The organism is Alistipes sp. ZOR0009, from assembly GCF_000798815.1.
Lineage (GTDB): Bacteria > Bacteroidota > Bacteroidia > Bacteroidales > ZOR0009 > Acetobacteroides.
Map to the genome: position 1 here is coordinate 1 of NZ_JTLD01000002.1, position 57,671 is coordinate 57,671.

General features: G+C 40.5%; 51 protein-coding genes, 1 tRNA gene and 1 riboswitch (1 of these 53 running past the window's edge). Of the genes, 31 read left to right on the forward strand and 21 right to left on the reverse strand.

The window, feature by feature from the left end; genetic code table 11:
- Positions 1 to 104 precede the first annotated feature (104 nt).
- On the reverse strand, positions 105 to 575 hold the full coding sequence (locus L990_RS18920) for a hypothetical protein (protein ID WP_156121251.1): 471 nt from the start codon (positions 573 to 575) through the stop codon (positions 105 to 107).
- A 327-nt stretch (positions 576 to 902) separates the two neighbouring features.
- On the opposite strand from L990_RS18920, the gene L990_RS00165 reads away from it, so the two are divergent.
- Positions 903 to 1,217: a rhodanese-like domain-containing protein gene (locus L990_RS00165; RefSeq protein WP_047444309.1), complete on the forward strand. Its 315-nt coding sequence runs from the start codon at positions 903 to 905 to the stop codon at positions 1,215 to 1,217.
- Between the two features lie 145 nt (positions 1,218 to 1,362).
- Here L990_RS00165 and L990_RS00170 read toward each other — a convergent pair whose 3' ends face one another.
- The 4 genes from L990_RS00170 to L990_RS00185 all read right to left on the reverse strand — a co-directional run bounded on the left by L990_RS00170 (position 1,363) and on the right by L990_RS00185 (position 6,076).
- A complete protein-coding gene (locus L990_RS00170; RefSeq protein ID WP_047444311.1) occupies positions 1,363 to 2,151 on the reverse strand; it encodes a formate/nitrite transporter family protein in 789 nt (262 codons plus the stop codon).
- A 103-nt stretch (positions 2,152 to 2,254) separates the two neighbouring features.
- A complete protein-coding gene (pflA, locus tag L990_RS00175) occupies positions 2,255 to 2,980 on the reverse strand; it encodes a pyruvate formate-lyase-activating protein (protein ID WP_047444313.1) in 726 nt (241 codons plus the stop codon).
- A gap of 163 nt (positions 2,981 to 3,143) precedes the next feature.
- On the reverse strand, positions 3,144 to 5,375 hold the full coding sequence (gene pflB / locus L990_RS00180) for a formate C-acetyltransferase (RefSeq protein ID WP_047444315.1): 2,232 nt from the start codon (positions 5,373 to 5,375) through the stop codon (positions 3,144 to 3,146).
- A gap of 365 nt (positions 5,376 to 5,740) precedes the next feature.
- A complete protein-coding gene (locus L990_RS00185; RefSeq protein ID WP_052180603.1) occupies positions 5,741 to 6,076 on the reverse strand; it encodes a hypothetical protein in 336 nt (111 codons plus the stop codon).
- A 216-nt stretch (positions 6,077 to 6,292) separates the two neighbouring features.
- Between L990_RS00185 and L990_RS00190 the strand changes: the two genes are divergently transcribed.
- The gene (locus L990_RS00190; protein WP_047444316.1) at positions 6,293 to 7,879 is read left to right on the forward strand and encodes an aspartate:alanine exchanger family transporter; all 1,587 of its coding nucleotides are present in this window, start codon (positions 6,293 to 6,295) and stop codon (positions 7,877 to 7,879) included.
- A 40-nt stretch (positions 7,880 to 7,919) separates the two neighbouring features.
- On the opposite strand, the gene L990_RS00195 is transcribed toward L990_RS00190, so the two are convergent.
- Together L990_RS00195 and polA are read right to left on the reverse strand one after the other, a co-directional pair.
- Entirely contained in the window at positions 7,920 to 9,794 is a 1,875-nt protein-coding gene (locus L990_RS00195) for a M1 family metallopeptidase (RefSeq protein WP_047444318.1), read from the reverse strand.
- Positions 9,795 to 9,918: 124 nt separating this feature from the next.
- The gene (polA, locus tag L990_RS00200; RefSeq protein WP_047444320.1) at positions 9,919 to 12,702 is read right to left on the reverse strand and encodes a DNA polymerase I; all 2,784 of its coding nucleotides are present in this window, start codon (positions 12,700 to 12,702) and stop codon (positions 9,919 to 9,921) included.
- A gap of 782 nt (positions 12,703 to 13,484) precedes the next feature.
- Here polA and asnB point away from each other — a divergent pair.
- From asnB to L990_RS00215, 3 genes are all read left to right on the forward strand, one after another.
- Positions 13,485 to 15,152 (forward strand): asparagine synthase B, encoded by a 1,668-nt coding sequence (gene asnB / locus L990_RS00205; RefSeq protein WP_047444322.1) that lies wholly within the window; start codon positions 13,485 to 13,487, stop codon positions 15,150 to 15,152.
- A gap of 338 nt (positions 15,153 to 15,490) precedes the next feature.
- Positions 15,491 to 16,468 (forward strand): polyprenyl synthetase family protein, encoded by a 978-nt coding sequence (locus tag L990_RS00210; RefSeq protein WP_047444324.1) that lies wholly within the window; start codon positions 15,491 to 15,493, stop codon positions 16,466 to 16,468.
- A gap of 71 nt (positions 16,469 to 16,539) precedes the next feature.
- Positions 16,540 to 17,706, forward strand: coding sequence for a DNA cytosine methyltransferase (locus L990_RS00215; protein ID WP_047444326.1), 1,167 nt, complete (start codon positions 16,540 to 16,542; stop codon positions 17,704 to 17,706).
- Between the two features lie 12 nt (positions 17,707 to 17,718).
- Here the strand turns inward: L990_RS00215 and L990_RS00220 are convergent, their stop codons facing one another.
- The 8 genes from L990_RS00220 to L990_RS00250 all read right to left on the reverse strand — a co-directional run bounded on the left by L990_RS00220 (position 17,719) and on the right by L990_RS00250 (position 26,289).
- Entirely contained in the window at positions 17,719 to 18,225 is a 507-nt protein-coding gene (locus L990_RS00220; protein ID WP_047444328.1) for an Lrp/AsnC family transcriptional regulator, read from the reverse strand.
- Positions 18,226 to 18,423: 198 nt separating this feature from the next.
- Positions 18,424 to 18,495, reverse strand: a tRNA-Arg gene (locus L990_RS00225).
- Positions 18,496 to 18,538: 43 nt separating this feature from the next.
- A complete protein-coding gene (locus tag L990_RS00230) occupies positions 18,539 to 19,549 on the reverse strand; it encodes a beta-ketoacyl-ACP synthase III (protein WP_047444329.1) in 1,011 nt (336 codons plus the stop codon).
- A 79-nt stretch (positions 19,550 to 19,628) separates the two neighbouring features.
- Positions 19,629 to 20,564: a phosphate acyltransferase PlsX gene (plsX, locus tag L990_RS00235; RefSeq protein ID WP_047444331.1), complete on the reverse strand. Its 936-nt coding sequence runs from the start codon at positions 20,562 to 20,564 to the stop codon at positions 19,629 to 19,631.
- A 36-nt stretch (positions 20,565 to 20,600) separates the two neighbouring features.
- A complete protein-coding gene (rpmF, locus tag L990_RS19570) occupies positions 20,601 to 20,786 on the reverse strand; it encodes a 50S ribosomal protein L32 (protein WP_081981553.1) in 186 nt (61 codons plus the stop codon).
- A gap of 24 nt (positions 20,787 to 20,810) precedes the next feature.
- A complete protein-coding gene (locus L990_RS00240) occupies positions 20,811 to 21,374 on the reverse strand; it encodes a YceD family protein (protein ID WP_047444333.1) in 564 nt (187 codons plus the stop codon).
- 108 nt (positions 21,375 to 21,482) lie between these two features.
- Positions 21,483 to 23,279, reverse strand: a complete 1,797-nt coding sequence (typA, locus tag L990_RS00245) for a translational GTPase TypA (protein WP_047444418.1) — start codon at positions 23,277 to 23,279, stop codon at positions 21,483 to 21,485.
- Positions 23,280 to 23,404: 125 nt separating this feature from the next.
- Positions 23,405 to 23,599, forward strand: a riboswitch (cobalamin riboswitch).
- A gap of 104 nt (positions 23,600 to 23,703) precedes the next feature.
- Positions 23,704 to 26,289, reverse strand: a complete 2,586-nt coding sequence (locus L990_RS00250; protein ID WP_047444335.1) for an AsmA-like C-terminal region-containing protein — start codon at positions 26,287 to 26,289, stop codon at positions 23,704 to 23,706.
- 53 nt (positions 26,290 to 26,342) lie between these two features.
- On the opposite strand from L990_RS00250, the gene L990_RS00255 reads away from it, so the two are divergent.
- The 8 genes from L990_RS00255 to L990_RS20580 all read left to right on the forward strand — a co-directional run bounded on the left by L990_RS00255 (position 26,343) and on the right by L990_RS20580 (position 33,026).
- On the forward strand, positions 26,343 to 26,981 hold the full coding sequence (locus L990_RS00255) for a rhomboid family intramembrane serine protease (RefSeq protein WP_052180604.1): 639 nt from the start codon (positions 26,343 to 26,345) through the stop codon (positions 26,979 to 26,981).
- 102 nt (positions 26,982 to 27,083) lie between these two features.
- On the forward strand, positions 27,084 to 27,446 hold the full coding sequence (locus tag L990_RS00260; protein WP_081981555.1) for a polymer-forming cytoskeletal protein: 363 nt from the start codon (positions 27,084 to 27,086) through the stop codon (positions 27,444 to 27,446).
- A gap of 155 nt (positions 27,447 to 27,601) precedes the next feature.
- On the forward strand, positions 27,602 to 28,576 hold the full coding sequence (locus L990_RS00265; RefSeq protein WP_047444338.1) for a polyprenyl synthetase family protein: 975 nt from the start codon (positions 27,602 to 27,604) through the stop codon (positions 28,574 to 28,576).
- A gap of 253 nt (positions 28,577 to 28,829) precedes the next feature.
- Entirely contained in the window at positions 28,830 to 29,402 is a 573-nt protein-coding gene (locus L990_RS00270) for a YceI family protein (protein ID WP_047444340.1), read from the forward strand.
- Between the two features lie 53 nt (positions 29,403 to 29,455).
- The gene (locus tag L990_RS00275; RefSeq protein ID WP_047444342.1) at positions 29,456 to 30,784 is read left to right on the forward strand and encodes a hypothetical protein; all 1,329 of its coding nucleotides are present in this window, start codon (positions 29,456 to 29,458) and stop codon (positions 30,782 to 30,784) included.
- Between the two features lie 72 nt (positions 30,785 to 30,856).
- A complete protein-coding gene (locus tag L990_RS00280) occupies positions 30,857 to 31,462 on the forward strand; it encodes a YceI family protein (protein WP_047444344.1) in 606 nt (201 codons plus the stop codon).
- A 100-nt stretch (positions 31,463 to 31,562) separates the two neighbouring features.
- A complete protein-coding gene (locus L990_RS00285; RefSeq protein WP_047444345.1) occupies positions 31,563 to 32,810 on the forward strand; it encodes a peptidase U32 family protein in 1,248 nt (415 codons plus the stop codon).
- On the forward strand, positions 32,811 to 33,026 hold the full coding sequence (locus L990_RS20580; protein ID WP_052180605.1) for a ferredoxin: 216 nt from the start codon (positions 32,811 to 32,813) through the stop codon (positions 33,024 to 33,026).
- Between the two features lie 35 nt (positions 33,027 to 33,061).
- Here L990_RS20580 and L990_RS00295 read toward each other — a convergent pair whose 3' ends face one another.
- From L990_RS00295 to L990_RS00305, 3 genes are all read right to left on the reverse strand, one after another.
- Complete coding sequence (locus L990_RS00295) at positions 33,062 to 33,571, reverse strand: hypothetical protein (protein WP_047444347.1); 510 nt, start codon at positions 33,569 to 33,571, stop codon at positions 33,062 to 33,064.
- Positions 33,572 to 33,657: 86 nt separating this feature from the next.
- Positions 33,658 to 34,197 (reverse strand): GNAT family N-acetyltransferase, encoded by a 540-nt coding sequence (locus tag L990_RS00300; protein ID WP_052180606.1) that lies wholly within the window; start codon positions 34,195 to 34,197, stop codon positions 33,658 to 33,660.
- Between the two features lie 15 nt (positions 34,198 to 34,212).
- Positions 34,213 to 34,707: a hypothetical protein gene (locus tag L990_RS00305; protein ID WP_047444349.1), complete on the reverse strand. Its 495-nt coding sequence runs from the start codon at positions 34,705 to 34,707 to the stop codon at positions 34,213 to 34,215.
- A gap of 172 nt (positions 34,708 to 34,879) precedes the next feature.
- On the opposite strand from L990_RS00305, the gene L990_RS00310 reads away from it, so the two are divergent.
- The 7 genes from L990_RS00310 (at position 34,880) to L990_RS00340 (ending at position 42,142) form a co-directional block, all read left to right on the forward strand.
- Positions 34,880 to 35,341 (forward strand): complex I 24 kDa subunit family protein, encoded by a 462-nt coding sequence (locus L990_RS00310; RefSeq protein WP_047444350.1) that lies wholly within the window; start codon positions 34,880 to 34,882, stop codon positions 35,339 to 35,341.
- Positions 35,342 to 35,356: 15 nt separating this feature from the next.
- Positions 35,357 to 36,526 carry an NADH-quinone oxidoreductase subunit F gene (locus tag L990_RS00315; protein ID WP_047444352.1) on the forward strand — a complete coding sequence of 390 codons (1,170 nt, stop codon included), beginning with the start codon at positions 35,357 to 35,359 and terminating at the stop codon, positions 36,524 to 36,526.
- An 18-nt stretch (positions 36,527 to 36,544) separates the two neighbouring features.
- On the forward strand, positions 36,545 to 38,335 hold the full coding sequence (locus L990_RS00320; RefSeq protein WP_047444354.1) for an NADH-dependent [FeFe] hydrogenase, group A6: 1,791 nt from the start codon (positions 36,545 to 36,547) through the stop codon (positions 38,333 to 38,335).
- Between the two features lie 118 nt (positions 38,336 to 38,453).
- Positions 38,454 to 39,407, forward strand: a complete 954-nt coding sequence (gene rsgA / locus L990_RS00325) for a ribosome small subunit-dependent GTPase A (protein WP_047444427.1) — start codon at positions 38,454 to 38,456, stop codon at positions 39,405 to 39,407.
- Positions 39,408 to 39,502: 95 nt separating this feature from the next.
- A complete protein-coding gene (locus L990_RS00330) occupies positions 39,503 to 40,270 on the forward strand; it encodes an AIM24 family protein (RefSeq protein ID WP_052180607.1) in 768 nt (255 codons plus the stop codon).
- 53 nt (positions 40,271 to 40,323) lie between these two features.
- Positions 40,324 to 41,343, forward strand: a complete 1,020-nt coding sequence (gene mnmH, locus L990_RS00335) for a tRNA 2-selenouridine(34) synthase MnmH (protein ID WP_047444355.1) — start codon at positions 40,324 to 40,326, stop codon at positions 41,341 to 41,343.
- 76 nt (positions 41,344 to 41,419) lie between these two features.
- Complete coding sequence (locus tag L990_RS00340) at positions 41,420 to 42,142, forward strand: hypothetical protein (protein ID WP_047444357.1); 723 nt, start codon at positions 41,420 to 41,422, stop codon at positions 42,140 to 42,142.
- A 31-nt stretch (positions 42,143 to 42,173) separates the two neighbouring features.
- Here the strand turns inward: L990_RS00340 and L990_RS00345 are convergent, their stop codons facing one another.
- The gene (locus tag L990_RS00345; protein ID WP_052180608.1) at positions 42,174 to 45,284 is read right to left on the reverse strand and encodes a DUF2723 domain-containing protein; all 3,111 of its coding nucleotides are present in this window, start codon (positions 45,282 to 45,284) and stop codon (positions 42,174 to 42,176) included.
- Positions 45,285 to 45,414: 130 nt separating this feature from the next.
- Here L990_RS00345 and L990_RS00350 point away from each other — a divergent pair, with 130 nt between their 5' ends.
- From L990_RS00350 to L990_RS00360, 3 genes are read left to right on the forward strand one after another with little or no spacing between them, the layout of a single operon-like run.
- Complete coding sequence (locus L990_RS00350; RefSeq protein WP_047444359.1) at positions 45,415 to 45,777, forward strand: translation initiation factor; 363 nt, start codon at positions 45,415 to 45,417, stop codon at positions 45,775 to 45,777.
- Positions 45,778 to 45,796: 19 nt separating this feature from the next.
- Complete coding sequence (locus L990_RS00355; RefSeq protein ID WP_047444361.1) at positions 45,797 to 48,622, forward strand: hypothetical protein; 2,826 nt, start codon at positions 45,797 to 45,799, stop codon at positions 48,620 to 48,622.
- Between the two features lie 5 nt (positions 48,623 to 48,627).
- Positions 48,628 to 49,176: a 5-formyltetrahydrofolate cyclo-ligase gene (locus tag L990_RS00360; RefSeq protein WP_052180609.1), complete on the forward strand. Its 549-nt coding sequence runs from the start codon at positions 48,628 to 48,630 to the stop codon at positions 49,174 to 49,176.
- Here L990_RS00360 and L990_RS00365 read toward each other — a convergent pair.
- Positions 49,173 to 49,955 carry a 5'-nucleotidase, lipoprotein e(P4) family gene (locus tag L990_RS00365; RefSeq protein WP_052180610.1) on the reverse strand — a complete coding sequence of 261 codons (783 nt, stop codon included), beginning with the start codon at positions 49,953 to 49,955 and terminating at the stop codon, positions 49,173 to 49,175. The genes L990_RS00360 and L990_RS00365 overlap by 4 nt on opposite strands.
- A 112-nt stretch (positions 49,956 to 50,067) precedes the next feature.
- Here L990_RS00365 and L990_RS00370 point away from each other — a divergent pair, with 112 nt between their 5' ends.
- The 5 genes from L990_RS00370 to pepE all read left to right on the forward strand — a co-directional run bounded on the left by L990_RS00370 (position 50,068) and on the right by pepE (position 54,183).
- The gene (locus L990_RS00370; RefSeq protein ID WP_047444363.1) at positions 50,068 to 50,553 is read left to right on the forward strand and encodes an RNA polymerase sigma factor; all 486 of its coding nucleotides are present in this window, start codon (positions 50,068 to 50,070) and stop codon (positions 50,551 to 50,553) included.
- Between the two features lie 2 nt (positions 50,554 to 50,555).
- Positions 50,556 to 51,686 (forward strand): hypothetical protein, encoded by a 1,131-nt coding sequence (locus L990_RS00375; protein ID WP_047444365.1) that lies wholly within the window; start codon positions 50,556 to 50,558, stop codon positions 51,684 to 51,686.
- A gap of 54 nt (positions 51,687 to 51,740) precedes the next feature.
- A complete protein-coding gene (locus tag L990_RS00380; RefSeq protein ID WP_052180611.1) occupies positions 51,741 to 52,628 on the forward strand; it encodes an outer membrane beta-barrel protein in 888 nt (295 codons plus the stop codon).
- A gap of 141 nt (positions 52,629 to 52,769) precedes the next feature.
- Positions 52,770 to 53,474: a ThiF family adenylyltransferase gene (locus L990_RS00385; RefSeq protein WP_047444367.1), complete on the forward strand. Its 705-nt coding sequence runs from the start codon at positions 52,770 to 52,772 to the stop codon at positions 53,472 to 53,474.
- A gap of 13 nt (positions 53,475 to 53,487) precedes the next feature.
- On the forward strand, positions 53,488 to 54,183 hold the full coding sequence (gene pepE, locus L990_RS00390; protein ID WP_047444369.1) for a dipeptidase PepE: 696 nt from the start codon (positions 53,488 to 53,490) through the stop codon (positions 54,181 to 54,183).
- Positions 54,184 to 54,226: 43 nt separating this feature from the next.
- On the opposite strand, the gene L990_RS00395 is transcribed toward pepE, so the two are convergent.
- On the reverse strand, positions 54,227 to 55,024 hold the full coding sequence (locus tag L990_RS00395; protein WP_047444444.1) for a DUF2797 domain-containing protein: 798 nt from the start codon (positions 55,022 to 55,024) through the stop codon (positions 54,227 to 54,229).
- A gap of 265 nt (positions 55,025 to 55,289) precedes the next feature.
- On the opposite strand from L990_RS00395, the gene L990_RS00400 reads away from it, so the two are divergent.
- The 3 genes in view from L990_RS00400 to L990_RS00410 are tightly spaced (at most 11 nt apart) and all read left to right on the forward strand, a layout consistent with a single transcriptional unit that may run on beyond the window.
- Positions 55,290 to 55,871 carry a PspC domain-containing protein gene (locus L990_RS00400; RefSeq protein ID WP_081981554.1) on the forward strand — a complete coding sequence of 194 codons (582 nt, stop codon included), beginning with the start codon at positions 55,290 to 55,292 and terminating at the stop codon, positions 55,869 to 55,871.
- Positions 55,872 to 55,873: 2 nt separating this feature from the next.
- Positions 55,874 to 56,200 (forward strand): PadR family transcriptional regulator, encoded by a 327-nt coding sequence (locus tag L990_RS00405; RefSeq protein WP_047444373.1) that lies wholly within the window; start codon positions 55,874 to 55,876, stop codon positions 56,198 to 56,200.
- An 11-nt stretch (positions 56,201 to 56,211) separates the two neighbouring features.
- Positions 56,212 to 57,671: the 5' portion of a PspC domain-containing protein gene (locus L990_RS00410; RefSeq protein ID WP_047444375.1), read on the forward strand. The gene runs 196 nt beyond the window's last position; 1,460 of the gene's 1,656 nt are visible here — the first part of the coding sequence; its start codon is at positions 56,212 to 56,214; the stop codon falls past the right edge of the window.

The window sequence follows — 57,671 nt, forward strand, 5'->3', positions numbered from 1 at the left end:
CAACCTTGCACGAATAGAAGGGGCTACTTAGCTATAGTATTTATTAAAATAGAAAGGGTGATTGGTTACCAATCACCCTTTTCCGTACTAGATAGATGTTGATGTTAGTTGTCATTCTTGTTAGACTTGTTCTTCTTAAAGTGCTCTTTTAGCTGGCGATGAGCCTCTGCTGCACCTTGTACGTTATTACGGCTTAGGTACTCTAAATGAGCGTACTGATCTATAGCAGCATTGTAGTTGTTGTAGTCATGCATCATCTTAGCGCTTTCTAGCTTGTAAGCAATAGAGTAAAGTCTCATTAGCCAACCTTCAATTATGCTACTTGATAGGTAGTCTTTATCAAATTCTTCCCAGTTAATAAGTTCCGACTTTAGGTGAGGCTGGTTGGTTTTTTGAGTTTTTACATCAGCAACCAGTAGCTTGTTACTATTACCATTGCCTTTACCGTAGGTTTGTCGCTCCTGTGGTGTTAGTACAGGGGTGTTTGGATTAACTAAACCTTCCATCTTAGAGATATAATCTTCTATCTCCGCTTGATTCGTTTTTGTTAGATCCTCATTTAATAATGCTTTCATATTAAACATTTTTATGTTAAAACTAACCTTTTAAGCTGCTAATACTAAACAGCCCCTAACCAAATAGCTACTGTTTATTCCTTAAAAGGCAGGAGGTTGTTATCTTGTTGTTATTTTTTTAACACCCTCGTTAGGTAAAAAACAGGGCTACTAAAATATTTGTTTAAAATCAGCCTCTTTTTTTTTAGGTGTCTTACGCTATTTTTTTTTGGATGATGGATAGGCCTGGAGTTGGTTGTATAAATACTTTCTTTGCTTTAGGTAAAATGGTGCCGAACATTGAGCTGGCTGCTGCGTTACTTACAACAAAAATGAAAATAGACGACTATGGGAATATTTAGCGCACTCTTCGGAGCAGGACCGAAGGTAGACTTGAAGGAGGTGGTTGCCCGAGGCGCCATCATTATTGACGTACGTACTCCACAGGAATTTGCAACAGGCAACATAAAGGGTTCAATTAATATCCCTATAACCGTTTTGCCGCACAAGGTAGCAGGGTTGGATAAGGACAAACCGATTATCGTTTACTGTGCATCGGGTGCCCGTAGCGCCTCCGCTAAGACATTTTTAAAGCATCAAGGCTTTACCGAGGTGCATAATGGTGGTGGTTTTCGTGGGTTTTATAGGCATTTAAACGAATAGATGCTTTAAAATCGGGTTAGGGTTGCCATAACGCAAAAGAGAGGCTGTTTAGCCCCTCTTTTTATTTTTTGCTCTCCGCAGGTTCTGATGTTCCACGTTCGGTGGGTTATTCGCTTGGTGCGGCACAAGTGCGTTTGATGCTGGTTTAGCTTCTTTTTTCGCCGTAGGCGTACCAGTAAAGACCTCCAACCAGAATGCTTCCGCCGGCAATGTTGCCAAGGGTTGCTGGTATTAGGTTGTTTACGATGAAGTCGCCCCAGGTGATGGGTGCGCCCAGCAACATGGCCGATGGGATAAAGAACATGTTGGCAACGCAGTGCTCGAAGCCCATAGCCACAAAAGCCATAATCGGAAACCAGATACCGAGTATCTTACCCGAGATGTGGTTGGAGGCGTAGGCTAGCCACATGGCAATGGCCACAAACCAGTTACAGGCCATTCCTTTAAAGAAAACTTTATAGAATGGGGCAGTTGTTTTAACCTCCGCAATGTGTAGGGTAAACTGTTTCCAGGGTTCGGCGGTTAGGGTGCCTGTAAGGTAACCTACAAAGTAGGCCACAAAAATGGCTCCGAAAAAGTTGCCAATGTACACCAATCCCCAGTTCTTGAGCATGCTCGATACGGGTAGCTTACCCGATGCTACAGGAGGAATGAAGTAGGCGGTGTTGCCGGTAAAGAGCTCGCCACCAGCAATGGCAACCAGCATAAGTCCTACAGGGAACGCTGCGCCCATTAGAAATTTACTTATCCCAGGGTTAGCAGCAGCAATGCCAGGTACGCCACCTCCAATAACGATGGCCAGCAGTCCGCCCAGTGCAATGTAGGCTCCTCCCAAAAAGGCAAGTACAAGAGTTGTAGAAATGGAGTTCTTGGTTCTTGCTTGGGCAGATAGTCCAACAACCTCTACTATCTGCTTTGGTGAATTGAAATTCATCAGTAATCTATGTTATAGGGTCTTCTAATTTTATTTGTGGGGTAGGTAGGGATCTCTGCTCAATCGAATTTAAGCGGCATGCCACCTAGCGCTACTTATTCTTTTAGTTTACTACCACGTGCTTAATGTACTTTTCGAATAGCGCTTTAGCCTGTTCGAGCTGTTTGGGTGTGTTATCCTTTACACCTTCGAGGTGGTAGGGCATATCGAGGTGCTCGTACTTATGCTTTCCGAGGGTGTGGTAGGGCAAAATCTCCATGCGTTCTAGGTGTTTAAACTCCTTAAAGTACTCACCAAGCGCATTCATGTGCTCCACTTGGTCGGTATATTCCGGAACTAGAACGTAGCGAAGCCAGAACTTGATACCGCGCTCTTCGAGCCTTTTGGCCATTAGCAGGGTCTTGTCGTTTGTCTGGTTGGTGATTTTCTTATGCCATTCGGGATTGAAATGCTTAACGTCGAGTAGGACGATATCCACGTAGTTCAGCAGCTCGTCAACATCGTCGTTGTAAACGCTACCGTTGCTGTCTATGCAAGTGTGGATTCCCTCTTCCTTTAGCCTCTTAAATAGCTTGATAAGCCCCTTTGCTTGAAGCGTTGGCTCGCCGCCCGAAACGGTTACGCCGCCCCTCTTACCGAAGAAGGCTTTCTGGCTGATAGCCATTTTAACGATTTCTTCTACATCGGTCGGTGTGCCACCCTTAAGGGTTATTGTGTCGGGGTTGGCGCAGTAGAGGCACTTAAAGTTGCAGCCTTGCAGGAAGACTACCAACCTCAATCCTGGTCCATCGAACGTTCCCATCGACTCGTAGGAGTGTACGTTTAGCATTATATTGCTTTATTATAGTAGGATTATAACCTACAATTAAGGTTTTAATTCAAAAACCAGCCGGGAATATAACCCGGCTGGTTAGTATTCTGTACCTCGCTTTCGCCTTGGCGTAGCCTTCCATCTGTGTGGGAGACGTAACGACTTGGGCGATACGAGTAAATTACATCTTATCGAAGAAGCTGCGTGAAATAACCTCCAGCTGCTGGTCGCGGGTTAGGCGAACAAAGTTCACCGCATATCCCGAAACGCGGATGGTTAGCTGTGGGTAGTTTTCTGGATGTTCCATGGCGTCCTCTAGCATCTCGCGGTTAAGTACGTTCACGTTAAGGTGGTGCGCACCTTTCGAGAAGTAGCCGTCCATCATCGAGATGAGGTTGTCCAATCTGTCTTCCTGCGAGCTACCTAGCGACTTAGGAATGATCGAGAAGGTATTGGAGATACCGTCCATCGAGCTTTCGTAGTCGAGTTTAGATACCGAGCTAAGCGAAGCGATAGCTCCCTTGGTGTCGCGTCCGTGCATTGGGTTGGCACCAGGAGCAAAGGCTACACCCTTGGCACGACCATCAGGAGTGGCACCGGTCTTCTTTCCGTACATCACGTTAGAGGTGATGGTAAGGATAGATAGGGTAGGTTGCGCATTCTTGTAGGTTGGCAGCTCGGTAAGCAGCGAGTTGAAGTAGGTTTGAACGTCAACGGCTAGCGTATCTACGCGGTCGTCGTCGTTTCCGTAGAATGGGAATTCTCCTTCAGTTTCGAACTTAATGGCGATATTCTTATCGTCGCGGATAGGCTTAACCTTTGCAAACTTGATGGCAGATAGGGAGTCTGCTACGATAGAAAGACCTGCTGCACCGTACGCCAAGTTGATCTTAGGGTCGGTATCAACGAATGCCATTTGTGCTTTTTCGTAGTAGTACTTATCGTGCATGAAGTGGATGATGTTCATCGAGTCGTTATAAACGCGAGCCATCTCCTTCATTACAAGCTTAAAGTTGGCCATTACCTCATCGTAGTCTAGTACGTCGGTGTTCTTTAGAGCAGGAACATTCTTAACAACCTGCTTTCCGGTAATCTCGCATCGGCCTTCGTTGATGGCAAGTAGCAGCCCTTTGGCAAGGTTGGTACGTGCTCCGAAGAACTGAATTTGCTTTCCGATTTCTTGGTACGATACGCAGCAGGCGATACCGTAATCTTCAGAATCACGGGTAGCGCACATTAGGTCGTCGTTTTCGTACTGGATAGATGAGGTGTCGATTGATACCTGCGCACAGAAGTGCTTGAATCCATCGGGTAGGCTAGGAGTCCAAAGCACAGTCATGTTTGGCTCTGGTGATGGTCCTAGGTTGTATAGCGTTTGAAGGAAACGGAACGAGGTTTTGGTAACCTTGGTACGTCCGTCAGATGTCTTACCGCCAATTGCCTCGGTAACCCAGGTTGGGTCGCCAGCAAAAATTTCATTGTAGGCATCCATACGAAGGTGGCGTACCATGCGAAGCTTGATAACAAACTGGTCGATTAGCTCCTGAGCGAACTCCTCGGTAATGTTTCCCTTTTGTAAATCGTACTCGATGTAAATGTCTAGGAATGATGACACGTTACCCAACGACATGGCTGCACCATCCTGCTCTTTTACTGCAGCAAGGTAGGCCATGTACACCCACTGTACCGCCTCTTGGGCATTGTGTGCTGGGCGCGCTAGGTCTAGTCCGTAGTACGAACCTAGAATTTTAATCTTCTCAAGCGCCTTAATTTGCTCGGCAACCTCTTCGCGAAGGCGAATACGGTGTTCGGTCATAGGGCCTCCTAGGTTTTCTAGATCGTGCTTCTTGGCTGCAACCAAGCGGTCGATTCCGTAAAGTGCTAGGCGTCGGTAGTCTCCGATGATACGTCCACGGGCGTAGTTGTCGGGTAGTCCAGTAAGGAATCCTAACGAGCGGTATAGTCTGATTTCGTCGTTGTAGGCGTCGAATACACCGTCATTATGCGACTTGGCATAGTGGGTGAAGATGTCAAGGACATGCTCGTCTACCTCTAGTCCATGCTCGCTGCATGCTTTTTCAACTACCTTAATACCGCCATAGGGCTTCATGGCGCGTTTTAGAAGCTCGTCGGTTTGAAGACCAACGATGAGCTCGTTCTCCTGATCGATATATCCGGCCTTGTGCGAGGTGATTCCCGAAACGACCTTATTATCAATCTTACGAACCCCGTTGTTGTCTCTTTCTTCCTTTAGTCCCTGCTTGCAGATGTTCCAGATCTTCTTGGTTCTTTCGCTTGGACCGCAAAGGAAAGATGCATCTCCCTCATAAGGGGTGATGTTCTTGTTAACGAAATCTCTAACGTTGATTTCGGTTTCCCAAACTCCTCCCTTGAAATTGATGTTTTGTTCCATTCTCTATAATGAAGATTAAAATGTTACGAACCAACAAGGCATAACTTTCCCCTTCCAACTGGTCGTTGGTCAATAGTTTTGATGCAAATAATGGTGGTTAAATAAAACCAACTTCGTAGCATGTACTACTAATGCAAATCAATTATTGCAGAAGGACTTTGTTAGTAGCCTTAATCAGTATTTATTCCAGCTCAAAGATATGGTCCTATTTAGACATGATAAAAAGAACGGGAAGGTACACCAGCTATAAAACGTGTAGTTTCCGTTAAATAAGGCGAACAAATGAAAATATGCTGCCGAGCAGCATAGAGGGTTATGCAAAAAGGGCCACCTCTTGGAGGTGACCCTTTTCATATTGTTGTTTATTAGTTTCTTTTTATCTCTACTTCATCTTCTTCGTATTCGTCTTCTTCATATTCGTCGTCATCGTCGTCATAATCTTCGTCATCGTACTCTTCATCTTCATCGTACTCTTCCTCGTAGTCCTCATCTTCCTCTTCTCCCTCATCGTAGAAGTCGGAGATAGACTCTCTTTTATACTTTTGAAGATCGTACTCCTCCTCGAAATCATCGACATCGTACAACTCTTTCTTTTCGTTTTTGGGCTTCTTATCAGGTGTAAGCTTTTTCCCTTTCTTCAGATCATCAGATTCATAAGTTGTATCCTTTGAACCGGGTCGAAAATCTTTATTTGCTTTCATTTCGGAGCCGAATTTGTAAATTACCTAACGGTATTAATTATTAGTTTTAATTGTTAAACACTGTGGACTTTGTCCTTAGAACTGATGCAATTTTATAACTTTTTTTGGACTTTAGTGAATTTGAAGGCCTTTTTTGGGTCTTATTTTTCAAAATTTTTCGGATTTAACATCTTCGGGCAATATTTTACCTTTGTAATCTAACCAACTACTACATAAATGGACCTTTTAAGTTCTTCGTACTTTGCGCTTTTCCTGATAATTGCACTGGGTTTTATATTGGGGTCGATTAAAATCAAGGGGATCTCGCTGGATGTTTCAGCGGTTATTTTTATAGCCCTACTTTTTGGTCATTATGGTATTGTTATACCGCCAGATATCCAAAATTTTGGGATGATACTCTTTATTTTTACGATAGGGATTCAAGCCGGCCCCGGATTTATAGACTCCTTCAAGAGTAAAGGGCGTGATTTGGCTATCCTCACTACGATTCTAATTTTAAGTGCGGGGGCGATTAGCTACCTGTTTTCCCTACTATTCGGGCTGGATTCTAAAATCTCGACAGGGCTTTTAGCTGGTGCTCTTACTAGCACTCCGGGGTTGGCTGCTGCTATCGAGAGCACAAAATCTTCGGTTTCGTCTATCGGCTACGGTATTGCTTATCCGTTTGGGGTGATTGGTGTTATCTTATTTGTTAAGCTGCTTCCTTCATTATTTAGAACCGACCTCAGGCTTTTGGAGGAAAAGTTGGAGAAGGAGCAGAGTACGCAGTTTCCCGCTTTGCATAGCAAAGTTTTTAGAGTCGAAAATGTAAATGTGATTGGAAAGACATTACAGGATCTCCGTGTGAGAACCATGACTGGTGCCAATATATCCCGAATTTTGAAAAACCAAGAAACCGTAGTGGTTACTCGGAATACCGTTCTTCAGGAGGGAGATGTGATAAAAGCGGTTGGTACCCTTGATGCTTTAGATAGGGTTAAGTATTTAATTGGTGAGGAAGTTGATATGGATCTTGTTCCAAATAAGAACTACGTTCTCGAATCGCTGCTTGTTACTAATAAAAAGCTGATTAACCATACCCTTGGTTCGCTAAACCTTTGGGGAAACTACGATGTTACGGTTACTCGAATACGTCGTTCGAGCGTCGAAATTGCCCCAACGCCCGATGTTCAGCTTAAGTTTGGGGATAAACTTTTAGTTGCTGGACATAAAGATGATACGGCAGAGGTAGCTAAACTTTTAGGTAATGATGCTAAAGCCCTCTCCGCAACCGACTTTTTCCCTATTGCGGCAGGGATTGTTCTGGGGGTTATTTGCGGTAAAATTAGTATTTCGTTGGGTCCAAATTTTACTTTTACTCCAGGCTTAACAGGGGGTGTTTTGTTGGTTGCGATTGTTTTGAGTAGTATTGGTCGTACAGGTTCTATTATGTGGACAATGACTGGATCTGCTAACCAGCTGCTTCGTCAGCTCGGATTGCTGCTTTTTCTGGCTGGTGTGGGTACGTCTGCAGGTCAACATATTGTGGCAACCTTCGAGCAGTATGGTATAATGCTCTTTTTGATTGGGGCTGCCATCACTCTTTTCCCTATGATCATTGCAGCTTTAGTTGGTCATTTTATTTTTAAGATGAATATCTTCTACCTATTAGGTGCTATTACTGGAGGTATGACTAGCACTCCAGGTTTGGCTGCAACGGATACGATGACTAAGACCAATATGCCTACGCTTGCTTACGCAACGGTATATCCAATAGCTTTGGTACTGCTGATAATCGTGATTCAAATATTAAGCATCTTATAAAAAAGTAGAGGAGAACCTGCTGGTTCTCCTCTTTTGTTTACTACTTTACAATGTACGTGTTATTTGAATAGTCTGCATCTGCAGTATTGTTGTCTCCAAGCACTATTTTGGTAATGGGTTTGGAGTATGATTTGTTTAGATCCCAGCTGTTAGCTGTTTTCCATATCATGGCACTTTCTTGGATAGTCTCGAATGTGTTATCGTTAAAATATATCTTAAGCTTAATAGGTACGGGTAAATTTCCTTTATTACAAATTGTTAACTTTACATTATTATTTTCTACGCTAACCGTATGGAGGTATAAATCGGCATAGCCATATTCGTAAAACCATTTGTTCCAGAACCAAGAATAGTCATTCTTGGTTACGTCGTTAATGGTGTTAATTAGGTCTGTTGGTGTTGGATGTTTACTTTCCCATCTGCTAATGAACTCCTGCAGGATCATTCTAAACTTATCAGGGCCCAGCATTTCATTGAGCGTATAGAACCCAGCAGCAGCTCTTCCGTAATTCTGCATCATGTAGGTAGTTGAGCTGAGGTTGGTGCTAGGCACAGATAGCGGTATGTCGTTGGACGTTCCCATTCTTTTGCTATACGATTTGATGTAGTAGTGGGCATTTTGGTTTCCATACTCTAGCTCAACTGCTTTTGGGATGACGGTGGTGATGCCTTCATCAATCCAGGCGTACAGGGTTTCGTTGGTACCAACCATAAACGGAAAGTAGCTGTGAAAAACCTCGTGTGACGTAACAAATACCCTTTGAAGAAGATTCTCGTTAGGTCCGTCGTTGCACATCATCGGGTATTCCATCCCTCCTTCGCCTTCGTAGATTGTCATTTGTGGGTAGGGGTAAGGCACTCCAAGAATGTCGGTAGAGTAGCGTTGTATGCATCTTCGGGCAATTGATGCTACATCTGAACTGACTTTAGAGTCTTTCTTATAAACCGAGTTAACTATCACCCTTCGTTGAGATTTCTCATCAACGTTTACGCTTGTTGCATCCCAAACGTAGTGGTCGCTTACTCCGAAGGCAAAATCGCTGACGTTGGTAGCCTTAAATTTCCACGTGGAGCTTCCTTTTGCCTTAAGTATTTGCCCTTCATTGTAGTCTTTTGCGGTGATAATGTGTGTTACGCTATCGGTTTTTTGGGCACGCTCTATTCTTTCGTAAATCTTGTCGGTAAATAGTTCCTTCCCATTTTGGAGTTCTCCGGTTGCCCATACGATTTGATTTTTTGGAAGAGTTAGCTCGACCTCGAAGTTGGAATAGTCGTTATAGAACTCCTGAAGTCCTGTAAAGCAGTCCGTACTCCATCCATTTATGTCGTCGTATACGGCAATTTGAGGAAACCAGTACCCAACAAAGTAGGTAGAGGCATCATATCTTCCAAATCGGAGCTGAGTCTTATTTGGAAGTTTTACTTTCCATGATATGTCAATAGTAGTTGTATTAGTAGGATTTATACCTTTTTGTAATGAAAGAAAGGCATTTGTGCCTACGTGTTTTAGTGAACTTGGGGCGTAACTTTGGTTGTCGATTTTTAAATCAAGAATGGTGACGCCCTCTCCAAGGTCGGTTGGATCGACATCTAGCTGCCTTGTTGCTTCGGACTTGAATAGATTTTGATATAGCCGAACCACGATTTGCTTAAGCGTATCAGGGCTATTGTTGGTGTAACGAATAGTTTCCTTGCCTTCAAGCGAACCTGTTAACGGGTTAAAGGTAGCCTTGATGCTATAGTCTGATCTATTTTGGAAGTAGCGATCGCCTGGTTTTCCTGTAGAAGTTCTTGTCCCTTTCTGTACTGCCCGCTGGAAGTTGATGGGAACAAATAGCTTGCTTGACTCTTGAGCGTATATTCCGCTGCAGAGAAGAAGCGTTAGTCCTGTAAAAATGACTTTTGTTTTTTGCATATTGAAGTAGCTTGTTTTGGCAATAGACGTTCCAAAAACATGAATGTAGCTACTTGGAGGGTGTTTTTTATAAAAAAAACGCCATGAGTCGTACTCATGGCGTTTTGTCCTTTTATTTAGAATGCTAGTGAGCGTTTAGCCAGTTCGTACCAGTTCCGGCCTCGGCAATTAGCGGAACGGCCAGCTTGGCAGCGTTCTCCATATTTTCTATAACGAGCTGTTTTACCTCGTCGAGCTCTGGCTTGAGCACATCGAAGACCAATTCGTCATGTACCTGAAGGGTCATTTTTGATTTGAGACCACGTTTTTTTATTTCTTCAGCAATCGAGATCATGGCAATCTTAATGATGTCGGCGGCGGAACCTTGCAGTGGCGCATTTATGGCGTTTCTCTCGTCTAGCCCTCGCATAATGGCGTTGTTGGAGGTAATATTTCTGAGAAAGCGCTTCCTGCCAAAAATGGTGGTTACGTATCCGTGTTCGCGGCCTTTAGCAACGACATTTTCCATATACTCCTTTACCTTTGGGTAGGTTTCGAAATATCCATCTATAAGCTCTTTTGCTTCGCTTCTTGGTATGTTAAGGCGCTGCGAGAGTCCAAATGCTGATATCCCGTATATGATTCCAAAGTTTGCCGTTTTGGCTCTGCCACGTTGCTCTCTGGTCACTTCGTTATCGGCAATGTGGTAAACCTTAGCGGCCGTTGCGGTGTGGATGTCTGCATTATTGACAAATGCCTCCACCATGGTTGGGTCTTGGCTGAAGTGGGCCATAAGCCGAAGCTCGATTTGAGAGTAGTCGGCAGAAAGCAGTACGTGGTTTTCGTCGCTTGCAATGAAGGCCTTACGTATCTCCTTACCGCGCTCATCTCTGATTGGGATATTCTGCAGGTTGGGGTTGTTGGAGCTAAGCCGTCCTGTAGCGGTAATGGTTTGGTTGTACGAGGTGTGAATCTTACCATCTACCTTGCTTATTAGCGCAGGTAATGCTTCCACATAGGTCGACAGCAGCTTCTTTACGCCTCTATACTCAAGTATCTTATCAACTATTGGGTGCTTGTCGCGTAGCTGCTGAAGCGTCTCCTCGCTGGTGGAGTACTGCTTGGTTTTTGTCTTTTTGATGTTATCGCTGATCTTAAGCTTGTCGAATAGCACCTCACCCAGCTGCTTTGGCGACATGATATTGAGGTGAGGAACTCCAGCCATCTGCTTAATTTCATCATCGAGATGAATTAAATCTTTGGTCAGTAATCCAGCATATTCCTTCAAGGCTATATCATCAATTTTAACTCCAGTAAACTCCATGTCGGCAAGCACTGGAATGAGCGGCATTTCTATATTTTCGAAAAGGTCTACTAATCCTTGTTCCTTAAGTATTGGTTCAAGTTTTTGTCGTAGCTGCAGCGTAATATCAGCATCTTCGGCAGCGTATTCTGCAATTTTTTCGATCTCGACATGCTCCATATTGCCTTGCGCTTTACCTTTTGCGCCTATGAGTTCCTCTATTTCGACGGGCGAATAGTTGAGGTAGGTTTCCGAAAGGTAGGTCATGTTGTGGCGAAGCTCCGGCTCTATTAGGTAGTGGGCTACCATTGTATCGAATAGCTTACCCTTTAGCTCAATTCCATTGGCCTTAAGTACCAGCAAATCAAACTTTATATTTTGCCCTATTTTGCTTATGTTCTTATCCTCGAATAGCGGTTTGAAGAGGTTCATTATCTCATTTAGCCTTTTTTTTGGTACGGGAACGTACCAAGCCTCATGCTCGCGTATGGCAAACGAAAGTCCAACAATTCTATCCTCAATTGGATTTAGCCCCGTAGTTTCGGTATCAAAGGTAAACTCTCCGTTTGCCTTAAGGGTTTCGATAAGGTTTTCTATCTCGTTGCTATCTTGTGCTATGCGATAGGAGTGATCCACATCCTTTATGGTGCGATGGCTTTTCGTGGTAGTCATCTCAACAATCTCAGCTTCGCCAAATAGCGACATCTGCCCTGTCGATGGTTGGCTAGCCTTACTCGGAACAGTAACTTCAGCGCTGCGTAGCCCCATCTCGTTGATGATGGAACCAAACTCCAGCTCGGTAAGCAGCTCCAGCAGCTTATCGCGGTTAGGTTCGTCCACAGTAAGTTTTTCCTCATCGAAATCGACGGGAACATCGAGCGCAATTGTTGCCAGCTTTTTGGCTAGCGCCAGCTGTTCGCGCGATGCCTCTATGTTCTCCTTCTGTTTTCCCTTCAGCTTATCGGTGTTTGCTAGAATATTCTCCACGCTGCCCCATTCACCTACCAACTTTGAGGCCGTCTTCTCCCCAATACCGGGAACACCTGGAATGTTATCGCTAGCATCGCCCCACAGTGCCAGAATATCGATAAGCTGCGTTGGGGTGGTTATGCCGTAGTTTTCGCAAATCTCTTTTTGTCCAAGAATCTCGATGTCGTTGCCGCTTTTCTTGGGTTTGTACATGAATATCTTTTCGGTAACCAGCTGGCCGTAGTCCTTGTCGGGCGTAACCATGTAGGTAGTGTAGCCATGCGCTTCAGCTCGATGGGCTATTGTTCCGATTATATCGTCGGCTTCGTAGCCTTCTGCTTCCAGAATGGGGATGTTCATGGCGCGCAGAATATCCTTGATTATCGGCGAAGCTAGCCGAATATCTTCGGGCGTCTCGTCTCTGTTCGCCTTGTAGGCAGGATAGAGCTCCGTTCTAAAGGTAACGCGGCCCACGTCGAAGGCAACCGCCAGGTGGGTGGGCTTCTCCTTTTTGATAATCTCGAGCAGCGCTCGGGTAAAGCCAAAAATGGGAGAAGTGTTTAATCCTTTGGCGTTGGTCATTGGGTGGTTGATGAACGCGTAGTGCGCCCTAAAGATTAGCGCGTAGGCGTCCAGCAGAAACAGACGTTTATCCATGATGGGTAGTATTTGCTTTCTATCTATTTAATACGGCAAGATAGCAAAAGATCGGGGGAGTTTCTAATTGGGAAAGATTGGTTGAAAGTAATTATAAACTTGCTTTTTGAATAAAACATTGTATGAGTAATTCACCAAGACCTTGGTAATATGTTCGAGCTAGATATAAAAAAGAACCTAGTAACGAGCATAAGGACTAAAAAACCACTCGGTTTTTTTCACTCTAGTTGAGCTGGGAACCAAACCCCACACCGGGTTTGTTACGCTAGCCGAGTTGGGAGCAAAAAACCATTTGGGTTTTGCTTAATTTTTATCAGTATAGCCTTGGTGGAGAAAAAGATTGTATGGGTACTTTAGTTCCCTATTCAAAGGGCTAACTGATTCTCCTTTTTTTAGGAAGTTATGATTGGTTACTTTGTATATGTTTGTATTGGTGCGGTTTTTTATAACTGATACAGGTGCTTTTATTTACTGATTATATGTTTTGAATATCATTATATTAATAAAGCATATTGTTCTTGTAACGCTGGATGCTAGTACTATTTAGCTTTGATTTATCGCCAATAAAAAGTTACTTGTCAAAATCCGATTTCGGAGGATGTAGTAGCTAGCCTCCTAGGCCGCCTGGCGTAGGTCTGGCGCTTTACGAAAATCAAGGGAAAGGTGTATGGTTGGTTAACTTTAGCCGGCATAGGCATCGTGCTACCTGATGCGTGTGTCGTGATACCTACCGGGGATGAGCTGTTATTGGAAAAGCAAGAGACAACTAATTTACGTATACTATGTGTGGAATAGTCGGAGTTTTCGATCTGAAAGCAAAGTCGGCAGATTTACGCGTACAGGTGCTCGATATGGCCAAGCGCATACGGCACCGCGGGCCCGATTGGTCGGGCATCTTCTGCGACGACAAGGCGATACTCGCCCACGAGCGCCTCTCTATTGTAGACCCCCAGTCGGGTCGCCAACCCCTTTACAGCAAGGACCGAAATCTGGTGCTCGCCGTAAATGGCGAGATCTACAATCACCTCCAAATTAGGAAGCGCTTCGAGAATCGGTACGAGTTTCAGACCAACTCCGACTGTGAAGTCATCCTAGCGCTCTACCAGGAGAAGGGACCCGACTTTCTGGAGGAGCTCAACGGCATCTTTGCCTTTGCGCTTTACGATCGGGTAAAAGATATTTACGTAGTTGGCCGCGACCACATGGGCATTATTCCCCTTTATCAGGGATGGGATCAGTATGGCTGCTACTACGTGGCCTCGGAGCTTAAGGCGCTGGAGGGATACTGTAATAAAATTGAAGTGTTTCTTCCGGGGCATAGCCTGTGTAGCACCGATGGAGTTATGAAGCCTTGGTACAAGCGCGATTGGATGGAGTTTGACGCTGTTAAGGATAGCGAAACGGATATTGCTCTTCTGCGCAAGTCGTTGGAGGAGGCGGTTCACCGTCAGTTGATGTCTGACGTTCCTTATGGTGTGCTGCTTTCTGGAGGGCTAGACTCTTCTATAATTTCTGCCGTAGCCAAAAAGTTTGCCGCTAAACGTATAGAAAGCGATGATAAGCAGGAGGCATGGTGGCCGCAGCTGCACTCCTTTGCTGTTGGCCTCGATGGCTCACCCGATTTGGTCGCAGCCAAAAAGGTGGCCGAGCATATTGGTACGGTTCACCACGAAATTCACTTTACTATTCAGGAGGGGCTAGATGCCGTTCGCGACGTTATCTACCACCTCGAAACCTACGATGTAACCACCGTTCGCGCATCAACACCCATGTTCCTGCTGGCGCGTGTCATCAAGTCGATGGGGGTAAAGATGGTGCTCTCGGGCGAAGGCTCCGACGAGCTTTTTGGTGGATACCTCTACTTCCACAAGGCGCCCGACGCCAAGGCGCTCCACGACGAAACGGTGCGCAAGCTCGGCAAGCTGCATCTGTACGACTGCCTTCGTGCCAACAAGGCGCTGGCCGCTTGGGGCGTGGAGGGGCGTGTACCCTTCCTCGATAAGGAATTTATGGACGTGGCCATGCGCATTAACCCTAAGGATAAGATGTCGGGCAATGGGCGCATGGAGAAGTGGGTGCTGCGAAAGGCCTTTGAGGACTACCTACCCGAGAGCGTTGCCTGGCGCCAAAAGGAGCAGTTCTCCGATGGCGTAGGCTACAGCTGGATAGACACGCTAAAGAAGGTAACCTCTAATTCGGTAACCGACGAACAGCTGGCTAATGCTAAGTACCGCTTCCCGATCAACCCGCCTATGAGCAAGGAGGAGTACTACTACCGCTGCATCTTTACCGAGCATTTCCCTAGCGATTCGGCTGCGGCGTGTGTCCCATCGGTACCGTCGGTAGCCTGCAGCACACCCGAGGCGCTGGCTTGGGATCAGTCGTTTCAAAACCTAAACGACCCATCGGGCCGAGCCGTAACGAGCATCCATAACGACGGGTATAAGTAGCTTCGGTTGTTTACTACTAGGCTAGCCGTGGAGGTTAGCGCGGAATCTTATATATGAAACCCAGTACCCTTAGAGCATGCTCTGAGGGTGTTTTTTTAGGACATGCGCCTCGTGGAAAAGTGCGAGCGCTTATTCTTGAGTGTTCCCCTCTGGTGGACTATCAGCCACAATCTTTAGTGCTGCTTTTGGATGGATTATCTTACTGATCGAAGAGTTGATTCTGGTAATTAGAGTTATTGAGCGGTGCTGAATTAAGCTATTAAAAAAAATATTCGGAGAAAACCATGGGCTGCATCACGCATAATTTGCTTTCTTTGTGAGATTAAATGGAAAGGATAATGTCCGCATCTTCAAAAATCATAAAGGCACCGGTTGCCACCGAGATGGCATCGTTCGAGGAGTTCTTCAAAATAACTATGGACTCCAAGATACCTCTTCTACAAACAATTGTAAACTACGTGCTACGCCGTAAGGGTAAGCAGCTACGTCCGACAATTGTTTTTTTAACGGCAAAATTAAATGGAGAGGTAACTGATAATACCTACGTTGCTGCTTCGATGATCGAATTGCTGCATACCGCTACGCTAATTCACGACGATGTGGTTGATGAGGCGTACGAAAGGAGAGGTGCTCTTTCCATTAATGCGATGTGGCGCTCTAAGATTGCTGTTTTGCTGGGCGATTTTTTGCTAGCAAAAGGGCTGCAGCTTTCGGTTGATACCAACTCGTTTGATCTGCTTCGTATTATGTCGGAGGCGGTAAAGGAGATGAGTGAAGGCGAGCTGCTTCAGATCGAAAAGGCGCGCAAGCTAGATATTACCGAGGATGTTTACTTCGACATAATCAGAAAAAAAACGGCTACGCTAATTGCCTCATGCGCGGCTAACGGTGCGCAGTCGGTTCGTGCTACTCCCGAAATTGTTCAGAAAATGAAGCTGTATGGGGAGTACATTGGTATAGCTTTTCAGTTGAAAGATGATTTGTTCGACTATCAGGAAAAGCCGTTAATCGGCAAACCTACTGGGAACGATATCAAGGAAAAGAAGATGACGCTTCCGCTGATATTTGCGCTTAACCAGACCTCGAAAGGGGAGAAGAGTCGCATACTCAAACTTGTGCGTAATGCTCAGTCTAAGCCACAAAATGTGGCGGAGGTGATTGATTTTGTTGCTTTAAGCGGAGGTATTGCCTACACTGAGCAAAAAATGCACGAGTATAAAGATAAGGCTATCGCTATTCTGGATGACTATCCCGATAGCGACGTGAAAAACGCACTCGTGGAGTTGGCCCATTACACTACCCAGCGAAGCAAGTAATTTCTAACTAGAACGGGAATGTTTGTGGATTCCTAGCTTTTTTCATCCAGAAGTATTATTTTCGTTTCTCTATGAGCGATTTTAAGTTTATTGACCTTTTTTGTGGGATTGGCGGCTTTCATGCGGCAATGAGCCAGCTCGGTGGTGAGTGCGTATTTGCTGCCGACATCGATGATGAATGCCGCAAAGTATATCAGCAAAACTACGGCTTAGAGCCACATAGCGACGTTAGTGCAGTAAACGAAAAAAAAATACCCAAGCACGATGTTCTTTGTGCGGGATTTCCTTGTCAGGCATTTTCGAAAGCGGGTAAGCAGGCGGGAATGAACGATCCACGTGGTACCCTTTTCTTCGACATTGTTCGTATAGCCAAGCATCATAGGCCAAAATATATGCTGCTCGAAAATGTTCGTAACCTCGTTGGCCACGATAATGGGAATACATGGCGTGTAATAAAGGCCAACCTAGACGAGTTGGGTTACGATTTCTCGCATGAACCAATAATTTTTAGTCCGCATAACTTAGGGATCCCCCAATTTCGCGAGCGCGTATTTATTCTTTGCAAGCGAAAGGATGTCAAAGTCGGAGAGGTGGAGTTTTCTCAAAAGCGTCAGCGTCCAACCTGCGATATAAGCAGAGTTATCGATGAGTCGGTAGCAGATTCTCGTTATGCAGTAAGCGAAAGCGAGAAGGCAATTTTGGATATTTGGAATGATTTTGCGCTCAATGTAAATAAGCCACTACCCACTTTCCCTGTTTGGACTGCCGAATTTGAGCCAGAAAACCTAAAGGCAGACATTTCTGCTTACCCCAAGTGGAAACGACGCATTATCGAGCAAAATAGGGCCCTTTGGAGCGAAAATAGGGCGTTTTTGAAGGGTTGGTATGCCAAGGCTAAAAAAAATAAAAATTTCGCAGGTGCCAAGGCTAAATTCGAATGGCAGGTTGGCGATGCACATCCAGAGGTGTGGAGCCATCTTATTCAGTTTCGACCTTCGGGAGTACGCATAAAAAAAGCCACCTACTTTCCAGCGTTGGTAGCTATCACTCAAACATCTATTGTCGGTAAGCTTGGTAGACGAATTACTCCAAAAGAGGCGGCAGCCTTGCAGTCTTTCCCTGAGGATTATCAGCTTCATTCGGTAGATAGGATTGCCTATAAACAGCTTGGAAACGCTGTTAATGTGGATGTGGTGAAGTTTTTTGCCAAGCGTCTTTTAGGAAAAGAGAAAGGATAGGCAAGCCTATTCCTACTCTTCTTTGGTGCTTTTCTTTGGTTTCGCCGACTTTTTGTCTTTCACGTAGACTTGGCGTTCAAAAGCTTGGTCGAGAGAAATGAGGGTTTCTGTACGAGCAACTCCTGGGATTTTTTGAACTGTGTTAACCAGTACGTCAAGCAGGTGGTCGTTATCGCGGCAGTAAATTTTAAGCAATACCGCATAGTTCCCAGTTACAAAATGGCACTCTACCACTTCTGGAATTCTCTTAATAACTTCTACCGCTTCGGTATAGTAGCTCGTTTGAACAAGCGAAACACCAACAAAGGCGCACACTTCGTAACCAAGAGCTTTGGGCTTAACAATGAGTCGAGAGCCATCGATAATCCCTGCGTCTTCCATCTTTTTTACACGTTGATGGATGGCAGCACCAGAGATTCCGCATTCTCTTGCGATTTCTAAGAATGGCATGCGAGCATTCTTAATCAGGTAAGATAGAATCTTTTGGTCGATGCTATCGAGATGAATTTTTCCAGCCATATATTACATATTATTCACAAATTGCGAATATAACTAATAATTTGAAACTTGCAAGAGTTAAGTTGCTTAAAAGATAAATATAAAAGATTAGCAGCTAGAGGTTTCTAGTCTTAAAAGGTGCAGTTAGAGATCTGTAGGGCTATATTTTGATGGTTGAGGCTACAAAAAAAGACGGATAAAACTATCCGTCTTTTTTTGTAGCTCCAACAGGACTCGAACCTGTATTTAAAGTTTAGGAAACTTCCGTTCTATCCCTTGAACTATGGAGCCATTTGAGGATGCGAATTTATAAAAAATTCGGTATCCTGAAACACTATTTGCCTACTTTATCGCCGTCGTAAGCCCATTTAAGGTACAAAGCACCCCAAGTAAAGCCTCCGCCAAACGCTGCAAATATGATATTATCGCCCTTCTTGAGCTGCTTCTCATAGTCCCAAAGGCATAATGGAAGAGTTCCAGAGGTAGTATTTCCGTATTTTTCGATGTTGACCATCACCTTTTCGCGCTCTACATTTGCACGGTTTGCCGTTGCATCAATGATGCGTAGGTTAGCTTGATGTGGAACCAACCAGGCAATATCTTCACCTTTTAGGTTGTTCTTTTCCATCAGCTCAAGGGTGGTGTCTGCCATGTTAGAAACAGCCCATTTGAATACCGCTTGACCTTCTTGGTAGATGTAGTGCTCGCGGTTGGTTACAGTTTCGATGCTTGCTGGGTAGCACGATCCTCCTGCTTTCATGAAAAGGTGCTTGCGTCCAACTCCATCAGAGCGTAGAATTGAATCTTGTACGCCAAGTCCTTCGTAGTTGGGTTCCATAAGAATAGCTGCGGCTCCATCACCAAAAATGGCGCATGTAGCACGGTCTGTGAAGTCGGTGATTGCCGACATTTTATCCGAGCCAACCACAACAACCTTCTTGTGAGATCCTGATTCAATGAATTTCTGGGCAACAGTCATTCCGTAAAGGAAGCTGGAGCATGCTGCATTTATGTCGAAACCAAATGCATTTTTGATGCCTACCTTATCTGCTATGATGTTTGCTGTTGCAGGGAACATCATGTCGTGCGTAACCGTACAGCAGATAATGAGGTCTACTTCGTCAGGACGGGTACCTGTTTTGGCAAAGAGTTCGTTTATGGCAGCTGCTCCCATGTCTGATGTGCCCTTACCTTCGCCTTTAAGTATGCGGCGGGTTTTGATACCGATTCTGGTCATAATCCACTCATCAGTGGTATCTACCATGGTACTTAACTCATCGTTTGTTAGGATGTATTCTGGAAGGTATCCCCCTACTCCTGTAATTGCAGCTGTAATCTTTTCCATCTGACAGATATTAAAAGCCTTCTATTTCAATCCTAAAAGGCAAAACCTCTCCTATGTTGGTATAGGAGAGGTTTTTATGTTATTCTAAATTTTCGCGAATATGCTCGACAATACCGCCTTTTGCGCAATCAATTGCTTGTTTAATCATGTTTTTGATTGCTTTGGCGTTAGATATTCCATGTCCGATGATAACGACGCCGTTAACACCTAGCACTGGAGTTCCTCCAACATTTTCAAAGTTAAAACCTTCAAAAAAGTCGTTTTTAATGCCTTGCTTGTGTAGCAGCTCGTAGAAACTTTCTGCCGCTTTTAGCAATACATTTCCAGTGAAACCATCGGTTACAATCACATCCGCTTTTCCGGTAAATACGTCGTTACCTTCAATATTTCCAATAAAGTTGATGTTTTTGGTCTCCTTAAGTAGCTGATGGGTTGTTTGGGTCAGAATGCTGCCCTTTTCTTCCTCTTCGCCAATGTTTAGCAGACCAACATGTGGATTGTCTATTCCTAGTACATATTTTGCGTAAACAGAGCCTAGCATAGCGTACTGTACTAGAACTTCTGGCTTGCAATCTGGGTTTAGACCAACATCCAAAAGAATTGCTTTTTTGTCCAAACTTACAGGAATTGGGCTGGCAATTGTTGGCCGTATTACTCCATCAATTTGCTTGATGGTATACATAGCGCCAACCATCATGCCGCCGGTGCTTCCTGCACTTGCAAAGCCTTGGATTTTGCCGTCCATAAGCAGCTTAAATCCGATGGCTATGCTCGACTGTGGTTTTGAGCTGAAAGCTTTTACAGGATGTTCACCCATTTCAATCACCTGGTCGGTATGCACGATGTCGAAGCTAGCAACGTCGGCACCCTCGCGGTTGAGGATCTCTTCGATTCTAACTTTGTCGCCTATCAGCACCAAGCGAACATCTGAAAACTGCTTTTGGGCTTCGATTGCTCCTAAAACTACCGCTTCAGGAGCAAAATCGCCACCCATAGCATCAACTCCAATTCTCATAAAAAAATTTTAATTGAAAAGCTTAATTGAAGCTCGTTATGCATTTACTTGTTTCTCAACTACAAGGCGTCCTCTGTAGAAACCGCACTCTGGACATACTCTATGGTATTGTACAGTAGCACCGCAGTTAGAGCAAGTAGAAATGGTAGGAGCTACAGCTTTGTAGTGAGTTCTACGCTTATCTCTTCTCGTCTTCGAGATTTTGTGTTTGGGATGTGCCATTTTACAACTTGTTTATCGTGTTAACTATTTATTGTCAAGTAACTTCTTGATTTCTTCCCAAGGCATTTCCTCCTGATCATCTTCTTCCTCGTTGTCGGCCAGCGTTGGCTCGTCAGCAAAGTTGGTTTCGATGGCCTCGAGGCGCTCTAGCATTTCAGGGTTGCAGGTACTTTCTCCTTCCTCATCCAGCGGATGGATTTTTTGGTAGGGTAGGCTTAAGCAAATACTCTCGTAGATATACTGTGAAAGATTCAACTCCCCTTCGTTAGGATCAACGTAGATAACATCACCTTGTTCCTCCTGAATGAGCGATGAAAATTTGATGAATAGGCTTCCTTGATAGCTAATATCTTGTGGAAATTCCTCTAAACATCGGTCGCAAGTTACCATTACATCGCCCTCAATATCAAAATCAAGTTCGATGAATGAACTTAGCCTTTTGGCGTGCACCATAACTTTGACGTCTCCTTTTTTGATTTCCGATTCTTCGAAACATGCAAAAAACTTGTCATCAACGTCGTAGTCAACTTCGTGCTCTCCAAGGGCAAGCCCTTTTACTGGTATTGTATATCTATCTAGATAGCTCACCTGTCAAAAAAATATCGCGCAAAGGTAAAAATTAATCTGGTATATAAAAATACTACTCAATTTTTAGCCTGCTGGAATAGACCAATTTAGCTTAAATACAACTCTTTACTACTTCGCGTTACGTTTTCTCTGACCTTCGTCGAGAAGTATTTTGCGAAGGCGCATCGAGTTTGGTGTAATTTCCACGTATTCATCTTCTTGGATATACTCCAATGCTTCTTCTAAGCTGAAAACGATTGGAGGTGCAATCGCGGTTTTGTCGTCCGATCCGCTAGCACGCATGTTTGTAAGCTTTTTCGATTTCGTAACATTGATAACTAAATCGCCAGCGCGGCTATGCTCTCCAATTACCTGTCCGTTATACACATCTTCGCCTGGAGCGATGAAAAATTTACCCCTATCCTGTAGCTTATTTATAGAGTAGGCGTAGGCGTTTCCTGTTTCCATGGCGATTAGTGAACCGTTGGTACGCATTTCGATGTCACCCTTATATGGCTCAAAGCCTTTTACTCGGTGGGCTACAATGGCTTCTCCTTGCGTTGCGGTTAGTAGATTGCTACGTAATCCGATTAGGCCTCGTGAAGGAATTTCAAATTCAAGGTGCGAGCGATCTCCTCGTTGCTCCATTTTGAACATCACTCCCTTACGCTTAGTTACAAGCTCAATTGCTCTACCTGCAAATTCTTCAGGAAGATCGATGGTGAGGAACTCCATTGGTTCGCACTTTTGTCCATTGATTTCTTTAAAGATTACTTTTGGTTGACCAACTTGTAGCTCATAGCCTTCACGGCGCATGGTTTCGATTAGCACGCTAATGTGTAGTACCCCTCTACCAAATACGATGAAGGAGTCTGCTGTTTCACCATCTTGAACGCGTAGTGCAAGGTTTTTCTCAAGCTCCTTATCTAGGCGGTCCTTCAGGTGGCGTGAGGTTACAAATTTTCCGTCTTTCCCGAAGAATGGAGAGTCGTTGATTGTAAAGAGCATGCTCATGGTCGGCTCGTCAATAGCAATTGGCTTTAGAGGCTCTGGATTTTCAAAATCGCAGATGCTGTCGCCGATATCGAATCCATCTATACCCACTAAAGCACAAATTTCTCCGGCGGGAACTTCTTCGACCTTTCTTTTTTCGAGACCTTCGAATACCATTAAATCTTTGATGCGCGTTTTAACTTGGCTTCCATCTCTTTTTGATAGAATAACGGGCATGTTTGATTTTAGCACACCACGGTGTAAACGGCCAATTGCGATACGACCAACATAAGAAGAGTATTCCAAAGAGGTGATTAGCATCTGTGGAGTTCCTTCGTGTGCTTCTGGTGCTGGTATATTTTCAATTATAGAGTCTAGTAGCGCGGTAATATCTGTGGTTGGATTTTGCCAGTCGGTAGACATCCATCCTTGCTTTGCACTTCCGTATATGGTTGGGAAGTCTAGCTGATCTTCGGTTGCTTCTAGGTGAAACATAAGATCAAAAACTTCCTCGTGCACTTCGTCTGGACGGCAGTTTGGCTTATCAACCTTATTGATTACAACAATAGGTTTTTTTCCTAATGCGAGTGCTTTTTGAAGCACAAAACGAGTTTGTGGCATGGTGCCTTCGAAAGCATCTACCAGAAGAAGAACTCCGTCAGCCATATTAAGTACGCGTTCAACCTCTCCACCAAAGTCGGCGTGGCCTGGGGTGTCGATAATGTTAATCTTGTACTCCTTGTACTGAACAGATACGTTCTTTGCAAGAATGGTAATACCTCTTTCGCGCTCTAGATCGTTGTTGTCTAGAATTAAATCGCCAGCTTTCTCGGCATCTCTGAAAAGCTTACCTTGTAGGATCATCTTATCCACAAGAGTTGTTTTCCCGTGGTCTACGTGAGCGATGATCGCAATGTTCCTAATATGTTGCATCATACTAAATTTGGGTTGCAAATGTACGATTAATTACTAGATAAGGTAAGTTGTTAAAAATCATATTACTAAAAATTAGCTTTGAAAAGTGGTTATAATACTCATGCAGATAATGGCATAAGTTTTATATTTGAACCATCGATGGTTTCTTACGGAATATGCTTTCTAGAAGAATTAAAAGGGAATCAGGTGCAATTCCTGAACAGTTCCCGCTGCTGTAATCTCATTAAAAATGTCTAGGCATTCTAGGCCACTGTGAAAACGGGAAGGCGCCTACGACCGAGAGAGTCAGAAGACCTGCCATTCGTTTTGTGTAATGCTTTCGGGATAAAAGCGAGGATCCTTCCACACTCCTCAAATGTATTTCCCCGAAGAAATAAGTGCGAGGTAGTGAATTTTGCCATAACGTTCCTACCTCGCAATTTTATTCATCCCAAGTTAGCTTGAACTTGGTGCTATCCTTTTTCTTTTCTAACTTTTTTTCCGCTTTTCGTTCTTCCATAAACGAGGACTGTTGAGGCTGCTCTACTTTGGCTTTGGGCTTGGCTCCCGCTGCTGTTTTTTCTGCTTCTTTTTTCTCCTCCCAGGTTACCTTAAACGGTTTTGATGTGTTTTTTTGTTCTACACTAGACGGTTGGTTGGCTTGTGCGGGGGTAATATCCCATCCGCTGCCGCTCCAGTCGTAGCTTACTTTCGATTTTTTGCTATCTCCTTCTACTTTGAAGTATAGTAAGGTGTTGTTTTCGAAATCGGATTGGCTGATTTGTTTTTTTAGCCCTGTTCGTGCTTTTTTGAAAAGAACGTCTTTCAACGAAAGCTTAATTTTGTAGTTGTAGCTTCCATTGAAATTATGATTACCAAGAACTCCTAAGTTGATAGCAGAGGAGGCAACATACATTGCTGGTATATTTATAATGTTGTTTTTTATGGTAATTTGATTTTTTAAGTTAGCAAACTTTATATGTTCAAGCTCTTTTAAATCAATGAACTTAGAAAGCTTATATGCTGGTTCAAATTTTATTAGTTCCCCATTAGTTATGCTTAAATTTGAAACACAATCAACTGAGTTTGGGTCTAAAGCTCCTTTTTCTGAAAAAACACCTCTAAATGCGATATCTCCAGATCCGATACCTTTAATGTTGCTGCTTGTTAGCGTTTTTTGATTAAAGTTGTTGAACGAAGAGAATAATGTTTCAATATTAATGCTGTCTAGAGTTGCATATAGATTGCTTGTGATTGTTTTATTTTGATTTTGTTCAAGCTTCCCTATTAAATTGATAGATCCTCCTATTGCTTCTGCATTTAGTTGAGATACGGTTATAAGCGGTCCTGATTTTTCTATTTTGGCAGATAGATTTTTCATCGGGATACCTCTTAGAATTGCTTGTTTTGATGTTACGTCAATTGATAGGTTTGCAACATTTACATCTATTTTATCTGACTTATTACTTGAGTTAAAGTTAATGGCAAGAAGGTTGTCAAAGTTAAGCGTCGATGTGTTGGATGTTACGGATGCAGAAAATGGCATAGACTCCATTAGCCCATCATAAAAATTATCTATAGCTACATTGATTTTACCATTAATGGCGTTTGAGGAAAAGTAGAGGTTGGCAGAAGCATCCGTTGGATTAAACTTTATTTCACCTTTTGTGATGGAGTATAAAGCTCCTTTGAATGGGTATTTTATTTCGCTAAGTTTAAAGTTTCCGTTATTTATCAAGCGAACTAGACGTAGTGGAGATAGGCTATCAAAATCAATGTTGCCGTCAGCCGTTATGTTTCCGATTATTGTGCCATCAATTTTGTTGGTTGTATCTATTTTATAAGCATCATTTAAATTGCTTAAAAACAAGTTGAAATTAGTTGATAAGCTAATTAATGGTTTATTAAAATTGCTAAGAGAAAATTTCCCTTCAAAGTCGCCAAAATTCGAGTTTATTTTAAATGAATCAATTCTTAAAAAAGAGTTTACTATTTGTCCTCTACCGTTTGAGAATGAGCCAACTAAATTTACAGATGCTATGCTGTTGTTTTTTAAGATCTCACTTTTCCCTCCTTTAACATCAAAATCTCCATAGAGAAAAGGCCATTGGTTGCTTGCCCAGTATCCTTTGGCTCTTGCTTTGAAATTGACTTTGCCTTCAACGTCTATTTTTTCTAGAGTTTTGTTGATTTTGGGCACTAGCTCGTTCATTTCCTTTAATGCTAAATCGGTGCCAGAGGCGGCTATATCTAGATGGATGCTTTTGTTTAGAGAGAAGCCTCCTTCAATATTAATCTTATTATTTTTATAGGTTACTATAAAATCTTTAAAATCATAACTTTTAAATGATTTTGATTTTACTTTGCCAGACAGGATAAATTGCTTGTTGCTTATGTAGTTAATGCTGCCAAAGGTAAGTTGATTAACAACTACATCTAAGCTAGATTTAACTCGAAAATTAGAAGAAGTGAACGTTCCCTCGCTTTTAAATTTTTGAATGCTGTTAACTAATGACATTCTTTTGTTTAGATCGTGTATTTTAAGCACTGATTTATCTATTTTTATGCCATCTATTTTCATGCTGACCTTTGAATCGTTATTTTTAGTTCTAAAAATTTTGAAGTTGTTGTTACCCTTTTTATCTATAAGAATATTGATTTCGCCTTCTTTTAGTATTACCTGTTTAATCGTTATCTTATCCTTGAAAAGATCTAGCACATTTATTTTTAGGCTTAGCGTTCCTGCTTTTAGAAGTGTCTTAGTATTTCTTAAATGGTTAAAATCAGAAATGTTAATATCTTTTGTCGACTCTATATTTACGTCATTTAGTTTTATAGAGGCGTAGGGGAAATATCTTACTAAGGAGAATGAGGCATCTCCAATGGTGATTCGGCTTCTCAAATCTTTTCGAATTCCTTGCATTGCTGCTGAGATAATTGAATCCTGAAAGATAAAGCTGATAAGAGTAAGTGAAAAAAATACGCTTATCACCGAAAAAAAAACGATTCTAAAGACTTTCCTTTTCATTTTATGATCTAAATTCCCAATTTGTTAACCCTAATTACAGATAACCATTGCCAATGGAATGGAGAAAGCTAAAGATAGCCCTTTTTACAACCATATATATGCTAGCGATAGTTTGGCTTACATTTTTTATGCAAATCATGCTATCTGTTGATATAGATAAGGTTGCTATTTTCCCCAGAGAATGGGTTTGTGCGGCTAATTTTTTAATCTCTCCTCTATTTCATGTTGATGTGGATCATATTGTAAATAATAGTATTGCATTTTTAATTCTTTCTTTAGCATGCTTTTATTTTTATGGAGGAATTGCACTTTCTGTGATTTTGGGAGGGATTGGTTCTGGTGTTTTTGTTTGGTTATTTGGAAGAGAAGCGTATCATGTAGGATTAAGTGGGGTGTGCTATTCGTTGGCTTCCTTTTTATTTGTGAGTGGTATCATTCGGAAAAATATTTCTTTACGGTCAATATCACTGTTGATTGTCTTTTGGCAAGGGGGCTTAGTTTGGGGGATGATTCCATCGTTGAGTGAACCTCTTAATATCTCATGGGAAGGGCACTTATTCGGGGCAATGGTGGGGTTTGTTATGGCTTTTATTTGGAGAAAAAGGGGGCCTAAGGATGATCCAGAAATTGAGGATGAGCGTCAGGAGGACTATCTAGATTTTGATGAACAGTTAGAAGACGACCGATCATAATTAAAAACAGCTAAAGTATACCAGTTTCTTTTTTGTGATCAATACGAACTGTTAGAAATTATATATTTGTCCAAACGGCATTTCATGAAAATAATTGGCAACATGGCAAAGAACACAGAAGTAGAACCTCTATCAAATACGCTAAATATTATAGGGTTTGGTTCGGAGATCAAGGGAGAAGTAGCAACGTCTGGTGATATACGTATTGATGGAACCCTTCAAGGAAATATTACAGTTAGAGGTAAAATAGTAGTTGGAGAAACTGGACGTATTATCGGAAATATTAGCTGCAAGCAATGCGATATAATCGGATATGTAGAAGGCAATATCTCTGTTCAAGATCTTCTCTCATTGAAGGTTACTAGTAATGTTCTTGGCGACATGATTTGTAGCAAGCTATCTATTGAACCTGGTGCTAAATTTACAGGGAAGTGTGATATGAATCAGAATATTACCGAAAACTAGAATTCCATATTTAAAATATTGAAGGATGTAGATTTAAGCTGCATCCTTTTTTGTTTCCCTAAATTTATAATAAGCTATTATTAAATTCGTTTTACTTTTCATTGGCAGAATATCCTTCTTTTTTTGTACCTTAGTATACAAATTAAGGTTTTGATATGTATTCACTTAATGACCTGCAAGCCATTGTCGAAAAGTCTTTTGGAGAATTGCAGCTACCAATCGAGCCACGAAATCTTTATGAGCCAATATCATATACGCTATCGCTTGGAGGGAAAAGGGTAAGGCCAATCCTGTGTCTTATGTCTGCAAACCTCTTTTCTGATATTGTCGACAAAGCTGTAAAACCAGCAATTGCGCTCGAAATATTTCACAACTTTACGCTTATTCATGACGATATCATGGATAATGCCGACGTGCGTCGGGGCAAGCCAACTGTTCACAAAAAATGGAACCCTAATGTGGCCATTTTATCTGGAGATGCTGCCATTATTGTTGCTTATAAATATGTAGCACAAACTGATCCTGCATTACTCCCTGAAATTCTAAAAGTGTTTAATGCTACCGCTTTAGAAGTTTGTGATGGGCAGCAGTTTGATATGGAGTATGAAAAGTTGCCAGTGGTGACAGAAGACGACTACCTAAGAATGATTGAGCTAAAAACGTCGGTGCTTTTAGCCGCAGCAGCCAAAATTGGGGCAATTTTGGGCGGAGCATCACTTCAAGATGGAGAACGTCTCTATAATTTTGGGAGAAACTTGGGGCTAGCATTTCAACTTCAAGACGACTTGTTAGATACGTATGGCGATCCTAAAGTCTTTGGTAAAGCAATTGGTGGCGATATTATTTCTAATAAGAAAACTTTCTTGATGATTAATGCCTTGAAGTTGGCAACGCAGCCATCTCAAGTTGCTTTGCAAAAAATACTTAAGAATGAAGCGATTGCTCCTGAAGAAAAAATAGCATCAGTAAAAGCAATTTATGATGAGGTAGGCGTTAAAGAAATTACTGAGAAAAAAATAGACTTTTACTATAAGTTGGCGTTGGCTGAAATTGCCAAGATATCAGTTAGGGAGGAGAGAAAGGAAGCGATATTAAGCTATGCAGAAAAAATAATGGGGCGTAAGTCCTGATGATATTTTGAAAGTCCTGTAACAACAGGACTTTTTTTATGACATCCATTTTGAATTGCGTTTTTTGTTGTAATTATTATTTTTATTTAAAATTAGTTTGAATTAAAATACTCGTAATTCTACGTTTCATTGGTTTTAATCGTTGTATATAAGTGTTTTGTCTCTGTACTGTATTTAGATGTAATTTTATATTCGTAAGGGTAAAAGAGCGGATTTTTCGAATGTAACTTTGTAATACATTTTTAATCACGCTATGAGACCAAGAATTTACACCACAATTGCGCTTATCTTATTTTGCGCTTTATCACTTTCCGCTCAGGTAAAGTATAGCATTAAATCTCATAAAGTTGAGGTTGTTGGGACTTCCAATCTGCACGACTGGACTGCAACCATTGCTAAGCTTACAGGATCTTCTGAATTTAAGGTTGATGGATCCTCCCTTATTCTTACTTCTGCGGTTGTAGATATAGATGCCAATTCCTTTTCAGGATCTAAGGGTAGTATTATGGATGGTAAGATTAAGGATACCTTCGATTCTGAAAAATATCCTAAAATTAGGTTTAGTATGACTAAGGTTAACTCATCTCAAACGGTGGGGAATGTAACGACACTAAACATTTCAGGTATTTTGGGTGTTAAGAATTCAAATCGACCAGTTGATTTTACAGTAAAAGCTGTTGCATTAGGTAGTGGCGATATCGAAGTGCGTTCATCTAAACGAATGAAGATGTCAGAAATTGGATTGAAGGCTCCAACGGCCATGCTAGGAACACTTAAAACGGCAGATGATGTTACGGTTAACATCTACTTTCTGCTGAAGAAATAGGATATTTCCCGATAAATAGGGGAGACAGGTTCAATTTAATTCACACCACAATTATGAAGCCAATTATTAACAAGTTTGCGGTTCTTGCTCTGTTAGTTGCAGGAACGTTCGCTGCAAAGGCACAGTTCTCAGAAATCCAGTACTTAAGAAAGAATGACCAAACAGGAAGAAATACTTTCGAAACATTGAAGGTAGATTCCGTAGGGTTCTCTGGGCAGAAATTGCGTGTAGGTGCTGGCTTTACTCAAAGTTTCCAAACGCTTGATCATAGCAATACCCCTTTGATGGTTGGTAATATTAATAAGAATAAGCTTATTGATATTCAGCCGGGATTTGGGCTTGCATCTGCTAATCTATCTTTTGATGCTCAGCTTGCTGATGGAATTCGCCTTAATCTTACGATGTACCTTGCTGCTCGTCACCATAATGAAACTTGGGTTAAGGGTGGCTACATTCAAATGGATAAAATTCCGTTTTGGCGTTCTGATTTGTTAGATGAAATTATGAAGTATACCACCATTAAGGTTGGTCACTTCGAGATTAACTATGGCGATGCTCACTTCCGTAGAAGCGATAATGGAAATACCATTTTCAACCCTTTTGCTGAAAACTTGATAATGGATGCCTTTGCTACTGAAATAGCAGGTGAAGTTGAGGTTAAGCATAATGGTTTTTTGGGAGTTGTTGGTCTAAGCAACGGGCTACTAAAGGGTGATGTTATCAAGAAGTATAATGCAGACTCTTCTGAATCAAGAACTAAAAAACCTTCGTTTTATGGTAAGATAGGTTATGATGGAGAGATTATGGATGGATGGAGATTTCGCATAACTCAATCCGCTTACCATAATGGAGGTTCTACAAGTAACACCCTTTATGCTGGAGACCGAGGCGGTTCAAACTACTGGGGCGTAATGACTAACTCAACCGATCTAACAGCCAATTTTACAACAGGCCGTTTTACTCCCGGATTTAACTATCAGGTTACTTCTTTAATGACAAACCTATTTACAAAGTATTATGGTTTGGAGTTTTTTGGAACTTATGAATGGTCGAAAGGAAGGTCTTACGCGAATACAGGAGTACAACCAGACAAGCGTAAAGTACATCAGGTTGCCGGTGATTTGTTGTATTATTTCGACGTATTCGGAAAAGAAAATTTGTTTGTAGGTGCTCGTTATAACCAGGTTGCTGGCGAACTTTTGCCTACTGCAATGGATGGTAAAATAACACGTACTGCTTTTGCTGCAGGCTACTATTTTACTAAAAACATACTTCTTAAGGCAGAGTATGTTAAGCAAAAGTATAGCGGATTTCCAGCCAACAATATTCTGAATGGAGGTAAGTTTGATGGTTTAGTGGTTGAGGCTGTAGTTGGTTTCTAAAATTTATGTGACATAGTATTTATATACAGGGTGTTGGTGTGATTACTAGCACCCTGTTTTTGTAAAGGAATTATGCTACAACTTTTGCTATTTCAATTTTTTCTTGTTGCTAGTATCCATAGCGATACCCATACTTTTTCTTACGAGGTGCTCCCTGATTCTAAAATATCAATTTCAGGGACTAGCAACGTGAGTTCTTTTAAGTGCCTTACTGCCGATTGTGCACAAAAAGGGAGTTTTGTTGTTTTTGAGAAAAATGATAGCGATATAATTTCTTTTTATAATGCACTATTTTCCGTAAAAGTAAGATCTTTAGATTGTAATAACAGTTTAATTAATAGAGATTTGTACAAAACACTCAATTCTGATAAATATCCATTTATTGTTCTTCAAATAAAGGAAGCTGAGCTTATTTCTTTTTTCCCTAATAGTGTTTTTAAGTATAAAGTTAAAGTCGATATGATTTTGGCTAATAATCAGAGAGAAACAAAAGGTGAGGTTTTAGTTCAAAAAATTGACTCGGACGTATTTCGAGTTTCAGGAGTCCAAAAAATTAAGCTTACAGACTTTAATATTAAACCTCCAACGGCAATGCTGGGGCTTATTGTGGTGGATGATGAAATGACTATAACTTTTAACCTAGTACTAAAGGCACGGAAGGATCTTATTGGTAATTAGTATTTTGTTGTATCTGAATTCAGGGTTAAACTCTTATAACACATTTCAATAGAAGGTTGCTTTTATTTGAAATAGCTATCTTTGCACAAATTTTTTAGAAATGACAAGACAAGATGTAGAGATTATGGCTCCAGTAGGAAGTTATGAATCTCTCATGGCTGCTATCAATGCAGGTGCTAACTCCGTTTATTTTGGAATTGAGCAGCTTAATATGCGATCAAAATCCTCCAATAACTTTACCATTGAGGATCTGCATAATATATCTTCCATTTGTGCTGAAAATGGAGTCAAATCATACTTAACCTTGAATACGGTTATGTACGATCATGATATTCAAGTAATGCGTAAAGTTGTCGATGCAGCAAAAGAGTCGGCAGTAAGCGCTGTAATAGCTTCTGATATGGCTGCGATTTCCTATGCCCGAGAAAAGGGGGTAGAAGTTCATATTTCGACACAACTTAATGTTAGCAACTATGAAGCATTGAAGTTCTACGCACAATTTGCAGATGTTGTTGTACTTGCCCGCGAGTTAAATATGACTCAGGTGAAGAATATATATAAGCAAATAGAGGAGAATGATCTTAGAGGACCATACGGTGAGCGAGTGAAAATAGAGATGTTTGTGCACGGTGCTTTATGCATGGCAATATCAGGCAAATGCTATATGAGCCTTCACGAAAATAATGCTTCTGCGAATAGAGGAGCCTGTCAACAAACATGCCGAAAAGCTTATATTGTTACGGAGAAAGAAACAGGTCATCAGCTGGAGATTGATCATGAGTACATAATGTCTCCTAAAGATCTTTGCACTATAGGTTTTTTAGATAAAGTGATGGCAGCGGGTGTTCGTGTTCTTAAAATAGAAGGGCGTGCAAGATCTGGCGAATACGTAAAAAGAGTTGTTGAGACCTATAATGAGGCGGTGAATTCTATTTTAGATAATTCTTATACAAAAGATAAAATTGATAGATGGGAAAGGTCTCTTTCAGAAGTTTTTAATAGAGGTTTTTGGGATGGATATTATTTAGGAAGAAAGATAGGAGAATGGAGCAAGGTTTATGGTTCCAAAGCGACAAAAAGAAAGGTTTATGTAGGCAGGGTTACTAACTATTTTGGCAATATTGGAGTTGCTGAAATATTGGTGGAAGCCTCTACGATTAGCCTTGGCGAAAATGTTGTGATTATGGGACCCACAACCGGTGTGGTCGAAACAACAATTGAAGAGATTCGTGTTGATCTTAAGCCTGTTGAAATCGCAGAGAAAGGGAATCTGTGCTCTATTCGAGTTGATAGGATTCGGCGAAATGATAAGCTTTATAAAATGGTAGATGTTGAGGAGGAGTCTTAGATGAAAATACTCCTTTCGAAACCTGCATGTATTGGCTGCGCTTCATGTGTTGATATAGCTCCAGCCTATTTCTTTATGGATTTAGAAGGTAAGGCGTCTTTATATGGAGAAAATGTTGCTAAAAAGTTAGTTGCTATAGACCTATTTCCGCAAGATAAAGAACTTATTCAGGATGTTATTGATTGCTGTCCTTCTAAGTGTATTGAATTAAGGTAGATAACAAGGATCACAATACATTGTGATCCTCTTTTTTATTCTTTTTTGAAGGCCATGTTGATGGTTCCCTGTTTTAAAAATAGTCGGCTATTGCTTACTTCATAGCGATATTTTTCGGTCGAATCTTTAATTAGGATATTAAGCGAGTTGGAAGTTCTTGTTAGGAGAGAATCGATATTTTTGGCAAATAAAGAATCCTTCCTCGATATGATTTTTAATGTTTTAGAGGTATCTTTAGGTAAATAACCAAATTCCTTAATATCAAGAGTTAAAAATTCAGCATATTTGGTTATCGATCCCTTTTGAACTGCAAATGTGTTGTAGTTTTTAGCAGTGTCGGATTTTTGGTTGTACTGAATGCTAAAGTTGTTGCTGGAGATGTGTAGTATCGTTTGATTTACAGATTTATTGGCGAGTGTATCAACGAGTATCCAGTTTCCTTCAAAGGCCAGAGTCTCCTGAGTGCAGGATGTTGAAGTACTGGATAGAGCAGCCACAAATAGTGCAGCAGCAATAAATGGGGCAACTTTTTTACTCATTCTCATGTTTTCGAGTGTTTTGTTGGAAAATATGTCAGCAAAAAAAGCAAATTTCCGAAAGAAAAGGAACCTTAGTGCGAATGTTTCTTTGATTAGTAGAAACGTTCGTAAACATCGGTTTTTATTCTTTTTGTGTAATTATCTAGATCTATATCAGTTAGTGTAGAATTGTTGGACATTAAAAGCATTGGTACGGCAGGTTTTATTCTATCGTAAGATGGTTGTTTGTATGAAAAGTTGGTGTAAAGATGAAAGCCAAAACGTTCATAAAATGCTATTCTTCTTTGGCTAGTAATGTCATTAGGCAGCTCGACTTCAAAAATGAGGATGCTATTGATAGACTTTATAATGGAAGTTAGTAGTTTCCCTCCAATGCCGTTACCTCTTATATTTGTATTAGTCGCAATGTGCTCTAAAAAATAGAAATTTTCAAATTCCCATATCGTTGCAAATCCAACAACTGTCTGATCTTGGATGGCTGCGTAAAGGCACATTTCTTTATGGGTAAGAAGCTGAATTAACTTCGAAAAGTCTCTTCTTTCAGCCTCTGGAAAAGAGTCTTCGTATATTGGCTGAATTTCTTTTAGGAGACGGCTGCTCAGGCTAGTAATTCGTTCAAGTTGTGGTTCCATGGTTTTTGCTGCTGGCTACTTTCTTTGAAAAACGAGGGTTACTGCTTCAGGTTTGTACCAGAACGTGAGTTTGTCATCTTTTCTTACATAGAAAAGAGTTACGCTAGGGTATTCGAATACGTCTTGAATTTCTTCAATGAATTTTTCATCATCTTTTTTTAAATCGACAACCTTTCCTGTTTCATTATCTTTGTACGACAAAGCCTCCGGTACTAATTTCATTTGATTGTCGAACCAAGCAAGCGACCCTTTTATGGTATGGTCAAAAATGTATTCTTTATCGTTTTCTCTTTTGGCAAGCAGGGTAATTTCGAACGTGTTGTTCGTAAACGTGAAATCAAGTATTTTTTCTAATCTCTCTTCAGATTCGTCGTCAAAATCCTTAAAACTAGTAGTCCACGTTCCCAAAAAATCAGGTTTCACCGTGTCGTCTTTGCTGCAAGATGTGAAAAATGCGAGTAATGTAAGTGCTGCTAGAAGTCGCATTCCTAATCCGAATTTTAAAATCATCAGTTTTAAGTTTTGAAATTATCAATTCTTATAGTTAAGAAAAAGTCTATTCCTGAGACTTTATTGAGATAAAGATAAGAGATTTTGTGGATGCAAAAAAATATTCAAAAAGGGTTGGTGTTCTAACAAAAACTGTCGTAATATAGTCTTCTAATATTTAAATTGTTCTGCTATGTCACATACCCAAAAGTTCGTACAAGAGCTGGTGGCAAAGCACGGTAGCCAACGAAATAGTCTTATCCCTGTTTTGCAGGAGATCGTTGCAGTTGATCGATTTCTTAGTGAGGACGCCATGTTAGCTGTTGCTCAAGAATTTGGTCTCTCGGCTGCTGAGGTTTTTGGAGCCGCTTCATTTTATACCTTTTTGGATACTGTACCTCGAGGTAAAAATATCATTCGTGTTTGTAAAACTATTTCTTGCCATATGAAAGGAAAGGAGTATGTTATTGAAGCATTGGAGGAGGCCTTAGGTGTTAAAATCGGAGGTACTACTGTTGATGGGAAGTTTACGTTGCTAACTGCTAATTGTTTAGGATGGTGCCACAAAGGGCCTGTTATGCTGGTGAATAACGATGTCTATCCAGAGGTGACACCACAGTCTGCAGTTGCTCTACTTGATAAGTATTGTCTTTAACTCAAAATTTGAGCAATGGAAAGAAAAATTTTGAAAAAAGTAGACTTGATATTTCAAGAAGTTGCTTATACGGATATTTTGGAGGCTGTAAAAAAGGTAGCACTGAAGAGCCAAGACGATATAATACTTACCATTACAGACTCTGGATTGAGAGGACGCGGAGGTGCTGGTTTTCCTACAGGGCTAAAGTGGCGTTTTGCAAAAACAGAGGATAGTGTTGTAAAATATGTGATTTGCAACGCAGATGAGGGGGAGCCCGGAACCTTTAAGGATCGGGAAATCCTTCAGAATGTTCCATATAAAGTTTTTGCAGGAATGGCTATTTGCGGATATGCGATTGGGGCACACGAGGGGTACATTTACTTGCGTGGTGAGTACAACTTTTTGCTTCCAGAATTACTGGTGGCATTGGATAAGTTTAATTCCTCCTTGTTAGATATTGGTCTTGACTTTAAAATTAGCTTGAAAAGTGGGAGCGGAGCTTACATCTGTGGAGAAGAAAGCGCGCTGTTTGAAAGCATGGAAGGAAAGCGAGGGGAACCACGAAATAAACCTCCTTACCCAACTCAGAGTGGCTATAATGGTAAGCCAACAGTTATCAATAACGTAGAAACGTTGGTTTATGTGGCTATTATTTCCAAGATTGGTGCCGACCAGTTTAAAAAAATGGGAACAAAAGATTCTTGTGGTTCTAAAGTTTTTTCTGTTTCGGGAGATACTCCTAAAGCCGGAATTTATGAGTTGGAGTTAGGCATGCTTCTCGGTGAGTTTGTTGGTGAATTTGGGGATGGAGATACCAAGGCGGTTCAAGTTGGTGGTGCTTCTGGATATTGTGTCCCTCGCAAGCAGTTTAATGATACGATTATAGGTTTTGAGGGAATTCCAACAGGTGGTTCTATGATGGTGTTCAACTCTTCAAGATCGATGTATAATGTGCTACACGACTATCTTGAGTTTTTTTGTGAGGAGTCTTGTGGTCAATGTACACCATGTAGGGTTGGTAGCCAGCAACTTCTGAAAGGAATAGAGGCTGTAAAAAAAGGCGAGCGGCGTCCAGAGTACTTAGACGATATCAAAAAGTTGGCAGCTACCATGAAAATAGCCTCGAAATGTGGTTTGGGACAGTCTATCGCAAATCCTTTTTATTCAATTGTAGATAATTTTCGGGAGGAGATTATTTACTAACCTTTAAAATAGCATGTCATGAATGAGTTAAAGGTGAATTTAAAAGTTAACAATATTTCCGTTTCGGTAAATGAGGGAACAACGATACTTGAAGCCGCTCAGAGGCTTAACTTTAATATACCGACGCTCTGCTATCATCCCGATTTGTCTATTGCTGGTAATTGTAGGGTTTGTGTGGTTGAGGTTAAAGGTGCTAAGCAGCTTGTTGCATCGTGTGCTACGCCTGTTGCTGAGGGGATGGAAGTTTTTACAAATAGCGAAAAAGTTAGGACTGCTCGCAAGCATGTTATTGAGTTGCTCCTTTCGGAGCATAATGCTGATTGCACACGCTGCTTCAAAAACGGAAGTTGCGAGTTGCAAAAATTAGCCGCAGAGTATCGTATTGGTGAGTACACTTTTATGAATATCTTAAAGTTTAAAGCTCATAAGGTCGATAAATCGTCTCCTTCTATAATCAAAGATGATAACAAGTGTATCCGTTGTCAGCGCTGTGTTAGAACTTGTTCGGAACTTCAGGGAATTGGAGCCTTAGAGGTTGCTTTTAAGGGAGATCATCAGATTATTTCTACATTTATGGGAAAACCATTGTCTGAAGTTGTTTGTACCAACTGCGGCCAATGTGTTAATCGTTGTCCTACAGCTGCTTTAGTCGAACAGTCATATATTGAAGATGTTTGGAAGGCCATAAATGATACAGAGAAGTATGTCGTTGTTCAAACTGCGCCTGCAGTTCGTGCTGCTTTAGGAGAAGATTTGGGGTTAAACCCAGGTGTTCGAGTAACAGGGAAGCTCGTTTCCGCATTAAAACACATTGGTTTTGATAGCGTTTTGGATACAGATTTTACTGCAGATCTTACCATTATGGAGGAAAGTGCGGAGTTGCTTCATCGGTTGAGGCGTGCTTTGGTTGATGGAGAAAAAGTTGCGCTTCCAATGCTAACTTCCTGTTCTCCTGGCTGGATAAAATTCCAGGAGCATTTGTATCATGATATGCTAGATAATCTATCAACTTGTAAGTCTCCTCAGCAAATGTTTGGAGCTCTTGTAAAAACCTACTTCGCAAGAAAGAAGGGAATCAATCCTGATAAGATAGTTTCTGTTTCTATAATGCCATGCACGGCTAAAAAATTTGAATGCAAACGGCCTGAAATGCGTGATAGTGGATATCAGGATGTAGATTATGTGCTAACAACAAGAGAGTTGGCTATGATGATTCGTCAATCTGGGGTTGATTTTCTGAAGTTGACGGAAGAGCATTACGACAGCTTGATGGGGGCTTCTACCGGTGCTGCCGTAATTTTTGGAGCAACAGGAGGTGTCATGGAGGCTGCTCTTAGGACAGCTTGGGAGATTATCACAGGAAGAGAAGTCCCTTTCGAAAAGTTGAATATAATGCCAGTGAGAGGCTTCGGAGGGATAAAGGCTACTTCTTTAATTATTACAGATGCTAAGCCAGAGTTTGGTTTTCTTGAAGGGGTGGAGTTGAAAGTTGCTGTAGCCCACGGGCTTGCTAATGCAAAAAAATTGATGGATGCGATCAGAAGTGGGACGGTTCATTATCATTTTGTCGAAGTTATGGCTTGTCCCGGTGGTTGTATAGGCGGAGGAGGGCAGCCTATTCCTACAAGTAGCGAGATTCGATCTAAGCGCATAGAAGCTATTTATGCTGAAGATATGGGGTTGGCCGTCCGCAAATCCCATGAAAACAACGAGGTTAAGTTGCTGTATAAGCTGTTTCTTGGAGAACCTAACAGCCATAAATCTCACGATTTACTTCATACTCATTATAAGCCGCGTAAGGGATATTAAAAGAAAGCGATTACTTCTGATACCATTCATTACATATATTTTAATACCATGATGTTGTGAGGATTCCTTTGTTTAGTTGTTTCCTTGTTTTATTTTAACTTTGGACAAAATTGTTTTTATGGCATTATCGAGAGAGTTTATTGGCTTAGTGATAAAAGCAACAGGAAGTTGGTATACAGTTGTAAATCGTGAAACAGCAGAAACGATTGAATGTAAAATTCGTGGAAAAATTCGGTTGAAGGATGTTAAAACAACCAATCCTGTAGTTGTTGGCGATCTTGTAAATGTCGAGGTTGTTGAAGGCGATGATGTTGGTGTGATTTCTAAAATAGTTGATAGAAAAAATTATATAATTCGAAGGTCTTCAAACCTTTCTAAAGAAGCGCATATTATTGCCGCAAATATTGATCAAGTTTTTTTGGTTGTCACAATAGATCTACCAAAAACAAGCCGCGAATTTGTAGATAGATTTTTAGTTGCTGCAGAGGCGTATAAAATACCTACCACTATTGTTGTTAATAAGATAGATCTTTATGATATTGATGCCAGAGTTGAATTAGAGCTCTTCAAAATGGACTATGCTTTGGCTGGCTATGAGGTGCTTGAGGTTTCAGCTTTGCGAGAGGATAATCTAGATTTGCTTGGTTCTCGTTTGAGCGGTAAGATTAGCGTGTTTTCAGGGAATTCAGGTGTTGGGAAATCAACCCTTCTTAATGCGTTATTGCCAGATTTAGACTTAAAAACGGGGAAAATATCAGATTACCATCATAAAGGTACCCATACCACAACTTTTTCAGAAATGTTTGGCTTTAATAATGATGGATACATAATCGATACGCCTGGAATTAAAGGTTTTGGTATTGTTGATGTAAAAAAGGATGAGCTTTTTCATTTCTTTAAAGATTTATTTAAATATGCAGAAGGATGCAAATTTTATAACTGCACCCATACGCACGAGCCTGGATGTGCAGTAAAGGAGGCGGTGACAAATGAGAAAATTGCTTTTTCTCGTTACGAGAGCTACCTCAAGATCCTTGATGATGAAGGTGAAAAATATCGAGCTAAAATGTAATTGCATATTTTTTTTATTTGTCTTAAATAAATCTGTTAATAAACTTGAAACTTAGGTGCAGTTTGTCTTAAATTAGAGTTTTAAAATTAGCAGATATGATTTCACAGCCAATTAACTACAGAATTACGGGAGAAAATCTTCGAGTATTGGAGATGATTTTAAAACCCGGAGAGACGATCCTTGCAGAAGCAGGTGCTCTTATTTATATGGACGAGGGGATTGTTCATGAAACATGTCTTGGAGATGGTTCTGAGCCTAATCCTGTAATAATGGAAAAAATATTTCCTTCAGCAATAATGCCTTTGTCTGGAGATTCTATTTTTTATACCTATTTTACTAATTATGGAAGAAAGGATGGCGTTGTAGTTTTTTCAACGCCTTACATCGGAACTCCTGTCAAGTTGAATCTTTCTGATTTTAATAATGAGTTGATAATTTTGAAGGGGGCATTCCTTTGTGCACCTAAAGGTGTTAAAATTTCTGCATTTAATCCCAGAAAGAATGGTGTTATTACTAAGAATGAGTTGGTTACTTTACACAAAATTTCAGGAGAGGGTGATGTTTTTATAAATGTTGGAGGAAGTTTGATAGAGCGGAATATAAGCAGCAGTGATAGCGTTAGAATTGATGCTACTAGTATTCTTGCTTTTGATGCTAGAGTTGAGCTGACGGTAGAAAATATTGGAGATGTAAAGACAATGCTTTTGGGAAATGATGCTTTTGTTTTGGCATCATTAAAAGGAGATGGAAAAGTGCTGATGCAATCATTGCCTTTGCAAAAAATGATTCTTTATTTTCATAATTGTGTGCAGCATATGCATTTAACGAATGATGTTGTCTTAAGAAAGTTATATGAAGATTGAGAAGAGGCCAGAGCCTCTTTTTTTGTACCTTTCAGCTTCGTAAAATCATTGCAATGCCAGCTACGCTTAGTCCAGATCAGTTTCTATTGCTTCGGGAACATGTTTCTATTCTTGATGTTCGTTCCCCAAAAGAGTTTTTAAAGGGCCATATTCCAAATGCTTTAAGCATGCCGCTGTTTACCGATGAAGAGCGAGCAATTGTTGGAACTAAATATACAAAACAAGGTAAAGATTTGGCGGTCTTAGCAGGTCTTGAGTTTGTTGGTTCAAAGTTAGCCGATATGGTTCGTTTTGCCAGAAAGAACGTAAATAAGCAAGGGGAAATTGCTCTTTACTGTTGGCGAGGAGGGATGCGGAGTGGAAGCGTTGCTTGGTTGCTAGAGACGGCTGGTTTCAAGGTCTATTTACTACGAGGAGGATATAAAGCTTACAGAACCCATCTGCGTCATGTTGTAGGCTCTACGGATGCTGATATTCGGTTAGTTGGAGGTATGACAGGAAGCGGAAAAACAGACATTCTGTTAAATATGAAAAAGGGAGGTTGCCAGATTCTTGATTTGGAGGGGTATGCTAACCATAAAGGATCAGCCTTTGGCGCTATTGGTCAGAGCCCTCAGCCTTCGGCAGAGATGTTTGAGAACCTTATTTTTGACGATTGGAGGACGTTTGACTTTGGTAAGCCAATTTGGTTGGAAGACGAAAGTAAAAATATAGGAAGCTTATTTATTTTTGATGAACTCTTTTCAAAGATGTCAAAAGCACCTCTTTATCGTATTTCTGTGCCAAAATCAGATAGAATTACGAGGCTTGTTAAGGAGTATTCTTCTTTCGGTAACGAACTCATTCGTGAGGCTTTAGGCAAAATAGAACGCCGTTTAGGGTTTGACGTGTATCAATTTTGCCTTAGGGCTTTGGACGAAAGAGATTATGCTAAGATAGCAGATCTTACTTTATACTACTATGATAAAGCATATTTGAATCAAAATAGTAAAAGGACGTCAAAAATAATTGATATAGAATTGGATAGGGATGATCCTTTGACAAATGCAAGGCTGCTAGCAAAGATACGATGATCGTTAATTTATTTGTGTCCTGTTGATTTGTAGTTCCCGTTTTCGTAATTTGTTCTAATCTATAATTCTATATGTTATGGAACGGAGAATGTTTGTCGAAACATTGGGTTTGCTTACAAAACTTGAAAAACTTGTTAGCGTAAACCAGCATATCCAGCCTAATACTTTATTGCTGGAAAACACTCAGCCATATCCTGGTTATTACAGTCAGCATGAGGTTGATTTGGAAAAGCCAAGGACGGTTTTTATTGTTACAAAAGAACGGTATTCTATTGATGAGGTTCTTCGATTGATGTATGAAGCTCGGAAAATATTTAACCATCAGTTGGATGCAACTCCCTGTAAAATATCTATTTTTTCTGATAGTTACTACGCTATTAGAGTTCGGCATCTTAAAAATTTTGGAATGGTCAAAGACTTTCAGGATTTTTTGAGAGGTGAGGGTGTTGTCTTTTTGAAGCATAGAGCGATTAATGATACCGCTACGCTTGAAATACAAAAGCTGTTTAATTTGGAGGAGATTATTGCTGGTGTATATCAGGATTTGGATGAATCGGGCGAGCGCTATATTTCTTTATCTGTAAAGCTTGATTTTGGTCAGTTTGTAAAGGTTACTCAAGCCGTGAAAAATAATATTGATGAGAATAATTTTGATGCGGCTTTAGCAGTGTTTTATCGGAAGAATGGAGTTGTGGATGCTGTTCGTGTTTTTGAGCCATTTATAAGTATTCATAATCTCGAAAAAATTAGGATGGCTTATGAGGATCAAATTCGCCGATTAAAATTAAATGAGATATAAAAAAGAGAGCCCATTGGGCTCTCTTTTTGTTTTATTCTTCTTCGTAGGATGAATCGTTTTGTTGGGGCATTTGGCTTTGCATTGTCGCCGAATACATTGGGTAGAAGTTGTTCAGGGCTGCTTCATACTTTTTGAATAAAGTAGGATTGTAATTTTTTACAACCTCAGACATAAGAAGTAGGCCTTGCATTCCCCATTGTTTTTCGATGCCAAGCTGGTTACCATATTGGGGGGCGAGCTTGAAAAAGAATGTCAAATTGTTGACACTGCGACTTAGTATATCCTCCGCAACCTTATCTGCTTTATCTTTTTTGCCTAACTTGTAGTAGTTTTCAACAATTGGAGGCATGCTGTAAGGCATTAATTCTGGCGCGTAAAGGCTGATAGGGACTAGCTCCATTCCTTTATCCTGTGCTTTTAGAGCTTTTTCAAACTTACCTTCCTTTATCAATTCTGCGGATAATCTGGAGAACATATCTCTAATTCGAAGTACTTGAACAACTGTTCTGTTCATGTTCTGGTCAATGTAGATTTTTGGATCATTCATTGTACTCCATCTGTACTTGTTCATTAAGTTGGTGTATAGAACATCCGTGTTAACTCTACCCGCGTCTAAGCTGTAAGGATTTCTTGCTGTTTTGATGGGGACAATTCTATATGCAAACCCGTCAAATTCTAGATAATCGCTGAAGCCTAAATCGCCTTCGCCTCCAGGAGATACAACGTATATAGGTCTATCCCATTGGTAGTGAGATAGAATGTCTAGTATGGCAAGGTCACTTTTGGTAAGGTTGCTTTTCTTTATAGTGATGTAAAGAGAATCAACCATTAAAGATGCATCTTTGGCAGAGACAATGCCGTACTTAAGCGCGTTTTGCTTATTAACCGGAATTTTGATATTTCTAGTTGGCGTGTAGCTGATGTACTCTCCGTTATAGGGGATCTTTGTACTTGGATCTGGATCGAGAATAAAATCCATTACTTCTGCACCATCATGAAAATCTTTGACTCTGTCTGTTACGACAATCTGATCATTTATTCCTTGGATGTACTTCTCTCTCGGCATGGTGATTGGTAGGGGCTCGGAGTTGTAAGCCTTTTTCTTCATCTGATCAATATACCAGTCTGTGCCGAGGAGGCTGGTATTCATCACTCTTACATCTGTCCTAGTCCCCTTTACCTCCTGTTGGAACCATAGTGAGAAGGTGTCATTATCACCGTTGGTAATTATAATACTATTAGGAAGAAGTCCATTCAAGTAGTTATAGGCAAAATCTTCAGCCATATATCGGTTAGATCTGTCATGGTCATCCCAGTTTTGGCTAGCCATTAATATTGGAGCCGCAAGTAAGCAGCCTACAGTTGCAATTGCAGGAGCGGCAATACCTTTTACCTTTTTACTTAGGAATTCTTGGATTGATAAAACTGCCAATCCAATCCATATTGTAAATGCGTAGAACGATCCAGCATATGCGTAGTCTCGCTCTCTAGGTTGAAGCGGACTCTGGTTTAGGTAGACGACTATTGCAAGTCCCGTAAGTAGGAATAGGAGTCCTACAACAAAAGCATTCTTCGGATCTTTTTGTATTTGGAACATCAGACCAATCAATCCTAATATCAAAGGAAGAAAGTAGTACTTGTTGCTGCCTTTGTTGCCTTTGAGATATTCTGGGGTTTGATCACTTCCAGAAATTGCCTTGTCTATGAAAGGAATGCCTGATTGCCATTGACCCGTGAGGCTATTGCTTGCCTGAATATCGTTTTGTCTTCCAACAAAATTCCACATGAAGTAACGAATGTACATGTGGCCAACTTGATAGTTGAAGAAAAAGCTTAGGTTTTCTCCAAATGTCGGAATAGTTGCGTTTTCTGGTTCTCCTGAAGCATTTGTTGTGAGCACTTGCCTTCCTTTAATATTTCCCCATTGCATGTATTGTTCTATGTGCTCCTTTTGGGGGCTGTACATACGAGGAAATATGGTTTCGAAATTTTTGTCGTACTCGTAGTTGTATGAGATTACATATTTCTCATATTTCCCTGTCTTGGTATTCTTTGCGTAAGAATAACGAGGGGTCATATTGGTTACAGGAGCCGAAAAGTATTGTCCTTTTACAAGAGGTCTATCTCCGTATTGTTCCCTATTTAAATAGTTTATAAGTGAGAATACATTCTCTGGATCATTTTCGTTGATTGGCGTATCTGCAAATGCTCGTACAACAATCATAGCATAGCTAGAGTAGCCTAGAATAATTACAGATGCGCAAAGTATGATTGTATTTGCAATCCATTTACCATGCTTATACGTAAAGTGAATGCTCCAGATCAGAGCGCTAATTAGTAAAATCAGATAAACGATTGTTCCGGAATTAAAAGGTAGTCCGAAGCTGTTTACAAAAAATAGCTCGAACCATGAACCTATGGCCGCAATTCCTGGAATAATTCCGTATAGAATACCAACTAAGATGGCTCCAGATAGTAGTAACGTTTTTATAACGCCAACTTTGCTTACGTTGTAACTTTTAAAATAGTAAACAAAAACAATTGCAGGGATTGCAAGCAGGTTCAATAAGTGAACTCCAATCGAAAGTCCCATTAGGTAGGCTATTAAAACAAGCCATCTGTTAGCATATGGTTTGCCAAAGTCATTTTCCCATTTCAAAATAGCCCAAAATACAACAGCGGTAAAGAGCGATGACATTGCATAAACTTCGCCTTCGACAGCAGAGAACCAGAAGGTATCAGAAAAAGTATATGCTAAAGCGCCAACTGCGCCAGCCCCAATAATTCCGAATACTTGGCTAGCAGAAAGATTTTCAGTATCTGCAAAAAGACGCTTTGCGAGGTGTGTGATGGTCCAAAAGAGGAACAGAATTGTAAAAGCACTCGCTAATGCCGACATAACATTTACCATGGCCGCCACCAAATCTAGGTTTCCTCCAGCCATCAGCGTAAACGCTCTGGCAATAATCATGAATAGCGGCGCTCCTGGTGGATGCCCTACTTGAAGCTTAAATGCGGTAGCAATAAATTCTCCGCAATCCCAATAGCTCGCCGAAGGCTCAATTGTCAGCAAGTAAACAATTGCTGAAATGGCAAAAATAAGCCAACCTACGAGCGTGTTGTAAAATTTGTAGCTCTTCATCTTGTTGTATATCAGATTTTACATTTACATATGAAAACCAAGCTAAAATAGTGTTTTTATCATTAGATAAGCAATTACATGGACTTTTAACAAGCTATTAGCTATATTTATCCGCTCAAATCAGGATAACATGGCAAAGAAGGAGAATGAAAACGGCTGGAAGGATAGGCTAAATGTAGTGTATTCTACTAATCCAGACTTTCAATATCAGCATCAGGAGGCTGATGAAACCCAGGAAACGCTTTCTCCCAAGCTGCAAAACCTAAGGGTGATGCTTGATAAGAAGCAACGTGGAGGTAAGCAGGTGACGTTGGTTACTGGCTTTATTGGCACTGAAGATGATCTAAAAGATCTTGGTAAAATGTTGAAATCAAAATGTGGTGTTGGAGGTTCCGTAAAAAATGGGGATGTTTTGATTCAGGGAGATTTTAGGGACAAAGTTTTAGATTTGCTTTTGAAGGCGGGCTATAAAGCTAAAAAAGCAGGCGGTTAAATTTTTATATAAAAGTGCGATGAAGAGATTTTTAGTTACTCTTCTTTCTTTTCTTTTTGCTAACATTTGCTTTTCCCAGTACTTTTCTTCTGGCGAAGATCCTGCTCGAGTGCAGTATAGTTACATAAATACACCTCATTTTAACGTAGTCTTTCCCATAGGTGCAGATGCTTATGCCTTTCGATTAGCGTCAATGTTGGAGCAGTCGTTTAGAAATGTTCAGTTTAGTCCGCTTTTCAAAACAAAGAATATTAACGTTCTTCTTCATACCCGAAACTCGAATTCTAATGGTTTTGTCTCTTGGGCTCCTAGGCGTATGGAGTTGATGACTCTCCCTCCATTTGAATTTGGCCCATTATCGTGGGACCGAGATTTGGCAATACACGAGTTTCGCCATGTTTCTCAAATATCTTCCTTATATAGTGGTTTAACAGGATTGAGTTATTATGTTTTAGGAGAGCAGGGTATAGGATCTATGACATCTCTTATTCCTTTGTGGTTTTATGAGGGAGATGCTGTTTATGCTGAGACCGCTTTTTCGAATTCAGGACGAGGGCGAAATTCTAATTTTACTTTAGCATATAGGGCAAGGTTGTCGCAGGGTTGTAAGCTCAGTTTTGATCAATACTTAAACGGTTCCTACAAAACTTTCATCCCGAACCATTATGAACTTGGATACTTGCTTACATCTTATGCAAGAATTAAATACGGACAAAATGTTTGGGACAGCGTAGTTCGTTATACAACTAGGAATCCATTTTTAATGGCTCCTTTTTCTTTTGGTATAAGAAAGTATACCGGACAGACAAGAAAAAAATTGTTTAATAATGCTGTTTCTTTTTTTGATTCGACTTGGTCTGCTAGTATAAGTAATAAATCTGTAAAAGAATTAAATAAAAGGTGTATAAAAGAATATTTAAATTATTGTTATCCAATTGTTGTAGATTCTAATTTGTATTCATTCAAATTGTCTCTCGATCGTAATCCAATGCTTGTTAGGCACGATAAAGATGGAGTTGAATATAAAATAAGAGCGGTTGGATCGGTAAATTCGGCTCCAACTTCAAATGGATGTGATATTTTCTGGACAGAGTATGCAAATGTAGGGAGGTGGGCTCAGGAGAAGTTTTCAGTCCTGAAGCGATTTTCTGTTAAAACTAATAGGGTTTCTCTGGTTTCTGATTTTGGTTACTATTCGTACCCTGCTGTTAAAGGCGATACTGTGGCTGTTATTAAGAATACCCCAACCAATAAAATAGTTTTAGGTATTTATTCACTAGATTTTGAGCCTATCAAAGCGGTTAATCTGGAATTTAATCAGGTTAAGGATTTGCAGTGGGTTGGTTCCGAATTAGCATATACAGCATTAGATAAGTTCGATAATATGATTGTAGTTAAGCAATCCGTTGACCAAAGACGTGTAGATACTCTATTTAATTTTGGAAGAAGAAATATGGGAGGAGTAAAGGTTGTTGGTGATTCAATCTTTTTTACTTCAGATTTTTCTGGCAAATCCGATCTTTATTCATATTGTTTGTCGACCAATACTTTAGAAAAGCAGTATGAGTCAACTTGTGAAGTAGGTAATTATAGCATATCTGGTAATACGATTGTAGTAACAGATTATTCGATAGATGGTTTTAAGTTAAAGAAGGTTGGCAGAAATAGGGGTGTGGCCTGTAGCCTTGAAAACCCCAAATTTCCGATTGCTACAATGCTGTCAACAATGGAGGGTAATTTGAACCTGCAGGATAGTGTTCTATATAAATCTGATTTTAAAATTAAAAGATACTATAAGTTTTCTCATTTGTTTAACTTTCATAGTTGGGCTCCTTTTTATTTTGATCCTTCAGCTGTTCAAGATTTCGATTTGACTATTTACCCAGGCTTTACTCTTATTTCTCAAAATTTATTGAATACTTCTTTCACATCTATTGCTTATGGTTATAAGGAAAATAGCCATATCGTAGATTTGAGCTACACTTATAAAGGCTGGTTGCCAGTTTTTAATTTCCGGATGAATAGGTATAGTGGTATGCCTCGACTATTTTCCGTAAAAGGATTTAAATATGAGCGTGATTCAAGTGAGAGGCGAATGAAATTTGTGCTATCTGCCTATTTGCCAATTCAATTTTCTTATGGAGCGTGGAGTGGGCTTATACAGCCATATGCAGATCTGAGTCATTATAATGATATTCTATTGAGTGAAAGCACTCAAAAATATGAAAAAGGTTTTGATGAATTAACGACATCTTTTTATGCTTCATGGCAGATGAAACTTGCTCATCAAAACATATTTCCACGCTGGGGTATGAATTTTTACTTTAAGATGACTTCTGCGCCTTTCGAGAAAGGTAATTTGGGTGAACTTTACGCTTATCGTTTAGGTTTTATGATGCCAGGTGTATTGCCAAATCATGGATTAATGACTCGCTGGTGCTACCAAAAACAAGTTATTGATAGATATCTGTTTTCTAATGCTTTTATTTTGCCACGAGGGTATAATAGTAGTAGCTTTAGTTCGTATAAGTATCAAGCTTTATTTGCCGATTATTCCTTTCCAGTAGCCTATCCTGACTTTAATCTTTCGTGGTTGGTCTATTTAAAAAGAGTTCGTGCTAACCTATTCGCAGATGTTGCTAGACGGAATTATTGGAAGTATAAAAAGGCCGGAAGTTCTGAAAAGGTTTATTTTGAGGAAGATTACGCTTCTTTTGGTAGCGACATTCTCTTTGATTTTAACGCATTACGATCAACTTTTCCTATGACTAGTGGTATTAGATTGGCGTATAATAATAACAAAACGATGACTTGGAACTACTTTTTTTCAATTCGTTTTAACTAAATAATATGACAAAAAATGAATTGCGGGGTATAATTAAGAGGCAGAAAGAGTTAGAAGATAAGTCGCTTTGGAGCGATAAGTCTAACGACATTTTTGAATTTATTGAAGTTTTAGATTGCTTTAATAATGCTTCAAGTATACTTTTATATTGGTCTTTAAAAGATGAAGTTATAACTAATTTAATCACTGAGAAATGGGCTGACACTAAAAAGATATATTTGCCAGTTGTAACAGGATCCGTTTTGAATATTGTTAGGTTTCAGGGGATAGATAAAATGAAGCCAGAGCCGATTTTTGGCATACTGGAACCTGTATCTGATGAGGTTGTTGGTATGGATGAGATTGATTTGGTTATAGTACCAGGCGTTGCCTTTGATCGTTTTTGTCAAAGATTGGGGAGGGGTAAAGGGTACTACGACCGACTCCTTGCGGAATCGGGCGCAGTAAAAATTGGTGTTGCTTACGATTTTCAGATAGTGGACAGAGTTCCTACCGAAACTTTTGATGTTCCTTTGGATATGGTGGTGACAGAGTCTGAGTTTATTCTGCGTTAAAATCCAACAACTTTGCTCTTTCTTGCGTTGTAGCGTTCTTCGTCTGTTTTGGTTCCCTTGGTAATTGGCTTTTCCCAATCGCCATAAGTGGGGTTGGGAAGGATGATGTATCTGTAGCCGAATTGACTTTTAAATTTATCAACAAGGTCGAATTCCGAGCCATCTCTTTTGTCGAAGAGCGTATTGAAATCAGAGAGGTTGTCTCCAATAAGCATTACGATATCGTATTTTTCAGCAACAAGCTTACGGCGAGCATCTTTTGATGACTCTTTCGTTTTGAAGTATAAGTTTTCTTTTTGGGCAAATTCAAATCCTTCGTTATTGAGGTTTTGTAGCGTTTTTTCTATTTCAGTAGTATCGCGGTTGCTAATATATATAATGCTTACTCCTTGAGATTTTGCATATTTTGTAAACTCTACAGCGCCAGGGAGGGCTTTTGCCTTTGCAAGATCTGTCCATTCTTTCCAGATTTCTGGTCTAAATGATTTGCCTGTGTGGATTAGCCTACCTTCAAATGGGCTATTGTCAAGCATGGTTTCGTCGATATCTACTACTACAGCCTGAGGTTTTTCTTTCCTATCTTTTACGAAATTGGACAGGTTACTTTTTGCCATATTGAAACCTTGGATATACAAGGCTTTCATCTCAGGAGACGACTGATACCACAAGGTTGCCTGAATCAGGTAGTCTGAAGTCGTTCCCGCATTTTGAGATACCGGTTTGTTAGATGCTAGAATAAGCGAGCTAACCAATAGAATTGTTCCAAAAAATCTTTTCATTCTAATCGGGTTATATCAATAAAAAAAGGGCTATAAAATTATTCAAAATATTTTTATTAAGCTGTAACTTTTGTACAGCACATTCGTCCTACACAAAAATTCAGATAACCGAATGACTCCATATGAGTATAATAAGTGCGTAGACTTATTTTCTGATAGCATATATAGGTTTGCTTTAAAGATGCTTAAAGATAGCGATACGTGCCATGATATAGTGCAGGATACTTTTGAAAAACTTTGGCTTAGGGTCGGCGAAATAGCCTTTGATAAGGCAAAGTCGTACCTCTTTACCACCGTTTATCACGCGACGATTGATCAAATCCGAAAAAAGAATAGGTTGGGAAATCCTGTTGATCTCGAAAAGGTCAATGAGTCGGTTAGTAGTATAAGTCCTGATTTAAAGGAAATTTTGAATAGAGGGTTGGCGTTGCTACCAGAAGACCAGAAGTCGGTTGTGCTTCTACGCGATTACGAAGGGTACAGCTATGAAGAAATTGGCGAAATTACGGGCTTAAATGAATCGCAAGTGAAGGTGTATATCTACCGAGCGAGGCTTTTCTTGAAGAATTATATAGGTAAAATTGAAAACGTATTATAGCTATGATTACTCGTGAAAATTACGAAGAGCATTTCCTAGATTATTTTGATGGAATTCTCTCCGAAAAGGAGGTGGAGGAGCTTTTACGATTTCTTTCCCTAAACACAGATTTGGAAGATGAGTTTTACCTGCTCATGCAGCAAACCTCAGAGGTGAATCTTTCTTCCGATGATTTTTCATCGTTGATAGTTAAGAGAGAATCTAAAATTGGCTACGAACTTAGCTCTTTTGATTATTTGTGTGTTGCTGATTTAGAGCACGATATTACAGAAGAGGAAGTTCGTATTTTGGAGGATAGTATTCAGAGTAATTCTAAGTTAAAAGGGGATTATTTGATTTATCAAAAAACTCGATTAGAAGAGGAGCCTATTGTTTGTCTTTTCAAAAATGAGCTAAAGAAAAATGTATTTGTAGAAAAGGGAGGTAAAACACGAAGAATTGCCTCCTATTCGAGTGTTGCAGCCGCAGTTCTACTTGTTTTCTATTTAGCATACAATGAAACTGACAACCTAAAGGTTGCGGATGATGTTGCAAAAAAAATTGAAGTAGTGGCGCCTCGTAGTACTAATGAGGTGGTTAAAGAGATGGTAAAGAGGCCTGTTATGGCTGAAGTCTCTACATCTTTGAGCAATAAACCTACAGTTCTTAGCAAAGTGAAAGCAACGGCTTTTGATGCTTCGAGTTCCTCTCCCTTGCTTTCTGAAACGAAAGAAAAGGTGTTAAGTGCTCAAACGCAGGCTAAGGAACAGATTGCTTACTTGCAGGTTGATCTTAACAACGTGTCTGTTGAGCCATCGAAGGCTGTTGCTTTGGCAAGTTTTTCTGCAGCCGTTGAAAGTTCTGCTAGCAAAGAGAAGTCTGGTTCTTTTTTTAGCGATAATGAGCTGGCAAAATCGGTTGCAGACTTTCTTGATAAAGCAAAAGGTGAAACCAGTCAGCTTACAGGTACCATTGAAGAGGTAAAGGGGCGAAAGAGAGGTGTGTTTATTGGAAAGTTAATTAGCGGTGTTAATACCATTCTGGGAACAGATATGCAGTATTCTAGCCGATATACATCAGACGGAAAGCTCGTTGCTGTTAGCTTTGAAGTTGGTAAATTGAACTATTCAAAAAAATATGACGACGAGAAGTAACTTTTGATAGTGGCTGGTCGTCATACAACCAAACAAGCAAAAACAATTAATGTCATGAATAATAAATTATTAGTACTGCTGCCAGCATCGTTGATATCAGTTGCAGCATTTGGTGGAGTTTCTAAGGATACTGTTGTAGTAAAAAGTACTTCATCTGTTGATACCGTAGTTAGTAAATCTTCTTCTATTGTAAAGCACAACATTGCGTCCGTTAAAGAAAATGTTGATACAGTTGTTGTAACAGTAGGAAAAAGAGGTCTTTATGTGTCTGAAGATTTGAATGGAGACGTGTCTGTTTGGACTTCTAAGCATAAAAAGAAAGAAAAGAATTTTTATTCACACCTTTCAGGTTTTGGGTTAGGTGTTAATGTTTACCTAAATAAGGATGGCGCGATGAAACTTCCAGATCAATACAAGGATATGGATTTGAATGTTTCGAAATCGATAAATGTGGTTCTTAACTTGTTTGATGTATCGCAGCCTTTGATTAGCAATAAGCTTGCTATTACTGCAGGGGTTGGTACGGAGTGGCATAACTATCGCTTTAGCGAAGACATTACCTTGGTGAAAGAAAATGGTGTTTTAAAAACCAAAGCATTGACAGGTAATGTTGTAAAAACAAAGTTGACAGACTGGTGGTTAAATGTTCCAGTTGCGCTAGAGTTGAATGGGGGGAAATATAATTCGTTTTATGCTTCTTTTGGTGCGGTTGGTTCGCTTCTTTTAAACTCGCACACCAAAGTCGTAACTAGAGATGGCGGAAAGCAGAAGGATAAAAATTGGAATGCTTTTTATCTAAATCCATTTAGAGTTAGCTTGATGGCAAAGGTAGGATACGGGAATTTTGGAGTTTATGCTACCTATTCTTTAGTTCAAATGTTTCAAGAAGATAAAGGTCCAGAGTTGTACCCATTTGCAGCAGGTGTGACGTTGAATTTTTAAACCTCGATATAATTTAAAGAGAAGGCCATCCTACGGGATGGCCTTCTCTTTTTTTGTTGGTATGATATCTATTCGCTAGCTTTTTCACTAAAATAGCTACCTTACGGCGGATTTTAGTTCGGAATTAATAGTTTTGATACCATGGTAGAACTTCTGGAGTCGGAAAAGCGTAGATATGCAAAGTTGATGGAGCTTGAGGGGTTTGGTTACGAAGAACTGGTTAAGCTTAAAAACTCAAAGGTTGGCATTGTTGGTTTAACGGGTGTGGGCGTTAGTACGCTTTTGTCTGTTGTAACCTCTGGCGTTAGCTTTGTTAAGGCTGTTGATTTTAATTCGATAACAGAAAATTCGCTTCCTCAGGGTACGTTTTTTGGGAAGGGTGATATTGGTAAGCTAAAGACAATAGCGCTGAAGGAGAAGTTGGTTGATTTACGATTGGTTGAAAATATTAGTATAAGTAACGTAGAACTTCGAGAGTCTAACGTAGATGCTATTTTGCAGGGGCTCGATCTGGTTATATATGCTAGCTACAATAGGGAAACCATAAAAATACTAGGAGAGTATTGCAAAGGAAAAGGAATTCCTTTTGTCTGGACTATTGGATGTAAAAATAGCTCCTACCTGCTATATGCTCCATCTGAAAATGTTATGGACTATATCGAAGCGGCAATTCAGGCAGTTGATCCATGCTTTAAATGCGATTGTTACTATGCCAGTTTTGTTAGCTCAATTGCGGGTGGTGCAGCAGCAGCCGTAACGGTAAATGCGCTATTGGGCCGAGCAACACCAATGCTTCGTAAATGCGATGCAAATACAATGAAAGTTGAATTTCTTAGGTTAAACTAAATATAAACTCGACATGAGACTATTACTTATAAGCAACTCCACAAATGCTGGTGAACCATACTTGGATTATCCTAAATATGAGATAAAAAAGTTTTTGGGTGATATCAAAACGGTACTTTTCATCCCTTATGCAGGAGTTACTTTTTCTTACGATGAATATGAGGCTAAAGTTGCCAACAGATTATCAGAGGTTGGTATTGAGGTTAAGTCAATTCATCATTTTACAAATCCTGTTGAGGCTGCTGAGAATGCAGAAGCAATTGTAGTGGGAGGTGGAAATACTTTCCGTTTGTTAGAAAGAGTACAGGCTAATGGCTTGCTTGATGTAATTCGTAAAAAGGTGATGCTCGGAACTCCTTATATCGGGTGGAGTGCGGGTTCTAACCTTGCTTGTCCTACTATCAAGACAACTAATGACATGCCTGTTATTCAACCGCAATCCTTCAACGCTTTCAACTTGGTTCCTTTCCAAATCAACCCACACTATTTGGATGCGCATCCTGATGGGCATGCTGGAGAGACTCGCGAGCAGCGTATTGAAGAATTTATTGAGCTAAACCAAGATGTTACGGTTGTTGGTTTGCGCGAGAGCTGTATGATTTTGGTAGAGGGAGGTCAGTATAAGCTAATTGGTCCACACCCTGTGCGTGTGTTTAAGTTTGGAGAAAAGCCTCAAGAGATAACGGATCTCAACGCATTGAAATTTTAGTTTTTTTACTTTATACCATAAAGGCTGCTCAATTGGGCAGCCTTTATATTTTTATTTCAACTTCATAACCTGTAAAAGTTCTTAGGTTAACTACCCTTCCCTCATTAAAAATCAGGTATTGTCCTCTAATTCCTTTTAGGATACCACTTATTTGGGGCGTTTTGTTGAAATTTAAGGATGTGACTTTAGCTGGATATTTTTCGACGGGGTAGGCTATTTTTTGGATGCTGAAATCTTCGGAAAGATATTGGCCTAACTCTCCCTGTAAAAAATTCCGAAGCTTATTTCTCTCGTCGTAAAGGTTTATGTTAGGCTCGATGTTGGTGAGCATTGAGCGCCAGTTTGTTTTGTCAGAGAAGTTTTTCATAAGCTCGACTTCTATGATGCCGGCTAGGTATCGGTTGGGAGTTTGGGCAATAATTAGCCCTTGAGAGGCTCCTTGATCTATCCAACGTGTTGGTATTTGAGTATGGCGTGTTACCCCTACTTTTAGACCTCCCGAAATGGCAAGATAAACGTAGTGATCTATAAGGCAGTGTTGCTCTGCATAGGTGATGTCCCGAGCAATACCAACGTGAGCTTGGCATAGGTGAGGTTTTAATACGCACTCCTCTGTTTCTGGTGATGAAATGAAGCAGGGGTAGCAATAGCCTTGTCCAAAGGATTTCTTGGTAACCTTTCCGCATGAAACGCACCTTATCTTGCCCGTAAAATTCATTGAAATTTCTTGTCCTAGGTACGAGTTGATGTTGATGGGATCTTCGTTGGTGCTTAATAGGTAGCTGACGTAGCCATTTTTATCGGCTGATACCCTCATTTTTCTGAGTTCTGCGGTTATCATATCTAATGTTTTATACAAAAATATAGAAAAAAAGAAGATTTTTTGCATTTGTAATTATCACAAAAACAGCTATTAATGATTTTTTTGGCAAAAAAATGAAAAAAAACACACTACTATGTGTAACCAAGTACAGTGTTTAATCGTTATACTTGTAAAACAAACTAAGATGTTTAAAACAGTAATTGGTATCACCCCTGCTTTGTTGATGAGATCGTAGAATTCCAAACAGCAAGAAGGAGCCAGTAAAAATAAAAAAACAGTAAGCATGAAAACAACATTGTCAGTTAATATCGGAGGAATGAACTTCATCATTGATGAGGATGCCTACACAAGACTTAGCGCTTACATTGCTGCTCTTAAGCGCAAGTATGCGTCTCAAGTCGGGGGAGAGGAGATTGTTTCCGATTTGGAGGCTAGAATAGCAGAGCTATTTAGCCAAGAAATTAAAACGGCTCAGCAAGTGGTTGGCTTGAGGCTTGTAAAGCAGGTTATCGCTACGCTGGGAGATGAGGAAGAGCTAGGAGCAGGAACATCAGCGCAAACAACATTTACTAACGAACAAAAAAGAAACGCAATGGCTTACAAAAGATTTTATAGAGATCCCAACGGAATGGTTCTTGGAGGTGTATGTACAGGCCTTAGCCACTACTTTAATGTAGACCCTGTTTTATTCCGTATCATTTTTGTGGTGCTGCTACTCGGTGGTGTTACCGTTATTCTTTACCCGCTTATCTGGATTATAACACCAATGGCGGTAACTCCTTCGCAACGATTGGAGATGAAGGGAGAGCCTATTACTCCTGAAAATGTGGAACGTGAATATCAAAACATGAATAACAAGAGATAGCCATGAATATTGATAACAACAAAGCGCAAATGCGTAAAGGTATCCTAGAGTATTGCATCCTGATGATACTCGAAAAGGAGGACGCCTACGCATCAACCATCATCAGCGATCTAAAAGATGCTGAGATGATAGTGGTAGAGGGAACTTTATATCCGCTGCTTACACGTCAAAAAAATCAAGGCTTGCTAAACTACCGCTGGGAGGAATCTCCTCAAGGTCCACCCAGAAAGTACTACACACTTACCGAAAAGGGTAGGGATTATTTAAAAGAGCTGCATCAGTCGTGGGATGAGCTTGTTGAGCAAATAAAGGCTATTAGAACAAAGTAAAAACTATAACTATGAATACTACACATAAAGTTAGCATTGGAGGAATGGCTTTTGTGGTTGAAGAATCAGCCTATAAGGAGCTAAAGCTGTATATTGATAAGCTAGAAAATCAGTTTCGACATAGAGCCGATGGCTCGGAGATTATTGCCGATATTGAATCTAGGATTGCTGAGTTGATTAACGGAAAGCTGCTAAATCCCGATCAGCTGGTTACATTGGCTGATGTTAAGGATGTGATTTTTAGGTTAGGTGACCCATCAGAAATGGATGAAGGTGCCGAGAAGCCAGTAGACGACACTTCCTATAGCGCTGCTTCTACGTCATCGCGCAGGCTGTATCGTTCTGCAGAAAGTAAGGTTATCGCCGGTGTTTGTGGTGGATTGGGCGCGTATTTTAATATCGATCCAGTTTGGCTAAGAATCGCATTTGTAGCGTTAACTATTGTAGGTTCTCCTATTGCTGTTGGATGGGTTTTCTTGCTGACCTATATCATCCTCTGGATATCTACGCCTTACGCAATTTCGGTGTCGCAAAAGTTGGAGATGGAGGGTAAAAAAGTCACCGTTTCGACAATTGAGCAGCGCATAAGGGATGAGGCAAACGCTTATGCGCCACATGTGAGATCGGCAGGAGATCGGTTATTTTCCGTTTTTGTTGCTGTTATAAAGGTTTTTGTGGTGTTCTTTATATCCATTTTTGTAATAGCTGGATTAGCATTAAGCGCTGCATTGCTAGCATTGCTTGTTGGATTTGAGCCTTCTTTCCTGTTTAATTTTGGCGACTATCATGACGGTTCATTAGCTGCTCTTTTCAATGTTATGTACAGCTTTTTCCCCAACGTGTTGTGGTTTAACATATCGCTTTTAGCGCTAGTTTTCATTCCAACCATACTTCTGATTGTTCTTGCCATAAAGCTGATGTTTCGTTCTCATTTCCGAACTAGGTTTGTCGCCATTCCGTTGGTTGCAGTGTGGGTTATTGCCCTGTTTGTAACATTCATTACCGGAGTATCAACCTTAAAGAATTCGTTTGGAAGTAGTAGAACTGTATCTGAAACCGTTGTTGCACCAGCTGCAATCGATACTTTGAAAATTGGGTATAGCTCATCGTTGCAGCTAAAGGCTAATGATGTATCGTTGGTTTTGCATAACGAGAGCGACGACGAGGAGTGGAGTAACGATGATTTTTGTGATAACGGCGACTGGATTCATCACGATGGCTTTTCGATTACATCGGCAGATAGTAACCCCGCAGATGTGAAGCTAACGGCTAACAGCACCGTTTACGTTCGTCCGTTGGTAGAAGTAAAGTATGATGAGAATATCGAGAAGCCACAGGTTGTTGTAAAAAAGTGGGCAACAGGACGAAATTATACTGTTGCAGGATCAACGGCTGAGAGCATTAATTTTAAGGCCGAATTTAAGGGCGACTCTCTGCTTATTTCTCCAGCAATACCTTTACTTGTTAAAGA

What these genes read in the sequence shown, in the direction of transcription:
- L990_RS18920 (WP_156121251.1), bottom strand. Translation starts at nt 575, where the DNA reads ATGAAAGCATTATTAAATGAGGATCTAACAAAAACGAATCAAGCGGAG.
- L990_RS00165 (WP_047444309.1), top strand. Translation starts at nt 903, where the DNA reads ATGGGAATATTTAGCGCACTCTTCGGAGCAGGACCGAAGGTAGACTTG.
- L990_RS00170 (WP_047444311.1), bottom strand. Translation starts at nt 2,151, where the DNA reads ATGAATTTCAATTCACCAAAGCAGATAGTAGAGGTTGTTGGACTATCT.
- pflA (WP_047444313.1), bottom strand. Translation starts at nt 2,980, where the DNA reads ATGCTAAACGTACACTCCTACGAGTCGATGGGAACGTTCGATGGACCA.
- pflB (WP_047444315.1), bottom strand. Translation starts at nt 5,375, where the DNA reads ATGGAACAAAACATCAATTTCAAGGGAGGAGTTTGGGAAACCGAAATC.
- L990_RS00185 (WP_052180603.1), bottom strand. Translation starts at nt 6,076, where the DNA reads ATGAAAGCAAATAAAGATTTTCGACCCGGTTCAAAGGATACAACTTAT.
- L990_RS00190 (WP_047444316.1), top strand. Translation starts at nt 6,293, where the DNA reads ATGGACCTTTTAAGTTCTTCGTACTTTGCGCTTTTCCTGATAATTGCA.
- L990_RS00195 (WP_047444318.1), bottom strand. Translation starts at nt 9,794, where the DNA reads ATGCAAAAAACAAAAGTCATTTTTACAGGACTAACGCTTCTTCTCTGC.
- polA (WP_047444320.1), bottom strand. Translation starts at nt 12,702, where the DNA reads ATGGATAAACGTCTGTTTCTGCTGGACGCCTACGCGCTAATCTTTAGG.
- asnB (WP_047444322.1), top strand. Translation starts at nt 13,485, where the DNA reads ATGTGTGGAATAGTCGGAGTTTTCGATCTGAAAGCAAAGTCGGCAGAT.
- L990_RS00210 (WP_047444324.1), top strand. Translation starts at nt 15,491, where the DNA reads ATGTCCGCATCTTCAAAAATCATAAAGGCACCGGTTGCCACCGAGATG.
- L990_RS00215 (WP_047444326.1), top strand. Translation starts at nt 16,540, where the DNA reads ATGAGCGATTTTAAGTTTATTGACCTTTTTTGTGGGATTGGCGGCTTT.
- L990_RS00220 (WP_047444328.1), bottom strand. Translation starts at nt 18,225, where the DNA reads ATGGCTGGAAAAATTCATCTCGATAGCATCGACCAAAAGATTCTATCT.
- L990_RS00230 (WP_047444329.1), bottom strand. Translation starts at nt 19,549, where the DNA reads ATGGAAAAGATTACAGCTGCAATTACAGGAGTAGGGGGATACCTTCCA.
- plsX (WP_047444331.1), bottom strand. Translation starts at nt 20,564, where the DNA reads ATGAGAATTGGAGTTGATGCTATGGGTGGCGATTTTGCTCCTGAAGCG.
- rpmF (WP_081981553.1), bottom strand. Translation starts at nt 20,786, where the DNA reads ATGGCACATCCCAAACACAAAATCTCGAAGACGAGAAGAGATAAGCGT.
- typA (WP_047444418.1), bottom strand. Translation starts at nt 23,279, where the DNA reads ATGCAACATATTAGGAACATTGCGATCATCGCTCACGTAGACCACGGG.
- L990_RS00250 (WP_047444335.1), bottom strand. Translation starts at nt 26,289, where the DNA reads ATGAAAAGGAAAGTCTTTAGAATCGTTTTTTTTTCGGTGATAAGCGTA.
- L990_RS00255 (WP_052180604.1), top strand. Translation starts at nt 26,343, where the DNA reads ATGGAATGGAGAAAGCTAAAGATAGCCCTTTTTACAACCATATATATG.
- L990_RS00260 (WP_081981555.1), top strand. Translation starts at nt 27,084, where the DNA reads ATGGCAAAGAACACAGAAGTAGAACCTCTATCAAATACGCTAAATATT.
- L990_RS00265 (WP_047444338.1), top strand. Translation starts at nt 27,602, where the DNA reads ATGTATTCACTTAATGACCTGCAAGCCATTGTCGAAAAGTCTTTTGGA.
- L990_RS00270 (WP_047444340.1), top strand. Translation starts at nt 28,830, where the DNA reads ATGAGACCAAGAATTTACACCACAATTGCGCTTATCTTATTTTGCGCT.
- L990_RS00275 (WP_047444342.1), top strand. Translation starts at nt 29,456, where the DNA reads ATGAAGCCAATTATTAACAAGTTTGCGGTTCTTGCTCTGTTAGTTGCA.
- L990_RS00280 (WP_047444344.1), top strand. Translation starts at nt 30,857, where the DNA reads ATGCTACAACTTTTGCTATTTCAATTTTTTCTTGTTGCTAGTATCCAT.
- L990_RS00285 (WP_047444345.1), top strand. Translation starts at nt 31,563, where the DNA reads ATGACAAGACAAGATGTAGAGATTATGGCTCCAGTAGGAAGTTATGAA.
- L990_RS20580 (WP_052180605.1), top strand. Translation starts at nt 32,811, where the DNA reads ATGAAAATACTCCTTTCGAAACCTGCATGTATTGGCTGCGCTTCATGT.
- L990_RS00295 (WP_047444347.1), bottom strand. Translation starts at nt 33,571, where the DNA reads ATGAGAATGAGTAAAAAAGTTGCCCCATTTATTGCTGCTGCACTATTT.
- L990_RS00300 (WP_052180606.1), bottom strand. Translation starts at nt 34,197, where the DNA reads ATGGAACCACAACTTGAACGAATTACTAGCCTGAGCAGCCGTCTCCTA.
- L990_RS00305 (WP_047444349.1), bottom strand. Translation starts at nt 34,707, where the DNA reads ATGATTTTAAAATTCGGATTAGGAATGCGACTTCTAGCAGCACTTACA.
- L990_RS00310 (WP_047444350.1), top strand. Translation starts at nt 34,880, where the DNA reads ATGTCACATACCCAAAAGTTCGTACAAGAGCTGGTGGCAAAGCACGGT.
- L990_RS00315 (WP_047444352.1), top strand. Translation starts at nt 35,357, where the DNA reads ATGGAAAGAAAAATTTTGAAAAAAGTAGACTTGATATTTCAAGAAGTT.
- L990_RS00320 (WP_047444354.1), top strand. Translation starts at nt 36,545, where the DNA reads ATGAATGAGTTAAAGGTGAATTTAAAAGTTAACAATATTTCCGTTTCG.
- rsgA (WP_047444427.1), top strand. Translation starts at nt 38,454, where the DNA reads ATGGCATTATCGAGAGAGTTTATTGGCTTAGTGATAAAAGCAACAGGA.
- L990_RS00330 (WP_052180607.1), top strand. Translation starts at nt 39,503, where the DNA reads ATGATTTCACAGCCAATTAACTACAGAATTACGGGAGAAAATCTTCGA.
- mnmH (WP_047444355.1), top strand. Translation starts at nt 40,324, where the DNA reads ATGCCAGCTACGCTTAGTCCAGATCAGTTTCTATTGCTTCGGGAACAT.
- L990_RS00340 (WP_047444357.1), top strand. Translation starts at nt 41,420, where the DNA reads ATGGAACGGAGAATGTTTGTCGAAACATTGGGTTTGCTTACAAAACTT.
- L990_RS00345 (WP_052180608.1), bottom strand. Translation starts at nt 45,284, where the DNA reads ATGAAGAGCTACAAATTTTACAACACGCTCGTAGGTTGGCTTATTTTT.
- L990_RS00350 (WP_047444359.1), top strand. Translation starts at nt 45,415, where the DNA reads ATGGCAAAGAAGGAGAATGAAAACGGCTGGAAGGATAGGCTAAATGTA.
- L990_RS00355 (WP_047444361.1), top strand. Translation starts at nt 45,797, where the DNA reads ATGAAGAGATTTTTAGTTACTCTTCTTTCTTTTCTTTTTGCTAACATT.
- L990_RS00360 (WP_052180609.1), top strand. Translation starts at nt 48,628, where the DNA reads ATGACAAAAAATGAATTGCGGGGTATAATTAAGAGGCAGAAAGAGTTA.
- L990_RS00365 (WP_052180610.1), bottom strand. Translation starts at nt 49,955, where the DNA reads ATGAAAAGATTTTTTGGAACAATTCTATTGGTTAGCTCGCTTATTCTA.
- L990_RS00370 (WP_047444363.1), top strand. Translation starts at nt 50,068, where the DNA reads ATGACTCCATATGAGTATAATAAGTGCGTAGACTTATTTTCTGATAGC.
- L990_RS00375 (WP_047444365.1), top strand. Translation starts at nt 50,556, where the DNA reads ATGATTACTCGTGAAAATTACGAAGAGCATTTCCTAGATTATTTTGAT.
- L990_RS00380 (WP_052180611.1), top strand. Translation starts at nt 51,741, where the DNA reads ATGAATAATAAATTATTAGTACTGCTGCCAGCATCGTTGATATCAGTT.
- L990_RS00385 (WP_047444367.1), top strand. Translation starts at nt 52,770, where the DNA reads ATGGTAGAACTTCTGGAGTCGGAAAAGCGTAGATATGCAAAGTTGATG.
- pepE (WP_047444369.1), top strand. Translation starts at nt 53,488, where the DNA reads ATGAGACTATTACTTATAAGCAACTCCACAAATGCTGGTGAACCATAC.
- L990_RS00395 (WP_047444444.1), bottom strand. Translation starts at nt 55,024, where the DNA reads ATGATAACCGCAGAACTCAGAAAAATGAGGGTATCAGCCGATAAAAAT.
- L990_RS00400 (WP_081981554.1), top strand. Translation starts at nt 55,290, where the DNA reads ATGAAAACAACATTGTCAGTTAATATCGGAGGAATGAACTTCATCATT.
- L990_RS00405 (WP_047444373.1), top strand. Translation starts at nt 55,874, where the DNA reads ATGAATATTGATAACAACAAAGCGCAAATGCGTAAAGGTATCCTAGAG.